This window comes from Ensifer meliloti, from assembly GCF_030064585.1.
Classification (GTDB): domain Bacteria; phylum Pseudomonadota; class Alphaproteobacteria; order Rhizobiales; family Rhizobiaceae; genus Sinorhizobium; species Sinorhizobium meliloti.
The window spans coordinates 572444-627225 of sequence record NZ_CP120364.1 but is presented as its reverse complement, the minus strand read 5'-3'; the positions used below and the strand labels follow the sequence as shown (position 1 = coordinate 627225).

General features: G+C 62.8%; 58 protein-coding genes and 1 pseudogene. 34 read left to right on the top strand and 25 right to left on the bottom strand.

The annotated features are described in order from the left end of the window. The first annotated feature begins 112 nt into the window (after nucleotides 1–112). The 4 genes from asnB to nadE are packed head-to-tail and all read left to right on the top strand — an operon-like array spanning nucleotide 113 to nucleotide 4920. Complete coding sequence (gene asnB / locus PZL22_RS02850; protein WP_003526364.1) at nucleotides 113–2050, top strand: asparagine synthase (glutamine-hydrolyzing); 1938 nt, start codon at nucleotides 113–115, stop codon at nucleotides 2048–2050. A 26-nt stretch (nucleotides 2051–2076) separates the two neighbouring features. Further along, complete coding sequence (locus PZL22_RS02845) at nucleotides 2077–2343, top strand: acyl carrier protein (RefSeq protein ID WP_003526363.1); 267 nt, start codon at nucleotides 2077–2079, stop codon at nucleotides 2341–2343. Between the two features lie 28 nt (nucleotides 2344–2371). Beyond that, nucleotides 2372–3919 (top strand): class I adenylate-forming enzyme family protein, encoded by a 1548-nt coding sequence (locus PZL22_RS02840; RefSeq protein WP_003526362.1) that lies wholly within the window; start codon nucleotides 2372–2374, stop codon nucleotides 3917–3919. After that, nucleotides 3916–4920 (top strand): NAD(+) synthase, encoded by a 1005-nt coding sequence (gene nadE / locus PZL22_RS02835; protein ID WP_003526361.1) that lies wholly within the window; start codon nucleotides 3916–3918, stop codon nucleotides 4918–4920. The genes PZL22_RS02840 and nadE overlap by 4 nt, the downstream gene beginning before the upstream one ends. A 50-nt stretch (nucleotides 4921–4970) precedes the next feature. On the opposite strand, the gene PZL22_RS02830 is transcribed toward nadE, so the two are convergent. Continuing rightward, complete coding sequence (locus PZL22_RS02830; RefSeq protein ID WP_162097993.1) at nucleotides 4971–5219, bottom strand: hypothetical protein; 249 nt, start codon at nucleotides 5217–5219, stop codon at nucleotides 4971–4973. A 219-nt stretch (nucleotides 5220–5438) separates the two neighbouring features. Here PZL22_RS02830 and PZL22_RS02825 point away from each other — a divergent pair. The 6 genes and pseudogenes from PZL22_RS02825 (at nucleotide 5439) to PZL22_RS02800 (ending at nucleotide 10234) form a co-directional block, all read left to right on the top strand. Further along, nucleotides 5439–6502: pseudogene (locus tag PZL22_RS02825) on the top strand (aldo/keto reductase). Nucleotides 6503–6905: 403 nt separating this feature from the next. Continuing rightward, nucleotides 6906–7157, top strand: coding sequence for a YjiS-like domain-containing protein (locus tag PZL22_RS02820; protein ID WP_127515753.1), 252 nt, complete (start codon nucleotides 6906–6908; stop codon nucleotides 7155–7157). A 293-nt stretch (nucleotides 7158–7450) separates the two neighbouring features. Then, entirely contained in the window at nucleotides 7451–8200 is a 750-nt protein-coding gene (gene minC, locus PZL22_RS02815; RefSeq protein WP_003526355.1) for a septum site-determining protein MinC, read from the top strand. Between the two features lie 97 nt (nucleotides 8201–8297). Next, nucleotides 8298–9113: a septum site-determining protein MinD gene (gene minD / locus PZL22_RS02810; RefSeq protein ID WP_003526353.1), complete on the top strand. Its 816-nt coding sequence runs from the start codon at nucleotides 8298–8300 to the stop codon at nucleotides 9111–9113. Continuing rightward, nucleotides 9110–9373, top strand: a complete 264-nt coding sequence (gene minE, locus PZL22_RS02805; RefSeq protein WP_003526351.1) for a cell division topological specificity factor MinE — start codon at nucleotides 9110–9112, stop codon at nucleotides 9371–9373. Before minD ends, minE begins: the two co-directional genes overlap by 4 nt. Before the next feature lie 390 nt (nucleotides 9374–9763). After that, nucleotides 9764–10234 carry a hypothetical protein gene (locus PZL22_RS02800; RefSeq protein WP_003526347.1) on the top strand — a complete coding sequence of 157 codons (471 nt, stop codon included), beginning with the start codon at nucleotides 9764–9766 and terminating at the stop codon, nucleotides 10232–10234. On the opposite strand, the gene PZL22_RS02795 is transcribed toward PZL22_RS02800, so the two are convergent. Continuing rightward, nucleotides 10224–10883: a LuxR C-terminal-related transcriptional regulator gene (locus PZL22_RS02795; RefSeq protein WP_003526345.1), complete on the bottom strand. Its 660-nt coding sequence runs from the start codon at nucleotides 10881–10883 to the stop codon at nucleotides 10224–10226. The genes PZL22_RS02800 and PZL22_RS02795 overlap by 11 nt on opposite strands. After that, complete coding sequence (locus PZL22_RS02790; RefSeq protein ID WP_033048308.1) at nucleotides 10880–12292, bottom strand: sensor histidine kinase; 1413 nt, start codon at nucleotides 12290–12292, stop codon at nucleotides 10880–10882. Before PZL22_RS02790 ends, PZL22_RS02795 begins: the two co-directional genes overlap by 4 nt. A gap of 276 nt (nucleotides 12293–12568) precedes the next feature. On the opposite strand from PZL22_RS02790, the gene PZL22_RS02785 reads away from it, so the two are divergent. The 3 genes from PZL22_RS02785 (at nucleotide 12569) to PZL22_RS02775 (ending at nucleotide 15045) form a co-directional block, all read left to right on the top strand. Further along, nucleotides 12569–13306, top strand: coding sequence for a hypothetical protein (locus PZL22_RS02785; protein WP_003526342.1), 738 nt, complete (start codon nucleotides 12569–12571; stop codon nucleotides 13304–13306). Nucleotides 13307–13327: 21 nt separating this feature from the next. Then, a complete protein-coding gene (locus tag PZL22_RS02780; protein ID WP_003526341.1) occupies nucleotides 13328–14143 on the top strand; it encodes an EAL domain-containing protein in 816 nt (271 codons plus the stop codon). Between the two features lie 170 nt (nucleotides 14144–14313). Next, a complete protein-coding gene (locus tag PZL22_RS02775) occupies nucleotides 14314–15045 on the top strand; it encodes a L,D-transpeptidase (RefSeq protein ID WP_033048297.1) in 732 nt (243 codons plus the stop codon). Nucleotides 15046–15399: 354 nt separating this feature from the next. Here PZL22_RS02775 and PZL22_RS02770 read toward each other — a convergent pair whose 3' ends face one another. Continuing rightward, nucleotides 15400–16521 (bottom strand): GNAT family protein, encoded by a 1122-nt coding sequence (locus PZL22_RS02770; protein WP_003526339.1) that lies wholly within the window; start codon nucleotides 16519–16521, stop codon nucleotides 15400–15402. After that, nucleotides 16518–17345 (bottom strand): N5-glutamine methyltransferase family protein, encoded by an 828-nt coding sequence (locus tag PZL22_RS02765; protein WP_033048296.1) that lies wholly within the window; start codon nucleotides 17343–17345, stop codon nucleotides 16518–16520. The genes PZL22_RS02770 and PZL22_RS02765 overlap by 4 nt, the downstream gene beginning before the upstream one ends. 123 nt (nucleotides 17346–17468) lie before the next feature. On the opposite strand from PZL22_RS02765, the gene PZL22_RS02760 reads away from it, so the two are divergent. Further along, on the top strand, nucleotides 17469–18779 hold the full coding sequence (locus PZL22_RS02760) for a lipopolysaccharide biosynthesis protein (RefSeq protein ID WP_284718452.1): 1311 nt from the start codon (nucleotides 17469–17471) through the stop codon (nucleotides 18777–18779). Further along, on the top strand, nucleotides 18776–19924 hold the full coding sequence (locus tag PZL22_RS02755) for a hypothetical protein (RefSeq protein ID WP_003526336.1): 1149 nt from the start codon (nucleotides 18776–18778) through the stop codon (nucleotides 19922–19924). The genes PZL22_RS02760 and PZL22_RS02755 overlap by 4 nt, the downstream gene beginning before the upstream one ends. Before the next feature lie 147 nt (nucleotides 19925–20071). Here the strand turns inward: PZL22_RS02755 and PZL22_RS31540 are convergent, their stop codons facing one another. Together PZL22_RS31540 and PZL22_RS02745 are read right to left on the bottom strand one after the other, a co-directional pair. Next, entirely contained in the window at nucleotides 20072–20197 is a 126-nt protein-coding gene (locus PZL22_RS31540) for a PIN domain-containing protein (RefSeq protein ID WP_162097991.1), read from the bottom strand. Continuing rightward, nucleotides 20194–20442 (bottom strand): FitA-like ribbon-helix-helix domain-containing protein, encoded by a 249-nt coding sequence (locus PZL22_RS02745; RefSeq protein WP_003526335.1) that lies wholly within the window; start codon nucleotides 20440–20442, stop codon nucleotides 20194–20196. Before PZL22_RS02745 ends, PZL22_RS31540 begins: the two co-directional genes overlap by 4 nt. A 174-nt stretch (nucleotides 20443–20616) precedes the next feature. Between PZL22_RS02745 and PZL22_RS02740 the strand changes: the two genes are divergently transcribed. The 9 genes from PZL22_RS02740 to PZL22_RS02700 all read left to right on the top strand — a co-directional run bounded on the left by PZL22_RS02740 (nucleotide 20617) and on the right by PZL22_RS02700 (nucleotide 31892). After that, the gene (locus PZL22_RS02740; RefSeq protein WP_003526330.1) at nucleotides 20617–21519 is read left to right on the top strand and encodes a dihydrodipicolinate synthase family protein; all 903 of its coding nucleotides are present in this window, start codon (nucleotides 20617–20619) and stop codon (nucleotides 21517–21519) included. A 306-nt stretch (nucleotides 21520–21825) separates the two neighbouring features. Continuing rightward, on the top strand, nucleotides 21826–23442 hold the full coding sequence (locus PZL22_RS02735) for a GumC family protein (protein ID WP_033048295.1): 1617 nt from the start codon (nucleotides 21826–21828) through the stop codon (nucleotides 23440–23442). Between the two features lie 12 nt (nucleotides 23443–23454). Then, nucleotides 23455–24786 (top strand): O-antigen ligase family protein, encoded by a 1332-nt coding sequence (locus tag PZL22_RS02730; protein WP_284718451.1) that lies wholly within the window; start codon nucleotides 23455–23457, stop codon nucleotides 24784–24786. Beyond that, nucleotides 24779–25534 carry a polysaccharide deacetylase family protein gene (locus tag PZL22_RS02725; RefSeq protein ID WP_003526324.1) on the top strand — a complete coding sequence of 252 codons (756 nt, stop codon included), beginning with the start codon at nucleotides 24779–24781 and terminating at the stop codon, nucleotides 25532–25534. Before PZL22_RS02730 ends, PZL22_RS02725 begins: the two co-directional genes overlap by 8 nt. 10 nt (nucleotides 25535–25544) lie before the next feature. Beyond that, nucleotides 25545–26774 (top strand): glycosyltransferase family 4 protein, encoded by a 1230-nt coding sequence (locus PZL22_RS02720; protein WP_003526322.1) that lies wholly within the window; start codon nucleotides 25545–25547, stop codon nucleotides 26772–26774. Between the two features lie 334 nt (nucleotides 26775–27108). Continuing rightward, nucleotides 27109–28278, top strand: coding sequence for a glycosyltransferase family 4 protein (locus tag PZL22_RS02715; protein ID WP_003526321.1), 1170 nt, complete (start codon nucleotides 27109–27111; stop codon nucleotides 28276–28278). Then, nucleotides 28275–28637 (top strand): hypothetical protein, encoded by a 363-nt coding sequence (locus PZL22_RS02710; protein ID WP_003526320.1) that lies wholly within the window; start codon nucleotides 28275–28277, stop codon nucleotides 28635–28637. Before PZL22_RS02715 ends, PZL22_RS02710 begins: the two co-directional genes overlap by 4 nt. A 55-nt stretch (nucleotides 28638–28692) precedes the next feature. Further along, on the top strand, nucleotides 28693–29736 hold the full coding sequence (locus PZL22_RS02705) for a glycosyltransferase family 2 protein (RefSeq protein WP_003526319.1): 1044 nt from the start codon (nucleotides 28693–28695) through the stop codon (nucleotides 29734–29736). Continuing rightward, complete coding sequence (locus PZL22_RS02700) at nucleotides 29733–31892, top strand: hypothetical protein (protein WP_003526318.1); 2160 nt, start codon at nucleotides 29733–29735, stop codon at nucleotides 31890–31892. Before PZL22_RS02705 ends, PZL22_RS02700 begins: the two co-directional genes overlap by 4 nt. 2 nt (nucleotides 31893–31894) lie before the next feature. Here PZL22_RS02700 and PZL22_RS02695 read toward each other — a convergent pair whose 3' ends face one another. The 3 genes from PZL22_RS02695 to PZL22_RS02685 form a co-directional block, all read right to left on the bottom strand. Beyond that, nucleotides 31895–35128 (bottom strand): efflux RND transporter permease subunit, encoded by a 3234-nt coding sequence (locus PZL22_RS02695; RefSeq protein WP_284718450.1) that lies wholly within the window; start codon nucleotides 35126–35128, stop codon nucleotides 31895–31897. A gap of 3 nt (nucleotides 35129–35131) precedes the next feature. After that, a complete protein-coding gene (locus PZL22_RS02690) occupies nucleotides 35132–36253 on the bottom strand; it encodes an efflux RND transporter periplasmic adaptor subunit (protein WP_284718449.1) in 1122 nt (373 codons plus the stop codon). A 723-nt stretch (nucleotides 36254–36976) separates the two neighbouring features. Next, a complete protein-coding gene (locus tag PZL22_RS02685) occupies nucleotides 36977–38044 on the bottom strand; it encodes an ornithine cyclodeaminase (protein ID WP_003526315.1) in 1068 nt (355 codons plus the stop codon). Nucleotides 38045–38170: 126 nt separating this feature from the next. Between PZL22_RS02685 and PZL22_RS02680 the strand changes: the two genes are divergently transcribed. The 3 genes from PZL22_RS02680 (at nucleotide 38171) to PZL22_RS02670 (ending at nucleotide 40101) form a co-directional block, all read left to right on the top strand. Next, a complete protein-coding gene (locus PZL22_RS02680) occupies nucleotides 38171–38632 on the top strand; it encodes an Lrp/AsnC family transcriptional regulator (RefSeq protein WP_003526314.1) in 462 nt (153 codons plus the stop codon). Between the two features lie 76 nt (nucleotides 38633–38708). Further along, nucleotides 38709–39329 carry a DUF922 domain-containing Zn-dependent protease gene (locus tag PZL22_RS02675; protein WP_284718448.1) on the top strand — a complete coding sequence of 207 codons (621 nt, stop codon included), beginning with the start codon at nucleotides 38709–38711 and terminating at the stop codon, nucleotides 39327–39329. A gap of 241 nt (nucleotides 39330–39570) precedes the next feature. Next, nucleotides 39571–40101 carry a DUF992 domain-containing protein gene (locus PZL22_RS02670; protein WP_003526310.1) on the top strand — a complete coding sequence of 177 codons (531 nt, stop codon included), beginning with the start codon at nucleotides 39571–39573 and terminating at the stop codon, nucleotides 40099–40101. Here PZL22_RS02670 and PZL22_RS02665 read toward each other — a convergent pair. From PZL22_RS02665 to cyoA, 5 genes are all read right to left on the bottom strand, one after another. Beyond that, on the bottom strand, nucleotides 40085–40876 hold the full coding sequence (locus PZL22_RS02665; protein ID WP_003526308.1) for an SURF1 family protein: 792 nt from the start codon (nucleotides 40874–40876) through the stop codon (nucleotides 40085–40087). The two genes, PZL22_RS02670 and PZL22_RS02665, sit on opposite strands and share 17 nt — an antisense overlap. A gap of 201 nt (nucleotides 40877–41077) precedes the next feature. Further along, nucleotides 41078–41479: a cytochrome o ubiquinol oxidase subunit IV gene (gene cyoD, locus PZL22_RS02660; RefSeq protein WP_127594830.1), complete on the bottom strand. Its 402-nt coding sequence runs from the start codon at nucleotides 41477–41479 to the stop codon at nucleotides 41078–41080. Beyond that, a complete protein-coding gene (cyoC, locus tag PZL22_RS02655; protein WP_033048291.1) occupies nucleotides 41476–42108 on the bottom strand; it encodes a cytochrome o ubiquinol oxidase subunit III in 633 nt (210 codons plus the stop codon). Before cyoC ends, cyoD begins: the two co-directional genes overlap by 4 nt. Then, complete coding sequence (cyoB, locus tag PZL22_RS02650; RefSeq protein WP_127594832.1) at nucleotides 42105–44114, bottom strand: cytochrome o ubiquinol oxidase subunit I; 2010 nt, start codon at nucleotides 44112–44114, stop codon at nucleotides 42105–42107. Before cyoB ends, cyoC begins: the two co-directional genes overlap by 4 nt. A gap of 35 nt (nucleotides 44115–44149) precedes the next feature. Next, nucleotides 44150–45310 (bottom strand): ubiquinol oxidase subunit II, encoded by a 1161-nt coding sequence (cyoA, locus tag PZL22_RS02645; RefSeq protein ID WP_127594834.1) that lies wholly within the window; start codon nucleotides 45308–45310, stop codon nucleotides 44150–44152. A gap of 298 nt (nucleotides 45311–45608) precedes the next feature. On the opposite strand from cyoA, the gene PZL22_RS02640 reads away from it, so the two are divergent. From PZL22_RS02640 to PZL22_RS02630, 3 genes are all read left to right on the top strand, one after another. Continuing rightward, nucleotides 45609–46949: an MFS transporter gene (locus PZL22_RS02640; protein WP_127515740.1), complete on the top strand. Its 1341-nt coding sequence runs from the start codon at nucleotides 45609–45611 to the stop codon at nucleotides 46947–46949. Between the two features lie 215 nt (nucleotides 46950–47164). After that, nucleotides 47165–47353 carry a DUF3008 family protein gene (locus tag PZL22_RS02635; RefSeq protein WP_003526298.1) on the top strand — a complete coding sequence of 63 codons (189 nt, stop codon included), beginning with the start codon at nucleotides 47165–47167 and terminating at the stop codon, nucleotides 47351–47353. A gap of 214 nt (nucleotides 47354–47567) precedes the next feature. After that, nucleotides 47568–47726 carry a hypothetical protein gene (locus tag PZL22_RS02630; protein WP_164819047.1) on the top strand — a complete coding sequence of 53 codons (159 nt, stop codon included), beginning with the start codon at nucleotides 47568–47570 and terminating at the stop codon, nucleotides 47724–47726. A 38-nt stretch (nucleotides 47727–47764) separates the two neighbouring features. On the opposite strand, the gene PZL22_RS02625 is transcribed toward PZL22_RS02630, so the two are convergent. After that, nucleotides 47765–48286 (bottom strand): sigma-70 family RNA polymerase sigma factor, encoded by a 522-nt coding sequence (locus PZL22_RS02625; RefSeq protein ID WP_003526296.1) that lies wholly within the window; start codon nucleotides 48284–48286, stop codon nucleotides 47765–47767. 236 nt (nucleotides 48287–48522) lie between these two features. Between PZL22_RS02625 and PZL22_RS02620 the strand changes: the two genes are divergently transcribed. The 4 genes from PZL22_RS02620 (at nucleotide 48523) to PZL22_RS02605 (ending at nucleotide 50228) form a co-directional block, all read left to right on the top strand. Next, nucleotides 48523–48804, top strand: coding sequence for a DUF1236 domain-containing protein (locus PZL22_RS02620; protein ID WP_003526290.1), 282 nt, complete (start codon nucleotides 48523–48525; stop codon nucleotides 48802–48804). 131 nt (nucleotides 48805–48935) lie between these two features. Then, nucleotides 48936–49199 (top strand): hypothetical protein, encoded by a 264-nt coding sequence (locus PZL22_RS02615; protein ID WP_033048306.1) that lies wholly within the window; start codon nucleotides 48936–48938, stop codon nucleotides 49197–49199. A gap of 298 nt (nucleotides 49200–49497) precedes the next feature. After that, nucleotides 49498–49974, top strand: coding sequence for a CBS domain-containing protein (locus PZL22_RS02610; RefSeq protein WP_284718447.1), 477 nt, complete (start codon nucleotides 49498–49500; stop codon nucleotides 49972–49974). After that, complete coding sequence (locus tag PZL22_RS02605) at nucleotides 49968–50228, top strand: DUF982 domain-containing protein (RefSeq protein WP_003526287.1); 261 nt, start codon at nucleotides 49968–49970, stop codon at nucleotides 50226–50228. Before PZL22_RS02610 ends, PZL22_RS02605 begins: the two co-directional genes overlap by 7 nt. A gap of 44 nt (nucleotides 50229–50272) precedes the next feature. Here PZL22_RS02605 and PZL22_RS02600 read toward each other — a convergent pair whose 3' ends face one another. The 9 genes from PZL22_RS02600 to PZL22_RS02560 form a co-directional block, all read right to left on the bottom strand. Beyond that, on the bottom strand, nucleotides 50273–50575 hold the full coding sequence (locus tag PZL22_RS02600) for a DUF6074 family protein (protein ID WP_033048288.1): 303 nt from the start codon (nucleotides 50573–50575) through the stop codon (nucleotides 50273–50275). A 491-nt stretch (nucleotides 50576–51066) separates the two neighbouring features. Further along, nucleotides 51067–51390, bottom strand: a complete 324-nt coding sequence (locus tag PZL22_RS02595) for a type II toxin-antitoxin system PemK/MazF family toxin (protein WP_003526285.1) — start codon at nucleotides 51388–51390, stop codon at nucleotides 51067–51069. Next, nucleotides 51387–51605: an antitoxin MazE family protein gene (locus tag PZL22_RS02590; RefSeq protein ID WP_003526284.1), complete on the bottom strand. Its 219-nt coding sequence runs from the start codon at nucleotides 51603–51605 to the stop codon at nucleotides 51387–51389. Before PZL22_RS02590 ends, PZL22_RS02595 begins: the two co-directional genes overlap by 4 nt. A 171-nt stretch (nucleotides 51606–51776) precedes the next feature. Further along, nucleotides 51777–52559, bottom strand: a complete 783-nt coding sequence (locus tag PZL22_RS02585) for an SDR family oxidoreductase (protein WP_003526281.1) — start codon at nucleotides 52557–52559, stop codon at nucleotides 51777–51779. Beyond that, nucleotides 52556–52927 carry a hypothetical protein gene (locus PZL22_RS02580; RefSeq protein WP_284718446.1) on the bottom strand — a complete coding sequence of 124 codons (372 nt, stop codon included), beginning with the start codon at nucleotides 52925–52927 and terminating at the stop codon, nucleotides 52556–52558. The genes PZL22_RS02585 and PZL22_RS02580 overlap by 4 nt, the downstream gene beginning before the upstream one ends. A 103-nt stretch (nucleotides 52928–53030) precedes the next feature. Beyond that, nucleotides 53031–53453 (bottom strand): low affinity iron permease family protein, encoded by a 423-nt coding sequence (locus tag PZL22_RS02575; protein WP_003526279.1) that lies wholly within the window; start codon nucleotides 53451–53453, stop codon nucleotides 53031–53033. Between the two features lie 167 nt (nucleotides 53454–53620). Next, nucleotides 53621–53869 (bottom strand): DUF982 domain-containing protein, encoded by a 249-nt coding sequence (locus PZL22_RS02570; RefSeq protein WP_003526278.1) that lies wholly within the window; start codon nucleotides 53867–53869, stop codon nucleotides 53621–53623. Next, a complete protein-coding gene (locus tag PZL22_RS02565) occupies nucleotides 53847–54128 on the bottom strand; it encodes a DUF982 domain-containing protein (protein WP_003526277.1) in 282 nt (93 codons plus the stop codon). Before PZL22_RS02565 ends, PZL22_RS02570 begins: the two co-directional genes overlap by 23 nt. Nucleotides 54129–54236: 108 nt before the next feature. After that, a complete protein-coding gene (locus PZL22_RS02560; protein ID WP_029960363.1) occupies nucleotides 54237–54488 on the bottom strand; it encodes a DUF982 domain-containing protein in 252 nt (83 codons plus the stop codon). Nucleotides 54489–54782 lie beyond the last annotated feature (294 nt).

Here is a 54782-nt window from a genome sequence, read left to right as displayed (position 1 = left end):
TTGAGGCCAAGAAGACGATTTACCATTATTGAAAAAAGCTCCGCTGATTAACTATTCTCTCCGGTATTCAGGCTATATTTGGGTGTCATTGCGGGCGTGAGAGCGAATAGGCATGTGCGGATTCGGCGGGTATCTTGGTTCAATACGGGACGGTAAGCCCCTTCTCGAAAGGATGACGGCCGCGATCGGGCACCGCGGCCCGGACGAGCGTGGGATCTTCACCGCGCCGGGTGCGGGCCTCGGTCATGTTCGGCTGTCGATTGTGGGGCTCGGGGACGGCCAGCAGCCGATGTCCGACCCGAGCGGCGAGCTGACGATCGCCTTCAATGGTGAAATCTTCAACTATGTGGAGTTGCGCGACGAACTGCGCGCCAGGGGCCGCCGTTTCCGCACCTCCAGCGATACGGAGGTAATCCTCCATCTTTACGAAGAGATGGGCGAGGACTGTCTCTCTCTCCTCAACGGCGATTTCGCCTTCGCGATCTGGGACGCACGCCGGCGCCGGATGATGCTCGCGCGCGACCGCATGGGTGTGCGCCCGCTCTTCCACACATTGAAAGGCGGCACGCTCTATTTCGCATCCGAGGTCAAGGCGCTCCTCGAAGTTCCGGGGGTCTCCGCAGAGATCGACCCGATCGCGCTCGACCAGATATTCACCCTATGGGCGCCAATCGCGCCGCGTACGCCCTTCCGCGACATCCACGAGCTCGAGCCCGGGCATCTGATGATCGCCGATCAGAACGGCACCACGACAAGGCCCTATTGGCAGCTCGACTATCCGGACCGGGACGAGCGCCCAGCCTATGCGGAGGAAAGCCGCGCTGCGGAGGAATTGCGCGCGCTCCTGACGGACGCGACGCGGATCCGCATGCGGGCCGATGTGCCCGTCGGCGCCTATCTTTCCGGAGGCCTCGATTCGTCCATCATCTCGGCGCTGGCGGCCGGGATGACGGCCCAAGGCTTGCGCACCTTCTCCGTCACCTTCGATAGCGCGGAGCATGACGAAAGCGCATTCCAGGAGGAGATGGCAGCGGCGCTCGGAACCGAACACCGCGCGGTCGCATGCCGCGCCGGCGACATCGCCAGGGACTTTCCCGATGTCATCCGCTTTACCGAGAAGCCGATCATCCGCACTGCGCCCGCGCCGCTCTACAAATTGTCCGGCCTGGTGCGCGAGGCGGGTCTGAAAGTGGTGCTGACGGGCGAGGGCGCCGACGAGGTATTCGCCGGTTACGACATCTTCAAGGAAGCGCGCGTCCGCCGTTTCTGCGGCCGGCAACCAGGCTCGCGGATCAGGCCGCATCTGTTCCGCAAGCTTTACCCCTATCTGCCAGGCCTGCAGCAGCAGTCGGCCGAGTATCTCGCCGCCTTTTTCGGCGCCGGCGACGTGGCCCTCGACGACCCGCTCTTTTCGCATCGGCCACGCCTCAAGGGCACGGCGGCAACCAAGATGTTCTTCTCGTCGGACCTGCGCGCCGAACTCAAGGGCTATGATGCGGCGGAAGAATTGGTCAGCCGGCTCCCCGCTGCCTTCGGCCGCTGGCATCCGCTGCATCAGGCCCAATATCTCGAAAGCCGCTTCCTGCTGCCCGGATATATTCTCTCGAGCCAGGGCGACCGCATGGCGATGGCGCATGGGATCGAGGGCCGTTTCCCGTTCCTCGACCACCGCCTCGTCGAATTCGCCGCAAAGCTGCCGCCGGAAATGAAACTCAGAGGGCTCGTCGAGAAGCATATTCTACGGGAGGCGACGAAAGACCTGCTGCCGCCGGCGATCGGCCGCCGGACGAAGCAGCCCTATCGCGCTCCAGACAGCCACTCCTTCAGCGGCGCGGGCGAACTCGATTATGTGCGCTCCGCGATGAGCGAGGACGCGGTCACCGCCGGCGGGCTCTTCAATGCCAAAGCGGTAACGAAACTCTACCAGAAATGCCAGTCGCGCCCAGCCTCGGGCTTTCGCGACAACGCGGCCTTCGTCGGCGTCCTGTCGACGCAACTCTGGCTGCAGACATTCACCGGCACCAGCCTTCGCAAGGCTGAGGCCGCGTAAAAACCGTTGGAAAAAAGGATAGTGGAATGACCCAAGCGATTAAGGACAAGATCAAGGCATTCGTCATCGAGAACTTTCTCTTCGGCGACAGCGCATACGAACTCGCCGACGACGCTTCGCTGATCGAGAACGACATCATCGATTCGACCGGCGTTCTGGAACTGGTGGCCTTCATCGAAGACGATTTCGGGATCGTGATGGCCGATGCCGACATCGTCCCGCAAAATCTCGACTCGCTCGCGCGGATTTCGGCTTTCATCGAAGCCAAAGCCGCCGTGCCGGTCTCGGCGTAAGCGGCGAAGGGACGGGGGTATCACCATCATGCGGTTCGAGCAATTCCTCATCAGGAACGCCGCGGCCAACGGGGCAAAGACGGCGCTGGTCACCGATCGCCGGCGGCTCGGCTATGCCGAACTCGACGATCTTTCGACCCGCCTCGCCGCCGCTCTTGCCGAAAATGGCGTGAAGCGGAACGATCGGGTTCTGGTCTTCATGGACAATTGCTGGGAGGCGGCCGCCGCGATTTTCGCGATTCTCAAGGCCGGAGCGACCTTCAGCCCGATCAACGCTTCGACCAAGGCTGACAAGCTTGCCTACATCGTCGCCGACTGCGAGGCGGCGGCGATCCTGACGCAGGCCAAGCTGATGCCGGTGGTTGCCGAGGCGCTGGCGCTTGCTCCGGGCCATGCGCCATTCGTCGCCTCGACCGCCGCGCCGGGCGGCCGCATCCCGGACGGTGCTGCTTCCTTCGAGGAATGCCTGACGGCTGCACCCGCCCCCGTCCGCCACGGCGGCATCGACGTCGACCTCGGCATGCTGATCTATACCTCCGGCTCGACCGGCCGTCCCAAGGGCGTGATGATGACGCATCGCAATATCGATGCGGCCTCCGAGTCGATCACCACCTATCTCCGCAACACGCCTGACGACATCATCCTGAACGTGCTGCCGCTTGCCTTCGACTACGGACTCTATCAGCTGCTGATGGCGGTCCGGCTCGGCGCGACGCTCGTGCTCGAAAAGTCATTCGCCTTCCCGCAGGCGATCTTCGACCGCATCCGGACCGAAAGGGTTACCGGCTTCCCGCTGGTGCCGACCATGGCGGCAATGATCCTGCAGATGCGTGATCTCGAACCCGGCTTCCTGCCGAGCCTTCGTTATCTCTCCAATACCGCGGCAGCACTGCCGCCGGCGCATATTGCCCGCCTGAGGGAGCTTTTCCCGGGCGCCCGGCTCTATTCCATGTACGGACTGACGGAATGCAAGCGCTGCACCTATCTGCCGCCGGAAGAGCTCGACCGGCGCCCGGGTTCCGTCGGGATCGCCATACCGAATACCGAAGCCTTCGTGGTCGATGACGAAGGAAACCGCGTACCGCCCGGTGTACCCGGCGAACTGGTCATTCGCGGCCCGCATGTGATGCAGGGCTACTGGCGCAACGACGCCGCGACCGAGCGCATGCTCCGCCCCGGCCCTAATCCCTGGGAAAAGGTGCTTCACACCGGTGACCTGTTCCGTACCGACGAGGAGGGTTTCCTCTATTTCGTCGGCCGCAAGGACGACATCATCAAGACGCGCGGAGAAAAGGTGGCGCCCAAGGAGGTCGAGACCGTGCTGCATGCGCATCCGGGAATTGCCGAGGCCGTGGTCATCGGTGTTCCCGATCCGGTGCTTGGAGCCGCGATCGGCGCCCTCGTCGTGTTGTCGGACCCGACGCTGACGGAGAAGGACATCATCCGTCATTGCAGCCGCCATCTCGAGGATTTCATGGTGCCGAAGATCGTCGAGTTCCGCACCGAATTGCCGAAGACGGATACAGGAAAAGTCAGCCGCCGCCTTGCGGCCGAAACATTGGAGCCTGCAGAATGAATATCCGACCCGACCAGAACAGGCTCGTCTTCTCGGCCGACACGCTGGAAATCGACGAAGCTGCGGAGGCCGACCGAATAGTCGCCGGATTGCGGGCCCAGTTGCGCAGCCTGCGCAAACGCGGCCTCGTACTCGGCCTTTCCGGCGGCATCGATTCGAGCGTCTCGGTCGCACTGGCCGTGCGCGCCGTCGGTGCGAAGAACGTCTTCTGCCTCTTCATGCCGGAGAACGATTCCGATCCGGAAAGCCTGCGCCTCGGCCGGCTGGTCGCCGGGACGTTCGGTGTCGAGGCGGTGGTCGAGGATATCGGACCGACGCTCGATGCCATGGGCTGCTATCAGCGGCGCGATGCCTTCATTCGCGAACTCGTTCCCGATTACGGCCCGGGCTGGGCGTCGAAGATCGTCATCGCCAATGCGCTCGAAGGCGACGGCTACAACATTTCCTCGCTCGTTGTGCAGGATCCCGAAGGGAAGCAGACGAAGCTGCGTATGCCGCCTTCCGTCTATCTCGGCATCGTCGCCGCAACGAACATGAAGCAGCGTACTCGCAAGCAGGTTGAATATTACCATGCCGATCGGCTGAACTTCGCCGTGCTCGGCACGCCGAACAGGCTGGAATACGATCAGGGCTTCTTCGTCAAGAATGGCGATGGCGCGGCGGACGTCAAGCCGATCGCCCATCTCTACAAATCGCAAGTCTATGCGCTCGCCGGACATCTCGGAATTCCCGAGGAAATTCGGCGCCGGCCGCCGACCACCGACACCTATTCGCTCGAGCAGACGCAGGAGGAGTTCTATTTCTCCCTGCCTTATGACCGCATGGACCTCTGCCTCTTCGGCCTCAACAACGGACTCAGTGCCGACGAGGTCGGACGCGCGACGAATCTAGACGTGGCTCAAGTCGAGCGCGTCTGGGCGGACATTGCCGCCAAGCGCAAGGCGACGCGCTACCTGCATCTCGGGCCGCAGCTGGTGCAGCCGGTCGAGGAGATCGAGTAAGAATCCGATCGCACGCCCCGTCTTTAAACGGGGCGTGCGATCGGCCGGCTTTATTGAGAGGGTGCAGGTGTCGTCGGTGCCGGTGCCGGCTCTGTGGGCGCGGGCTCCGTCGTCGCCGGGGGAGTCGTTTCAGTCGCCGGGGGCGTTTCAGCCGTCCCTGGCATGAAGAATATGACCGCGAGAATGATAATCGCGAGCACGATAATGCCAATGATAACGTTGCGGTTCATGGTGTTTTCTCCGCTGCTGACGATCATCTTCGATTGATAGCAGACGGCGAGTAGAGAAGCGGCCGCCATGCCTTCAACCGGAGATGCGCTGTTAGCGTAACATGAGTCTCGCCAAGCAATAACATACGAGCTGAATTGACTGACTTTTCTGCCGGTTCGATGCGGCCGAGGCCGGATTGCACCGCACCGGCCGGTTTTTCATCGGCGAAAAACACCCTGCAGAATCGGAACTTCGGACGCCGTTTGGGCGGTGGCATAGTTCGCGAGCATCGTTCCACAAAGGGAAGAATGATCATGCTTGCCAACGACGTATCAGCGATCGGGCACAGGCCATTGGGTCGCTCCGGCCTCTCCGCCGGATCGATCGGCCTCGGCTGTTGGGCGATCGGAGGTTTCTTCACCCTCGACGGGAAGGCGGACGGCTGGGGAGAGGTCGATGACGAACAGTCAATCCGCGCAATACATGTCGGGCTCGATATGGGTGCATCGCTGATCGACACCGCCGACGCTTATGGAACCGGTCATAGCGAGGAGGTCATTGGCCGAGCCTTGAAGGGGCGACGAGGCGAGGCAATCGTCGCAACCAAGTTCGGATATACCTACGACCGTGCCAAACGTGCCCTGATCGGCACGGATGTCAGCCCCTCCTATATCGAGCAGGCCTGCACGGCGTCGCTCCAGCGTTTGGGCACCGGCCATATCGACCTCTATCAGATACATGTCGGCGAACTGTCGCACGATCAGGCGGATGCTGCCGGCGAGACACTTGAAAAACTGGCGGAGACAGGTGCCATCCGTTTCTGGGGCTGGAGCACGGACAACGCCGCCGGCGCGAAGCGGATGGTGAAGTTTCCGCATTTCGTCGCAGTTCAGCAGGAGCTCAACGTCTTCACCGACGGGCCCGAAATGCTTGCGATGTGCGAGAGCAACGATCTTGCGAGCCTGAACCGGTCGCCATTGGCGATGGGGTTTCTGACCGGCAAGTTCAATCCTGACACGCGCCTGCCTGACAACGACGTGCGCGCGGCCGGTCACAACTGGGTGAGGTTCTTCGAGGACGGACGGCCACGTGCCGACTATCTCCGGCGCCTTGCAGAGCTCAGGGAGCTTCTCCAGACGGGCGGCAGAACGTTGGCTCAAGGCGCGCTGGGCTGGCTTCTCGCCCGTTCGCCCAGCACCTTCCCCATACCGGGTTTCAAGTCAGAGGCGCAGGTCCGGGAGAATCTCGCGGCGATGCAGACGGGGCCATTGCCGGCCGCAACAATGGCGGAGATCGATGCGCTTCTCCGCAGCGGACCGACCGGGTAGATCGACCGGCCGGCGGGCCGCTCACGGCAGTTCGATCGATTTGAGCCTTCGCGGCGGAGATCGGTCTTTCAATCGGAAAGTGTTGCTTTTCTGCAACGGAGTTCGCTCGGCGGCTGCAATTCGAAATTGAGTACTTGCCGATCGGTCGGTCTCGTGCAAGGATCACCTCATCCGCAATTCAAATCAGAGGAGGCGTAAGATGGATTCCAATCTCGTGTTTGTGCGCCTCTGTGGCGGAACGGCTATCATGCCCTCGATGCGTCGTGCATCTGGCTTCAGCCGCTACTGATCCAAGGCTCACAAGCCCGCATTTCCGCCATTTGGCGCTTCCCTTTTTCCTGACGTGACCGGCTGACGGGACTATTGTTCGCATTTTTGCGTTCCGCATCCGCACGTCTTTGATCCTCGAAAGGACCTGGCTGCGTCACTGCGCCGGGACGGACAGTCATGCGTGAACCACAAGCTATAGTTGTCGAACCCCTCGCGGCGACGGTCGATGAACTTTACCGGAAATTCGGCGTCTGGAAGACCGCACGCGCGCTGATGTCAGCCGCCTGGAGGCGCCGTCAGGCGCAAAACCAGATCACCCATCTTTCGAATCGGATGCGCCGAGATATCGGCCTTCCGGAGGCGGAGGAGGAATTTCCCATCTGGGACATAGGCGCCTTCATTCAGGCTAAGGCAGGGCGCCCGGATTGACCTGCAGTGGTCGGCCTGCTGCAAAAGGAGAGAGGAACCGAAACTTCCTCTCTCCTTTTTGATGTCCCTTTTCCCCAGCCGTCAGCCCTGTGCAAGCTCCCATCGTCACCATGCTGCCTAGAACTGGTCGCCGGTTCCGTCGAGTCTCGTTGCGGACAGATGGTCCGCACGTCACGAAAATCTCCACGTCATGCGGAGGCGAAACGGACCGAAGATCAGGCAAAGAAGGAGGCCCGGTTAACCATTTGTTAACCATGGCTCGCCTACATCTTGGCAACCAAAAATTAACGAAGATGACCAAAGTGCTAACAGACGCTCGCTCGATCCGCATCAAGGGCCGCTCCTTCCTGGCGCTGGTGCTTTCCCCGGAACTGCCGCTCGACTGGTGGCTTGGCCGGCTCGATGACCTCGCTTCGCGTTCGGCGGGTTTCTTCCTGGGGCGCCCGGTGGTGCTCGACGTGGCGGATCTCGAGATCGACCGGAAACAGTTGAAGAGCCTGCTCGACGAGCTCGGCCAGCGCAATGTCAGGGTTATGGGGATCGAAGGCGGGCGTCCCTCGCTTTTCGAGCCGGGAATGCCGCCCGCCATGAAGGGCGGCCGGCCGGCGCCCGATTTCGAGGTGCCCGAGGTCGATCTTGCCGATCCGCCGAAGGCCGGCAAGGGAAAGGCCGCTGCGCCGGTTACGCCGGAGGAAGTTCAGCCGGTACGGGCGACGGCATCGATCATCGTCCGGGAACCGGTTCGGTCCGGACAGTCGGTCATCTTCCCGGAAGGCGACGTGACGGTGGTCGGCTCCGTCGCATCCGGCGCGGAGATCGTCGCAGGAGGTTCGGTCCATATCTACGGGACGCTCCGAGGGCGGGCGCTGGCAGGATCGGTCGGAAACGCGTCTGCGCGCATCTTCTGCCGCCGGCTCGAAGCGGAATTGCTGGCAATCGACGGCGTCTACAAGACGGCCGAGGACATGGCGCCCAATCTGCGCGGCCAGTCGGTCCAGCTCTGGCTGGAAGGCGATTCGATCATGGCGGAAAGACTTAACTGAGCCGGTTGCCGGCGGGATTTATCGGATTAGAGCGGGGATGCGGGCGGAAAACCGCTCACAATTTTCCTCATCCCGCTCTGACAACAGGAGCGGGAAGATGGCGAAAGTAGTTGTAGTTACATCTGGAAAGGGCGGCGTCGGCAAGACGACGTCAACGGCCGCACTGGGTGCGGCGCTGGCGCAGCGCAACGAGAAAACGGTCGTCGTCGATTTCGACGTCGGGCTGCGCAATCTCGACCTCGTCATGGGCGCCGAGCGCCGGGTCGTCTACGACCTCGTCAACGTGATCCAGGGCGACGCGAAGCTGCCGCAGGCGCTGATCCGCGACAAACGGCTCGACACCCTCTTCCTGCTGCCGGCATCGCAGACCCGCGACAAGGACAGCCTGACCCCCGAGGGCGTCGAGCGGGTGATGGAAGAACTCAAGAAACACTTCGACTGGATCATTTGCGACAGCCCGGCCGGGATAGAGCGCGGCGCAACGCTCGCCATGCGCCACGCTGACCTCGCAGTCATCGTCACCAATCCGGAAGTCTCCTCCGTTCGCGACTCCGACCGCATCATCGGCCTGCTCGATGCCAAGACCGAAAGGGCAGAGCGCGGAGAGCGGGTCGAGAAGCACCTGCTGCTGACGCGCTACGATGCCGTCCGTGCCGAGCGTGGCGACATGCTCAAGGTCGATGACGTCCTCGAGATACTCTCCATCCCGCTCATTGGCATCGTTCCCGAGAGCATGGACGTTCTCAAGGCTTCCAACCTCGGTGCCCCGGTGACGCTCGCCGACAGCAGCAGCGCTCCGGCGCGTGCCTATCTGGATGCTGCGCGCCGCCTTGCGGGAGAAACGGTACCGATGACGATTCCTGGCGAGAAGCGTGGCTTCCTGGGCAAGATATTCGGACGGAGGGCAGCATGAGCATTTTCCGTTTCTTCAGCAAGCAGACCTCGGCGCCGACGGCCCGCGAGCGCCTGCAGGTGCTGCTGGCGCATGAGCGCGCGTCGGTCGGCCAGTCGGATCTCGTGGCGGTGCTTCGGGAAGAAATTCTCGCCGTCATCGCCAAGCATGTCCAGGTCGACCGCGACAAGGTCAACGTCACGATGGAACGCGGCGAGCACGTCACCACGCTCGAAGTCGACATCGAGATCCCGATGAAGGCGGGCGTGCGGGCGGCCTGAGCCGGCCGCGTCGCCGGACCGCAGCACCATCGTGGCCCGGCAGGTTGCGCAATGGCAACCGGATAGATATCCCTTTCCTGCAGCCTCTCATTCGGGAGGCTGCAGTGCCGCCTTCGCCTGGCCGCCGCGCCCATCGTCGGACTTTGGTCCGAATCGCATCGGACGATCGTCCGACTGGTGAAAGCGAAACGTCTGAAACACCCCGATTGCAGTTGACGCACTGACCAGACCGTGAACAAAGATGGCGCAACAGCCGGCGAAAGCGAATGTCAGGCTTTCCCGGTGGACTGTTGTCGCGTCGGCGGCGATGCCGACGATCGGTGATAGCGTCAATGCATTCGCGAGACCGCGAGCAGGCGCAGGCCGGTGAAACTCTTCAGGAGGAGCGTGATGGTCACGCGTCGAAACTTTCTCGCAGCACTGTGCTGGGTTTCGGTCGGCCTTCCCGTCGCCGTATCGCCTTACAAAATCGCGCTGTCGGGCTCAGGCATCGAACTGGAACCGCAATCCGCTCTCGCCAAGGGAGGCGGTAGCGGCGGCGGGCGCGGCGGCGGACGCGGCGGTGGCGGCGGCGGCGGCGGACGAGGCGGCGGAAACGGTGGCGGCGGCGGAAACGGGAATGGCAGGGGCGGCGGCTCGAACGGCAAAGGCGGCGGCAATTCGAATTCCGGCCGGGCAAGCGGAAAAGCAGCGACGTCCGTGGAAGACGGCGGCGCCATCCTGCGCGTACGTCACCGGGACGGCATCAGCGAAGTGATCGAAGGCGCCCGTTACATCATGAGGGATTCGCGCGGGCGCACGATCGTCAACCGGCGGGCAACGTCGGCCGACCGGAGACGGCTTCTGTCCTTCATTGACTGACCGGACGCCAGTCGAGCGCGTCGCGCAGCACCATGGCCGCCTCCGTCCGGTTGGCGACGTCGAGCTTCGCCATGATCTGCGTCATGTGATGTTTCACCGTTTTCTCGTGCAGATCGAGCTTTCGGGCAATCTGCTTGTTGCTCATTCCCGAGGCGACGAGGTGCAGGACCTCCTGTTCGCGCCGCGTCAGCTCGGCAACGAGGTTGGACTTGGCCGGTGCAGAATTGGCCAGCTGCCCCGTCAGCAGCTTGGCGGAAAGGGTGGGGGCGACATAGCTCTCGCCTGAGGCGACGGTGCGAATGACTTCCGCCAGCGCCCTCGCGCCGATCCCCTTGAGAATGTAACCCTTCGCGCCCTCCTTCAGGGCTGCCGCGACGTCGTCATTCGCCTCGGAAACGGTCAGCATGACGATCTTCTGCGAGGGCGCAACGCTCAAGATCGCCGGAATGGCGTTCAGCCCGCCGCCCGGCATGGAGATGTCGAGCAGCATGACGTCAGGGTTGATGGTTTGCGCAATCGCGACCGCTTCGTCCCGCGACCCGCCTTCCGCGACGATCTCGAACCCGTCGATCTCCGACAGGCTCCGCGTCACACCCTCCCTGAACAGAGGGTGATCATCGACCACGGCTACTCGAATTCCCGTCATCATGCCTGCTCCATTTCCTCGAGGCCAAGCGACATCCGGACGATGGTGCCGGGCGCGTTGGGGTTGATCTCGAATGTTCCGCCGAGGCTCTCGACCCGGCCTTTAAGACCCGCGAGGCCGAGGCTCGTCGGTCGCACTTCGCTTAGGTCGAAGCCCGGACCGCCATCTGCAACCTCGACGGTAATCTTGTCACCGTTCGTGTTCTGCGTCACGCGCTGAGCAATGCCGCCACCGTGACGAAAGGCGTTGTTAAGTGCTTCCTGCACGAAACGGTATACGCAGATCTTCGCCGATGCGGAAAGGCGCTCGGGCGGGCCGCTCATCGACAAGTCCACGGCCGTTCCCGTTCGTTGTTCATGGGCCCGAACGCAACGCTCCAGAATCTCCCTCAGGCTGGCGGTCTCTATCTGCGGCAGCACCAGACCGTTGCACAGCGTCCTGATCTCGTTCATCGCCTCGTCGAGGCTGCCCTTGATGGCGGCGATCTCACGCTCGCGCAGTTCGGCGGGGGTCGAGGGGCTGACAAGCTTGTTGCTGTCCAGCCGAAGCGAAGCATAAGCCACGAGCTGCGCCGGTCCGTCATGGAGGTCGGCGCCGATCCGCCGCAACAGGGTTTCGTTCAGCGCCGTCGCACGCTGGGAGGCCTGGCGCAGGCGCGCGCGCAGTGCCTCGTTCTGCGCAAGCAGCGCCGAAAGCTCATCGACGCGCTGCCCGAGCGCATGGCGCTGTTTCTCGATCGTTCTGCTGCCGCGCAGGACGATGGCCGAAAGCGCGACGAAGAAGGCGAGCGTGAAGCCGGCAACGGCGATCCACGTGTGAAGCCGCGCCCGATTGAGGCTCTGCTCGAACTCATCGGCAATCTCGTGGAATTCCGAGACGGCGACCACCTCGCCGGACCAGGGTTGGAGAAGGGGATTGTAGATCTCCAGGAGAGGACTTTTCGAAAGGCGCTCCGTCTCGCCGTCGGCCTCGTCGAGAGGCATGAAACGAGCGACCATGCCGCCGTCGAATGCTGCCGTCAGCTCCGGACCCAGCTCGTACTTCCGACCAACCATGGCCTTTTCGCTTGAATAGAGAACGGTGCCGTCGGCCCGCCAAAGTCGGAACGACGCGAGCCGGTCGCCCAAAGCGCCCTGCCCAAGCGTTTCGTCAAGCGCCCGTGCCACCGAGTCGTCGAGCACCTGCGTCGTTTGCATGTCGGGCAGGAGCGGCGCAATCACGCTGTCGACATAGAGCGCCGTGGTTGCCGCGGAGTTGCGCGTCACGGCTTCCTCTATAAGGCTCGTCACGAAGGCACCGACGACGAGCATCGCCGCAGCGGCTACCGAGCCACCGATAATGAGGAACTGCTTTGCCAGCGGCTGAGAGTTCCACCGTCTGATGAGGTCGTCGACGTGCACGAGAAATCTCACGATGGCCCGCTCAATTCGTCGCCGGCACTGCTGCATTCTTTTGCAACCGCCAAATTATCATTTCCGGCCGGCCGGTCAACGCGCGCCATCCCTTACCCCTTGGTCATAGCGCATCTTGGGACTTTTGACGACCGTGCCCACGGACCTAAGTCCTATCAACCGGCGCATTGGTCCGGCGGCGGTGGAACCCGCGCCAGTTGCACGCTATCGCTTAGTCAATTGAAGCAGAAAACCGGCCGGTGCAAGAACGGCCGCGACATTCGATAGGAGGCCCTCATGCCTGTTTCCAAATTCGTCGGACGAGGTCTTATTGCGCTGGCACTCTCAGGTGCGCCCCTGGCGGGCATTGCGCCCGGCATGTCGGACATCGCCTTCGCCAAGGGCGGCAACGGTGGGGGCAACGGCGGCGGCAATGGTGGTGGCGGCAACGGCAATGGTGGCGGCAATGGCGGCGGCCACGGCAAGAGCGGAAGCCACGGCAATAGCGGAAGCCATGCGAAGGCTCGATCCGATTCGGGCAGATCGGGCGGCGAACGCGCGGGCACGCCGCGTTTCCTCCAGGACCTGTTCAAGCACGGCAGGAAGTCCGAACGAGCGGCCACCGGCAGATCCGGCAAGACAGTCAAGGCCAGGGCCACGAAAACGGCTGTCCCGACGCCGAAGCCTAAAAATCCGCAGGCCGAAACGGCAAAGCTGAGCTCGCTCGGCCGGAACTATCACGCCTACCTGAACTCGAACGACCCGCGGATGGCGGCAATCTCCGCCTATGCGATCGCATATGCCGAGTTCGAGGCCGAATTCGGCTCGGACGTCATCCCGACCGATCCGGCTCTCAGCGATGAAGCGCTGCGCGAGGCGATTGCAAGCTTCACGAATGGCGGCGAAGTGACGGACGCAACACTGGAGGATGTCAAGGAAACGCTCGGCGTCGGAACCTCCGTCGGGAAGATAGACGATATTCGCGAGCATCTTCTCGACACGACGCCCGATGGGGACATCGCTATCGAAAACTGACCGAACGAGGCGCGTCGCCGGATGGAACATCTGAGAAGATTCGACCGTGTCGTCGGCGCCGTGACCCAAGCGATGAGGGAGGGGCGAATAGGCTTTTCCCTGCAGCAGGTCAATGCGGTCCACGACACGGGCGAGGTGCTCTATTCGGAATGCCTCGGCAGACTCGTAGAACGTGACGGAGCGGTCAGGACGAGCGAGGAATTCACTGCTTTTCTCGAAGCGTCGGGACGTGTTGCGTCATTCGATCGATACATGGTCGGTCTCGCATTCGAGTGGCTTGACTGCAACCCGTCAGGCGTGTTGGGTTGCGATGTCTCGGCCGGCAATATTTTCGACGAGAACACCTGGTCGGAACTTTACGACCTGCTTTCGCGAAATCGGGAAATGGCCTCGCGCCTGGTTCTCGAAATAACGGAGTGCCTACCGCTGGCCACTCTGCCGATGGCGGCGGAATTCATCGAGGGCGCACGCGCACTGGGCTACAGAATCGCCCTGGACAGTTTCGGAACGGGTCACTCGACGCCGGAATCGCTGTTGTCCGTTCCCGTCGACATCGTGAAACTGGACGCCTTCTTCATCGGCCGCGGCCAGGGTGTGGGCAAGGGCAAGGGGTTCCTCCATCATTTGGTAGGGCTCGCTTCCTGCGTTGCGCCGACGGTGATCGTCGAGGGCATCGAGACCTACGGACAGCTCGAAGCCGTCAAAAAGGCCGGCGCAACGCATGTGCAGGGCTTCCTTCTGTCCGAGCCGACGCTGTACCCCGTCTATTGTGGCCAGCCGGCGCCGCTGCCGGCCGCCATACCCAGATCTTCGGGATCGCGCCAGCTGCATTCCTAGATCACGAAGCTTTTTGGTCGGGTCGACCGAAAAGCATGAACGTGATCGATTCCAAGAGTTAGAACGGGTTGCAGATATCGAATATGTGATTGGCCGTGAGTTTGGCAATCCACGCGAGTCGGCTACACGTCTACACGCGACCCCCGTTTCTCTCTTCGTACCTGCTTGAGATGTTTAACAAAATCCAACTACAAAGACGAACGCTTCTTCTGGGAGCGATCTCCGCAACAGCAGCCGTCGCGGGGTGCTCGACCTCTGCGCCGCAGACCGAGCGCGCTCCCGTGCCGCGTCCGGTGAGCCGCCCGATCGGGCTGGCGAGCGATGCCGAACTGGAAGCCAGATATGCTGCCGTCGAAGATGGCGGACATTTTATTCCGGCAGTCCCCTATAGGGAGATGGATCCGAAATACTTTCGCCAGCGGGTGCCGGACCCCACCGGCGAACCGGCGGGGACGGTGGTCGTCGACACGCCCGGGCGGTTCCTTTACCTCATCGAGCCTGGCGGAACGGCAATGCGCTACGGCGTCGGCATTGGGCGCGAGGGCTTCGCCTGGGAGGGCGAAGGGATCATACACTGGCGCCAGCCCTGGCCTCGGTGGAAGCCCCCGGCCGATATGATCGCCCGCCGGCCGGAACTCGAAAAATACTCCGTCGCGAATGGCGGCATGGCCCCCGGCATCGACAATCCCTTGGGTGCCCGCGCGCTGTACATCTTCCAGGACGGGCAGGACACACTGTACCGTCTGCACGGCACGCCGGAGTGGAAATCGATCGGCAAGGCAGTCTCGTCGGGGTGCGTTCGGCTGGTGAACCAGGACGTCATCGATCTTTACAAGCGTGTACCCTACCACGCCCCGATCGTCGTCTATCAAAAGCCGCTTGCCGAGCAGCTTCAAGTCTAGAGCCTGCTAAGTTTCGGGATATCCCGCGGCCTATTTGATCTCCGCATTCCTGTGCTCGTCACGGGAATCCAGCCAGCCCATGTCATTGGGCTGGAAGAACTCTTCCCCGCGCCGCAGACGCGGCGCTGCTGGAACCCTGTGACAAACACAGGGATGAGGAAGGAGGAGAGATTGCAGTCCTTCGATACGTTTCCTCTGCGGTGCCATCGGCAAGATGGCTTACATACGCGCAAGCGCCAGAACGGATCACGTCGATGATTTTAGGTCGAGCCGGCCTAAAGTCATCGTGATCTAGTGCATTGCGAACGACGCATTCCCGGACGCAAGGCCGCCATGCACATTCGTGGAAGTGCTCTAGATCCGGTTGAAAGTCCCGCCGATCAGCCGGCTCCAGTGTTCCCCCGCCAGCCCGTTGATGAAACCCTGTGCGTGACGGAAGGCGTCGACGAGCTCCTCCTCGCGGGAGTGGACGACGGTCGAGGCGGCATGGACGAAGCCGATACGGCGGCCCATCATGGCCTCCAGCAGTGCCGGCTGGGTTCGACCGCGAACGGCAGCGGCGCCGCGCGCGGCGGCGTGCTCTATCAGGCAGTCAAGGATCGGCCCGGCCTGTCCCGGCAGGGCGAGGACCTGGAGAACCCTGGCAGTTCCGCCGGGCTGCAGGTGGTAGAAAAACGCTCCGACGGGCGCACCACTTCGCGTCCTCACGGCCGCAAGCACCGGCTCGCCGAATTCCGGCTTCTTCTCCGCGTCTTCGAGGATATGGTCTAGCTGGCCCTCGGCCCAGGCCGGCTGCACGGCAAACTGCCGGGTCAAGGGTTCGAAGAGCTCGGCGAAGCCATGCCGGTCGAGGTCGGCGACCTGCAGCGGACCCTGGGTGGTGGCGGCGTCGGGCACGCCCGACCAGCGCAACTCGCCGCGTCGCAACTTGCCGCGATAACGGCGGTCGAACGCATGAGCCAGCGGGCCGAGCGCGCGAGCAGGGCCGAACCGGCTCGCGACGAGATCGAGGCCGAAGGATGCGGGCCGGACGACGCGTATCCAGTCGAGGCTGTATTGCGGCAGCACGACGCCACGCAGCTTCGTCCACATCTGCGTCGAAATTTCGCTGGCCGTTTCGCTGAAGGAAAGGTCCTGCGGTCCTGCAAGGAACGCTTTCAGCAGCCGCGCGCCGGCCATCGGATCGCTTTCGTGACCTTCGACCATCAGCGAGCCGCAGATGGCGGCGCGCAATGGCCTGCCGCGATACGTCATGGCCAGAGTGTTCGCTCCGACGAAGCCGGAAATCCGGCCGTCATCGTTGCTGTACACGAGCGGGCGGATTTCCGGGTCGTTGCCCGGGGCATCGATATAGAGTTGCCGAAGATATTCGATGAACGCAGGCGGCGGCTCCTCCGCGCTGTTGCGGAAAACCTTCTGGAAGAGCCGCGCGACAGCCGGGATATCCTCGACTGCGAGCGAACGGATGTCGCTCATCTGCTTGCCCCGTCAGCCGCGGCGGTTGCCGCTGCACCTCCCAGCCTGCGCGCGAGTGCGACCCGCGGCTTTCCGGCCGAGTCCTCCGCGAATGTCACTGCCTCATACGCCTTCGTTCGGGCGAGAAGCGCCGTGGCCTGGCGATCCTGTCCCTCTCCGAACTCGAAGAGAAGCCAGCCGCCCGGCTTGAGGAAGGCGACGGCCTCGCGGATCAGCCGCTGATGGATGGATATGCCGTAGGGGCCGCCGTCGAACGCCTCCCGCGGCTCGCTCGCGAGAAGATGCGCGCTGTCGCCTTCGAGGCGGGATGTCGAGATATATGGCGGGTTGCAGACGATCATGTCGACGGCGCCCTCGAGGTCTTCTCCGGCGAGGGCGGCGAACAGGTCGCCCTGCCGGATGACGACGCGGTCGCCAAGCGAGAGGCGATCGACGTTGCGCCGCGCAAGCGCGACCGTGCTGTCGGTGAGGTCGGCACCCCAGACACGCGCAAGCGGTACCTCCTCGGCGATCCCCAGAGCGAGATTGCCGGATCCGCAGCACATGTCAATCACGGTCGCCGATCCGGCGCACCCGGTCAGGATCGCTGCGGCGTTCCGCCCAAGGAGTTCCGTCTCCTCCCTCGGCACGAGCACGTCCGGTGCGAGTTCGAGGTCGACGCCCATGAATCGTACGAGCCGCGGCGCGCGACCCTCGGTCCGGCCGTCAAGATGATTGTCGCCCTGCAGCACGAAGGCTCCTTCGGTTATCGGATTGGATGTCGTCCGGCGCACACTAGCGCGTGCAGGTAAACGGAAGCTGAAATGCAAGGCGTCCGATAACACATGGCGTCACAAAGCTTATGTTAACCGGCCAATCACTTATCCTCGCTAGTGTGCGCCTCAATCGGCGAGGTGCGGGTCGCGGCCCGGTGCCGGCCCTTAAGTCGGATTGTCAAGGCAGAACGGATGGCCTCGGAAGGTGTAACGGAACAGCGCGGTGACAGACCATTCCTGCCGATGGTCATGTCCTATCTCGCCTCCGGCGGCAGTCTGGTTCTCGGTTCGGCGGCGCAACTCCTTACCTTTGCCATCCTTGCCCGCTGGCTCGGCGTCCGCGAGTTCAGCGTTTTCGTCGCAATTACTGCGGTCGCCAACATCGCCGTCCATCTCTGCGGGCTCGGGGCGATGGAATGCCTGGTGCGCCGGGTCGCGCGCGACCGCGCGATCTACCCGCAGATGCTCGGACACAATCTCATCCTGACGGCGGCGAGTGGGGCAGCTCTGGTCCTGTTGGGAGCGGTGGTCCTGCCGTTCTTCTTCACCATTTCGCCGGACCCCGTGACGAACGTCGCCGTGATCACGCTGATGCTCGTCACCAATATCCTGCTGGTCCGGGGCATCGTGCTCACCGAGCAGATCTTTATCGCTCACACGAATTTTGCCTCCGCGAACAAGGTCGTCGTCGGTTTTGCGGCGGCGCGCACGGTTGCGGCGGCACTCGCCTGCATCGCCTTCGGCGTCACCAGCGTCGCATCCTGGGCGGTGTGGCAGTTTCTGTGCCATGTCCTCGTGGCGCTCTTGTGTATGCGGGCAATCCGCGGACTTGGTGCGCCGCGCTACCGCATCGTGCGGGAGGAACTCCCGCAAGGCCTTTACTTCAGCATTCCCTTCATCCTGCGTGCGCTGCGCCAGAATGCCGACCTGCTTGTCCTGAGCCTCGTCACCACCGCCGAGGTCGTCGCAAGCTACAGTGTCGCTCGCCGCATGCTTGAGAGCAGCTATCTTTCGGTGGAAGCGCTCAACCGGCTTATCTACCCGGGTTCGGCGAGGGCGACGGCGGCGGGGCTTCACCACGCCCTCCAGCGGGTGCGCCGGGTGCTCGCTGCCGCAATCGTCATCAGCCTCGCTGCGGCCGTCACGGTCTTCGTTCTGGCGCCGGTCCTGCCCTACCTCTTCGGCAAGGACTATCTCTCGCTGGTCGGCTTCGTCAGAAGCCTCTGCTGGGTCGTGGTGCCGCTCGCGATGTGGTCCGTCGCGGTCGAGGCACTCGGCGCCTCCGGCGCACACGCCGCCCGTGCGACCGTCATGGGGCTCGGTAGCATCGCCGGCGCCGGCCTTGCCGCATGGGCAAGCTGGTACGCCCCGCCGATGGGAACTTTCCTGTCCTTCTACGCAATCGAAATCACGATGGTGGTCGCCTCATGGAGCGTGCTCCTGCACTTGGTGCGGCGCGATCGCCGCCAGGCTGCGCTCGCCTTTGGAGCGGGCGCCATATGACGATGGAGGTGGATGAAATTCGCGTATTCGAGAGCGTGCCGGTCGGTGCAGGGCAGCGCCGCGGTACGCGCGCCATGGCGCCCGGCGACATTCCGGCGGTCGGACGGCTGTTCAACAGGATTTTCCGAAGGCAGGACCACGCGCCCGAGAATGACCTTGGACGTTATCTCGAGACCGTCTTCTTCGGCAGCCCCCACTATTCTCCCGAACTCGGCAGCGTCGTGCACGAGAACGGTGCGACCGGCATAGACAGCGCAATACTCGCGGTGCCGATGGCGTTCATGGTCAATGGCCGCCCGATCATGGCCCGTCTTCTCTGTGCCTTCATGGCGGATGGTAAAGCAGGAGCCGTTGGAGCGGCGCGTCTTGCGCGCACCATGCGGGCGGCTCGCCAGGACATGTGCTTTTCCGACAATGCGTCGCCGGTCAGCGCCGACCATTGGGTTGCGGGAGGTGGCATCGTCCTGCCGATCCAGAGCCTCGAATGGCAGCGTTCGTTTCTGCCGCTGACCGCTGCGGCGATTCTTGCGGGCAGTCACTTCCCGATAGCGCGCTCGCGTGTACTCGTAGGCGCCCTCAGGCTGATTGACCGTGCACTGCGCCGGTTGCGGCCCTCTATGCGGCCGAAGGCGGAGGGCGAATGCAGGATCGAGGCAGCGGGCGTCGAGGAGTTCCTCGAATGCGCGAGCCCGATGCTGGAACGCTTTGCGATCCGCCCGGCCTGGTCGCGAGCCGAATTCGATTGGCTCGTGGGCGTCGCTTCGATGAACCGGAGCCTCGGGACGCTCCAATGCAGGAAAGTCGTTCTGGCGGACGGCCGCACGATCGGCGCCTTTCTTTCTTTCGGCAAGCAAGGTGCGGTGGCCACGGTGCTCAATCTCGTCTGCGAAGGGGGGCGCGAACGCGACGTCGCCGCGGCAATGTTCGCGCGGCTCGATGCGGAAGGCTATGCCGTGGCGGTCGGCATGGCACAGCCGTTCCTGATGAACGCGATATCGCGCCAGCGATGGCTGTCATTCCGGCACCGCGGCTACTTCTGCATGGTGACCCGCCATGCGGACCTCAAGGAAGCGGCAGAGCGCAACGACATCTATATCGGCGGCCTCGCCTCCGAGACCTGGAGCCGGCTACTGACAGACTTTTAAACGGGCGTAGAAATTTCAGGGCCGATGATCCCAGGGATTGATGACAATTACCCCGGCGTCAGCAAAATCCGCGACCTTGCGGGTTGCCACGGAGGCGCCGCGAGACCATGCGATCGCGCCAATCTGCGCGTCGAACCGTAGAGAAGTTCAGGTTCCCGTTACCGTCCTGGTAAATACAGTCGCCGGTTGTTGTTCGGCAAGCGAGGTCTCTACCGCGACGGAAGGCGCCGGGGCAAGCAGCTCCGACAGAACATTGGTGTCGAGAATGATCACCCGGAGAAATCCGGTAGGTCGCGGATGGCCTCGCGAGGGGGTAGCTCAAGCTCAACGCCTCCGAGCGGCACGATGCGGGAGCGGATTGCTGCCGCGAGATTGGCCGGTCGGTTTTCGCCTGTCGAAAGCGCGGCGCGAAGGATGTCCCGCGCTTCGTCCTCCATTGAACGCCCATGCGCGGCGGCACGAATGCGCAGACGCTTCTTAAGCCCGTCATCGAGGTTGCGGATCGTCATGCTCGCCATGCGGCTTCCTTTCCTCATTGATGGCAATTTTATCGTTGACTGCAGCGGCGGCAAGGCACGCCTGCGAGAGATCTGGAGCCGGCTGCCGACGGATTTTTGATTGCATGTCTTGCCGTCGTTCAGTCGCGATTGTATGAGCGAGGCCTGTTCTGACGCAGTCGATGGGAAATGACGATGGCACCCGCTGTTCTGTTTGAAGGCCTGTCAGCGTTCCCGCCCACACCCGCCGATGTGGACGGCAAGATCTCCGAAGAGGCGCTGTCGCGACTGCTCGAGCGTATCCGCGTAGCACGCGTGGACTCGATTGGATTGCTCGGCAGCACAGGGGCTTACGCATTTCTCTCGCGCGGTGAACGGCGACGGGCAGTGGAGATCGCTGTCGAATGCGTGGGAGGCAGAGTTCCCCTCATCGTCGGTGTCGGCGCACTCAGGACCGACGAGGCTCAGGCGCTCGCGCGCGACGCGAAGGAAGCCGGGGCCGACGGACTCCTCCTGGCTCCCGTATCCTACACGCCTCTGACCGAGGAGGAGGCTTATCAGCATTTTGTTGCCGTTGCCGGCGCTTCCGACTTGCCGCTCTGCATCTACAATAATCCGGGCACGACCAGGTTCGTCTTCAGCGAGGAACTGATCGTACGGCTCTCGCAGGTGCCGAATATTGCCGCGGTGAAGATGCCGTTGCCCGCCGACGGCGATTTCGGGGGTGAGATCGCTCGACTGCGGGCGAACACGTCTGCAGCTTTCGCTATCGGCTACAGCGGCGATTGGGGCGCAGCAGATGCGCTCCTGTCGGGTGCCGATGCGTGGTTCAGCGTCGTCGGCGGTCTCTTGCCTGTTCCCGCATCGAAACTCGCCCGGGCGGCAAAAGCGGGCGATCGCGCGGAAGCGCACCGGATCGACATGGCATTCCAACCGCTATGGGCCCTGTTCAAGGAGTTCGGCAGTTTCCGCGTGATGTACGCCATCGGGAGCGTCCTGAACCTCTTTCAGGCATTGCCCCCGCGGCCGATCTTGCCGCTTGGACCGGGTGACAGAGCCCGCGTAGACGAGGCTGTTCAGAAACTGGTCGACCTCTAAGAGCGGCTCTCCACCGAGATATGTGGGATAAGCAAGCCCCCGCTTTGGCACTTTGCACTCCCACAGCCTGGGAATCGTCGGGACAATACGATCCCCACTCGGAGAAATCCGGTGCGTAGCGGATATGCTTTGAATGCGCCAGCAGCCAGACGCGTGAGGATGCCTACGCCAGCTGGTCTGCCCAAAGGTTACCGCCCGAACACTTCCGTTTAACCGAATATTCACCCTGCAGGCCCTAAATCTGCATGGGGAATTGCTTATGCGGCAATAAGCACCTTGGTGGCTCCAAGGGGATTGGGAAAGCGGATGTATCGGCGCAGCGAGCCCGAGGGAATGGGATTACGCCTTGAAAGGCCACATCAGCGCCTTCGCTCGGGCGGAGGGTCGTTGCTCGACCTCGTGCCCGCGGTAACGGAAGAGTCCGCCGCTAACGAGGAGGCTCCCGCCGAAGCGGAGGATGGCACCTCCGCCCGCGTGGTGGATATTCCCGTCCCCGCCCATCAGGCGCGCGCTCTTGAGAAGCAGCCTTCCCCCGTCGCGGATTTCTTCCCGCAACTCCACCTCCTGGGCAGCATCGGGGTCAATGACCTCATCGCGTGGCTGCGCAACGGCGCCCGCTGGATCGTGCTCGCGCTCGTCCTCGCGGTTGCCGCCGCCTTCGCCTATGCCGTGACGGCGACGCCGCGATACACGGTCTATACCGATCTCGTCGTGGACCCTTCCAATCTCAACGTCGTCAGCGACGACGTCTTTACGACCAATCCGCAGCGCGACGCGCAATTGCTGGAAGTCGAAAGCAAGCTCCGGATACTGACCTCGCGCAACGTCCTCCAACGCGTCATCGACGAGATGCGGCTTGCGGACGACCCCGAATTCGTCAGGCCGACATTGCTCGACTGGCTGAAGACGCTTATCGCCCCGCGGGACGCCAAGGCGGACAAGGAATTGGCGGCCATGCGCGCCTTGTCCGAGAGGGTCGAGGCGCGCCGGGAGGAACGCTCCTTCGTCGTGATCCTGAAGGTGTGGAGCGAGGAACCGGCCAAGGCCATTGCCCTCTCGGACGCGATCGTCGAGGCTTTCGAGGCGGAGCTCTTCCAGTCGGCCGCCGAGAGCGCCGGCCGGGTGGCGCAGAACCTGAATGAACGACTCGATGAGCTGCGCCGCAACGTCACCGAAGCGGAGAAGAGGGTCGAGGATTTCCGGCGCGACAACGGTCTGCAATCCACCAATGGCGAGCTCGTCAGCAACCAGCTTTCGAGCGAGCTCAACACACAGGTCCTCGACGGTCAGCAGCGCTTCATTCAGGCGGAAACGCGTTACAGGCAGATGAGCGCGGCTGTTGCCGAGGGTCAGACCGCCAGCGCCTCGGTGTTCGAGTCGGCGAACATGACCAATCTGCGCCAGCAGTATAACGCCTTGCAGCAGCAGATCGGCTCCATGCAGCTTACTTATGGCGAGCGACATCCGCGGCTCGTTGCCGCGCGCTCGGAGCGCACGACGCTGGAAGCCGCGATGAAGGATGAAGCCCGCCGCATTCTGGAGCGCGCGAAGGCCGACTTCGACCGGGAGCAAAAGGCGCTCGATGCGCTCCGCGGCAAGGCGGATGACGAAAAGTCGAACGTCTTCACCGATAACCAGGCCCAGGTGCAGCTTCGTGACCTCGAACGCGACGCGCGCAGCAAGGCGGCGATCTACGAAACCCATCTGGCACGCGCGCAGCAGATCACCGAACGCCAGCAGATCGACACCACGAACATTCGCGTCATCTCGCGTGCCCTGCCGCCCAATGCGCGAAGCTGGCCCCCGCGTACCTTGATCCTGCTGATCGGCGGCGCCCTTCTGGGTCTCGCAATCGGCATCGCCGCGGCACTTGCCCTCGGCCTCTGGAAATTCCTTCGCGGCAAGACCCACGTGGCCGCCTGAGGAGCCCGGGAGATGGATCGCGCGGGCTACGGAGAGGTCGAGCCGACGAATGCGGTGAAGGCGCGTGTCGGCACCGTGCTCTTCATGGCGATCTTCCTGTTCTTCTGGATCTCCATCAATCCCTTCGTGGATCTGACGGGCGAGGCGGTGCTGGACCCTTCCGCCGGCAATTCCAACCGGCTGAACCAGATCATCTCGCTCCTGCTTTTCACCGGCATGCTCGGCTACGGCCTGGTGCACCCTTTGCGGGAAGCGATCCTGCAGCCGCGCGCGCTGCTGGCGATCCTCTTTTCCTGGTTCATCTTCGTTTCGCTGGTTTCGGCGCATCCGATGCTCGGCATCAAGGGTGCGATCCTCGCGTTGATGGTCACCGTCAATGCCGGCGTCTACCTGTTGTTGCCCGCTTCGGAACGCCACTTCGCCAAGATGCTCGGCATCGGCATCCTCATCATGCTCGCCGTCGCCTATTACGGCATCGTCTTCAAGCCTTTGCTCGCGATCCATCAGGCGTCAGAACTGCGCGAGCCGATGAACGCCGGCCTGTGGCGCGGCCACTTTCCCCACAAGAACAGCGCCGCGGCTGCCATGGTGATCGCAGCCTTCATCGGCCTTTACGTCATGAACACCTGGTCGAGGTTTGCAGGGATCGTCATCGTCGCGCTGTCTTTCGTCTTCCTCGTCAACACCGGGGGCAAAACGTCGACCGCGATGCTGCCGGCCATTCTGCTGCTCGCGCTCATATTCGAGAAGGTGCGCTTTCTTCGAATCCCGATTGCCGTCGGTGGCGTCGGTCTTTTCAATCTCTTTGCGGTGGGCTCCGCCGTCTTCGCCCCGCTCGGCGATTTCATCAGCGGGCTCGGCATCGATGCGACCTTTACCAATCGCGCCGATATCTGGCGTTTCGCCTTCGGCGCGCTCGCCGAACAGCCTCTCACAGGCTATGGCTTCAAGGCCTTCTGGCAGACGGAAGAACTGGTCTATAGCGGCGGCTCGGTCGAGACCTGGGCCGTCGCTGCCGCCAACGGTCACAATTCCTATCTCGACATTGCCCTGATGACGGGCTTCCCGGGCCTTGTCCTGACCCTGATCTGGATTCTTTTCCTGCCGCTTAGAAAGATCGCCCGCATTGCTCCGGAGCGCGAGCATTCGCATCTGACGAGGCTGTTCGTCCGCATATGGCTCTACACGATCTTCAACGCCGGCCTCGAAAGTCTCTTCTTCGAGGGGGGGAGCCTTCTGTGGTTCACATTCATGGTCGCGCTTTATGGACTGTCGTTGCAGTCGAGCGCGGAACTGGCGGCTGCTCCTGCACGCGCTCGTCAGGGGAGGGTAGCGCATGCTTGAGAAGCTGAGTGGGCTCGGTCCGCTCGTCGACAGGCTGGCGAACCGGGCGATCTGGAGGCTGGCTGGGGCCCGGCGCCAGTTGGAGACGAAGGTTCCGCTCGTCTCCTTCACCTTCGACGATGTCCCCGACAGCGCGCTTGGCGCGGGCGCAGCCATCCTCGAGAAGTATGGAGTCCGCGGCACCTTCTATATAGCGGGCGGGCTTGCCGGGCAGGTGGAGCCGGATCGAAGCCTGATCACGCCCGAAGGGTGCAGCGAGTTGCTCGCCCGCGGACACGAAATCGGCTGTCACACCTTCGCCCACCGAAAGTTGCGCGAAATTGCCGGGCTCGGCGCCGATCTCGACCGCAATGCCGAGTACCTGAAGGGCGTCGGCGTCTCGCCGCCCCCATCGAATTTTGCTTTCCCCTACAACGCTGCCTGGCCGTCGGCACGGGCCGAGCTCCGCCGCCGCTACCGGACCTGCCGGGCAGGGGGCGAGGATATCAACCGCGGTGCCGTCGATCCGATGATGCTCAAGGGCGTCGAGATACGCCAGCCGGAGGATGAGGCGCGCGCGCTGACACGCTGGATAGACGATGTCGCCGAGCGTCCCGGCTGGCTGATCTTTTTCACTCACGATATCGCCGCGCAGCCCACAAGCTACGGCTGTACCCCCGACACCTTCGATCATCTGGTCCGCTACGCCGTCGGAAAAGGATGCTGCATCCTTCCCGTCGACAACGTCGCTGACCGGATCGGCTGGTAAGGAGGCTCTGGTGACCGGGAAGCGCCTTCTTGCGATCAACAACTATTTCTACCGCCGCGGCGGAGCGGAGGCGGTCTTCTTCGACCATATGAGCATGTTCGGTGAGATCGGCTGGGACATTGTTCCCTTCGCCATGCAGCACGAACTCAACGAATCCTCGCCCTGGTCGGATTATTTCATTTCGGAGATAGAATACGGCCGCCGCACCGGTCTCCTGCGCAAGGCCGTCCAGGCGGCGAGCGTCATCTATTCGCTCGAGGCGCAGCGCAATCTCGGCAGGCTCATCGACCGCGCCCGCCCTTCGGTCGCCCATGCGCACAATGTCTATCATCATCTGTCGCCGGCGATCTTCTCGACCCTGAAAGCCGCTGGCATTCCGGTGGTGATGACGGTCCACGACCTGAAGCTCGCCTGCCCCTCCTACAAGATGCTGCGGGACGGCCGGGTATGCGAGGACTGTCGCGGCGGCAGGGTCTACAATGTCCTGCGCCATCGCTGCGTCAAGGGTTCGGCCCCCCTGAGCGCGGTGGTTCTCGCGGAAACGGTGCTGCACCGCTTGCTTGGGCTCTACCGCGACAAGGTGGACCGGCTGGTCGTGCCAAGCCGCTTCTATCTGGAAAAGCTCGCCGAATGGGGCTGGCCGCGCGAGAAGATGGTTCACATCCCCAATTTCGTCGATGTCACGGCTCTTTCCGGTGATTGGCAGGAGGGCGATTATTTCGCCTTTGCCGGCCGCTTGGCGCCGGAAAAGGGCCTCGCGACCCTGATCAGGGCGGCGGCTTTGTCGAACCAGCGGCTGGTCATCGCCGGCACCGGTCCGGAGGAGCAGGCCCTTCGCAGCCTCGCGGCCGAGCTCAAGGCGGACGTGACCTTCGCCGGCTATCTCTCCGGCGAGAAGCTGCACAGGCTGATCGGCGAGTCCCGCGCGCTCGTGCTGCCGTCGGAATGGTACGAAAACGCCCCCATCAGCGTGCTCGAAACCTACGCGCTCCAGCGCCCGGTGATCGGCGCGGCGATCGGCGGGATTCCGGAGATGGTCAAGGAAGGCGAGACCGGTCTGCTTGCGGCTCCGGGAGACGCCGGGGACCTCGCCAGGGCCCTGCGCGAAATGGCCGCCCTTTCGCCGGCGGAACGCGCGCGCATGGGGGCTGCCGCCCGGTCCTGGGTCGCGAGCGAATTCTCCGCCGCCGCCTACCGCGAGAGGACGCTCGATCTTTATGGGGCGGTCGGCGTGGCCTGAGGCTTCTCATCCGATCCTCATTCCTGTGCCCGTCACCGGAATCCAGCCAGCCCAAGTCCTTGGGCTGAAAGAACTCTTCCCCCGCCACAGACGCGGCGCTGCTGGATCCCAGGGATGACGGAGGCATGCATCCGTCCAGGCCATTTCGCAATCGCCGCCCATCGCCGTCTGATTTTCGGTCAGACCTCTACGAATCTAATGACCGTCTTACCGGGATGGTAAGTGTTCTGCTCGTAAAAGATGCGAATTGGGTTATCGCTGGGGCGCAACAACCATGAGCAGAAGATCGGGAGTTTCCCGAGATCGACCTTCGGCAGGGCCGGATGCATCGGCAATGCCGGGCGGCGCAACCGCGAGCATGCCTGCAAGCGTTTATCGTGAGCTGCCGATCGAGCGCCGCCGCGTAATGATGCTCGGTCTTCGTGGCATTCCGAACGTTCAGGGCGGCGTCGAAAAGCACGTGGAGATGCTCGCAGGCAGGCTGATCGCGCATGGTTGGGATGTCGAGGTCGTCGGACGCCGGCGTTATCTTCCGGTTCCTGCGCCGCATTCCTGGAATGGAATTCGCGTCACTCCCCTGTGGTCTCCACGTATGATGGCGCTCGAGGCCATCGTCCATACCTTCCTCGGTGTATGCTATGCGGCGCTGCGGCGCCCGGATATCCTGCACATCCACGCCGTCGGCCCGGCGCTCCTGGTACCGCTCGCCCGGCTGATGCGCCTGAACGTCGTCGTGACCCACCACGGCTACGACTACGACCGACAGAAATGGGGGGCTTTCGCCAGAAGGATGTTGCGAGCGGGTGAACGCATGGGCATGCGGCTCGCGCAAGGCCGCATCGCAATCTCCAGGGATATCGCCGACACGATGGGCGAACGCTATCGCGTACCGGTGTCTTTGGTGCCGAATGGCGTCACCGTTTCGCGCTCCAGCAGCGAAACCGGCATTCTCGGCGAATTCCGTCTGACGCGACGGCGCTATATCCTGCTTGCGGCGCGGCTTGTTCCGGAGAAGCGGCAGATCGATCTCATCCAGGCATATGCAAAACTTGGAAATAGCGGATTCGATCTCGTGCTTGCGGGCGGTGCGGAATTCGCGGGCGTCTACGAAGAGGAGGTACGGGCGCTGGCCAGCCGCGTGCCGGGCGTCGTCCTGACGGGGTTCCAGACCGGCGATCGCCTGGTGGAACTCTTCGCCAATGCGGCGCTCTTCGTGCTGCCGTCGAGCCACGAAGGCATGCCGATCGCGCTTCTGGAGGCGATGGCCCATGGCCTCCCGGTTCTGGCAAGCGACATCGTTGCCAACCGGCAGCTCGGCCTGCCCGCCGGCGATTATTTTCCGCTGGGGAACGTCGACGCGCTTTCCTCTGCCATCGCCGAAAAGATCGCCAATCCCCCCGACGAACAAGAGGTGCTCGCGCAGACCGAGCGCGTCGAAGCCGTCTATAGCTGGTCGAGCGTGGCACTGAAGACGCTAGACGTTTACCGGGCCGTGACGAAATGAATGTCAGGCGCATCGCATCCGTTCTTGCGTGGCTCCTTCTTGGCGTCATTGCCTATTCGACCCTCTCTCCGCTCGATCTGCGCCCGCACATGGGCAGCTCGGTGCAGATTGAACGGTTCGGGGCATTCGGGCTGACGGGTCTCATGTTCGCGATCGCCTATCCCCAGCACGTGCTCGCCGTTCTGGCGGCTATGCTCGCGGCGGCAATCGGGCTGGAACTCACGCAGATGCTCGCCGCCGACCGCCATGCCCGGTTGATAGACCTTGCGGTCAAAATGGCGGGGGCCGGCTGCGGTGTCGGCGCCGGCTGGCTGCTTGTCAGCCTTTGGCCCGGTTCCAGCCGAAAATCGCGGGCATGAACCAAAGCGCATACTACCGCGGATAGATTTTCGCTGCACGATTTTGGGGGCTCTCTTGACCATATCCATCATCATCAAGACATTGAATGAAGAGAAGCGGATTGCCGCAACCGTCGAGAGCGCGCTTGCGGCGCTTCAGGACACGGGCGGCGAGGTCATCATCGCCGACAGCGGCTCCTGCGACCGCACGGTCGAGATCGCCTCGCAATATCCCGTCATCATCGCACAGATCGCCCCGCCCGCGCGACCGAGCTGCGGCATCGGCCCGCAGCTCGGCTTCCAGCATTCCCGTCATGATTACGTCTGTCTCATCGACGGCGACATGCTGCTCGACGCTGCCTTCCTCAAAGACGCCGTGCGCTTCCTGGCCGACCATCCGACCATGGCGGGCGTTACCGGACATGTGGAGGAGATGCACATCTCGAATCTCGAATTCGCGCGCCGCGTCAGCCGCAATGCGCCCGAGAACCGGACGGGTCCGATCGACCGCATGAACGGCGGCGGGCTCTACAGGCGTAGTGCCATCGAGGACGTCGGCTACCTCTCGGACCGCAACCTGCACGGCTACGAGGAATTCGACCTCGGCATTCGCCTCAGAAGTGCCGGCTGGAGGCTTTACCGGCTCGACCGCCGTTTCGTCCAGCACTTCGGCCACACGGTCAATTCCTACCGGCTGCTCGTTCGCCGCTGGAAGACCAAATATCTCTACGGGATCGGCGAGCTACTGCGCGCTTCTCTCGGCAAGCCCTATTTCTTTCAGCTTCTGCAGGAACTGCCGGAGCTGAAACTCTGGGGTCTCGTCTATCTCTGGTGGCTCGCCTGTCTCGGCCTGATCCTGCTGCTGCCTGATACGCTCCTGGCGCTCGCCGCCGTCTGCGCGAGTTTCGCGGTCGCCGTTCTCGCCGTCAGCTTCCGAAAGGGCGGCCTCAGCATGGGTCTCTATACGGTCGTCGCCTGGTTCTTCCATGCGGCGGCCCTTCCTGTAGGCTTCCTGCGAAGGCGGCGGCTGCCTGCCGAGCCGATCGAAAGCACGATCCTCGGAAAGCCCTCTCTCGGGGAATCCTCTCTCGGTGAACCGGCCCTCGGAAAGACGGCATGAGGAGGCGATCGCTCGCGGCGGCGCTGCTTTGCACCTGGCTTGCCCCGGCCACAAGTGCCTCCAAATGGGTGCCGGTTCGCGAGGTCTCGCTCGAAGTCCGCGCCGGCAGTCCGCTCGATTTCTCGTCCTTGCTGCCGAACGCTTCGATCGACGCGGATAGCCGCCTCGTCGCAGGTCCGGATGGCCGGCTGGCCTTTGCCAGGGCGCCGGAACAGCCGGTCAGAATGCTATGCGCGTCGCTCGCCTGGAGCCCGGCTTCGGGCGGTTTTCCGGACCATGACGGCGCCGAGCGCTATGCCCGCCAGCTTGCGATGCACGGATACAACATCGCCCGGCTGCATTTTGTCGATGCCAGCCTGATGTTCGGCAGGCAGAAGGATTTCGATTTCGATCCGGAGACGCTGGATCGCATCCATTACCTGCTGGCGGCGCTGAAGCGCAACGGCATCTACTGGATCATCGACGGGCTCTCGTCCCCGCGCGGCGCCTATGGCGGCCATGACGACCGATGGGACGCCAACGGCGATCTCAAGCTCCGGCTGCATTTCGACGAAGATGCCGTTGCGCACTGGAGCAAGCTGCAGGAGAAGTTTCTCGCGAGCGTCAATCCCTATACGGGGACGGCGACCATCCGTGACGACGCGCTCGCGCTGGTGATCCTTGCCAATGAAAACGGCATCGAATTCGACAGCGTCGTGCATGAGCGGCCCGAAAGGCCCGCCTATGACGAGGCGGTGGCGAAACCCTTTAACCGCTGGCTTTCGGCCCGCTACGGATCGACGGAAACGCTCGCGCGTGCCTGGGGAGATCTCGGCGCCGACGAGCGGGTCGAAACGGCAACGGTGAGGCTTCCCGCCAACCGCTACGCCGACGGTCCGCGCATGCGCGATCTTCAGGCCTTCTTCGTCGAGACCGAGCGCGCCTCTGCCGCACGCATGAGCGAGGTCCTGCGCGGTCTCGGTTATCGCGGCCTGATCAGCACCTACAATAATTGGCCGACGGTGCAGACCGCACTCAGCCGGCGCGATCTCGGCGCCGTGACGATGAACACCTATCACGATTGGGTCGGCGGCTATTCGCCGGGCAGCGCCCTGACGCAGGTGAGTTCGCTTGCCGACGGCGCCAACTACATGCGCATGATCGCCGCGGCGCGGTGGCTCGGAAAGCCGTTTATCGTCAGCGAATACGACCATCTCTTCTGGAACCGCTATCGCTACGAGGCAGGGCTGACAATGCCGGCCTACGCTGCACTCCAGGGCTGGGACGTGCTTTGCCGTCACGGCCACGGGCCGATTGCGCTCGCCTATGGCGAACCCTTTCCGCACAAGAAGGCGATGCTACCCTATGCGATTGCGCTCGATCCCGTGGCGCGCGCCGGCGAGACGCTCGGCGCACTCGTCTTTCGCCGCGGCGACGTGGCGACCTCCGCCATTACGATCCCCTTCGCCGTTCGCGGCGAGGAGGATCTCGGCGAGGACATGCAGGCCCGCGAGCCGGAGCGATTGACCGATCTAGCGCTGGTCGGGCGCATTGGCTTGCTTCCGGCAGACCGGTTTGATGGAGAAACCGGTATCACGCAACCACGCGACCGGGACGCCGGAACGATCCTTGCCGCACTCCGCGACGAACACATGCTCGCGGCCGAAAACCGCACCGATATCGCAAGCGGATTTTACGAGAGCGATACGGGACAGGTCCTCCTTGACCGCCGGGCCGGGCAGCTCCGCGTTTCGACGCCCGCTACGGAAGCTGCTGCCTTCTCCTCTCTGCGTGAGCCGATCGATCTCGGTCTCATGCGCATCGGACGAGCGGACGGGAACGGCCTCGTGGCGCTTTCGGCCATCGACCCGGAAGGCAAACTTTCTGAAAGCCGGCGCCTGCTCCTGATCCTTGCCACCGATGCGCAGAACACCGGCATGATCTTTCGCGACAGCGAAGAGAAGGTGATCGAGGATTTCGGCGCGCTGCCGGTGAGAATTCGGAAGGGCTATGTCGATCTCGAACTGTCGCGAACCGCTGCCAGATGGAGCGTGTCGCCGGTCGGTCTCGACGGCACCGTTTATCCGCCGGTCGACAGCGGCAGCGGGCGCGTTGCTTTCCGTCTCTCGAACGACACGCCCTACGGGCCGACCACCTATTTCCTCGTGGAGATGTAGGTTCAGTCGGGGACGTTCCGATCTTGTCCGACGGTTTGCGCCTGCTGGCCGGTGGCGGGCTTGACACTTTCAGCGCTCTCCGTTGCAGCATGTGGCGCCTCGCCGGCCGCATGCGACGACAGGCCGGCGAGCTTGTGGCCCCTCTCGCGCAGCCACTGGAACACGACATAGAGCGCCGGAATGATGAATATCCCGAGGAGCGAAGCGGCGAGCATGCCGCCGGCAACGCCCGTGCCGACCGCCCTGCGGCTGAGCATGCCGGCGCCATCGGCCGTGACGAGCGGGATCAGCCCGACGATAAAGGCGAAGCTGGTCATCATCACCGCGCGGAAACGGGTGCGCGCGCCCTCGACCGCGGCATCGACGATGGTCGCACCTTTCTCCCGCTGGAATTTTGCGAATTCGACGATCAGGATCGCGTTCTTTGAGGCGAGCGCGATTAAGACGACGAGGCCGATCTGGGCATAGATGTCGAAGGAGAGACCGGCAACCAGCACCGCCACGAGAGCACCGGCCACCCCGACGGACACCGAAAGCAGAACCGGTATGGGGATCGTCCAGCTTTCGTAAAGCGCCACGAGGAAGAGATAGGCGAAGAGCAGGGCCAATGCCAGGATCACCGTCGTCTGGCCGGCGGCCTCGAGCTCCTGCAGCGCCGTTCCCGTCCACTCGAAGCTGTAGCCCGGCGGCAGAGTCGCGGCGGAGACCTGTTCCATAGCGGCAAGCGCCTGACCCGAGGAGACGCCGGGCGCCGGCTGCCCGTTGAGTGTGATCGAGCGGTAGTTGTTGTAGCGCACGATCGACTGCGGCCCGACGATGTAGTCCACGCGCGCGACCGAGGCCACGGGGACCATATCGCCCGCGGCGTTGCGTACATGCAACCGGGAGATGTCGTCGACCGCATCGCGATCGGCTTCGGCCGCCTGCATCGTGACTTTCCAGCTTCGGCCGAAAAGATTGAAGTCGTTGACGTAATAGGATCCGAGCGTGCCCTGCAGCGTTGCGAAAAGATCGCTTACAGAGACCCCGAGCGCTTGCAGCCGATCGCGGTCGAGATTGAGATAGAGCTGCGGCGAGTTCGCCGAATAGGTGCTGAAGGTGGGTCCGAGCTGTGGGTTCTGATTGGCCGCGACCATCAGCCCGCCCGCTGTCGCGGCAAGCTCTGCCGGCGACCGGCCCTGCAGGTCGAGCAACTGATATTCGAAGCCCGACCCCGTCCCGAGACCGATGATGGGCGGCAGGTTGAAGGCGAAGACCTGGGCATTGCGAATTGCCGCGCCCCTGGCCATCACGGTACCGATCGCGGCATTGACCGAGGCGGACTCGTCCTGGCGTTCGGCGAAGGGCTTCATCGTGACGATCGCGAAGGCACTGCTCGATTTGGCGATGCCGTCGAGGAAACTGTAGCCGGTGACGGTGGTGACGTTCGCCACGCCCTCGATGCCGCCGAGCATGGTTTCGACCTCGCGCACTACGGCGTCCGTCCGGTTGAAGGAGGCACCTTCCGGAAGGCGGATCTCCGCAAAGAATGCGCCCTGATCCTCGCTCGGCAGGAAGCCCGTGGGGACGATCCGGAACAGCCAGCCGCTGGCGCCGATGGCGACCGCCAGGAGGATCACGCCGATGATGGCTCTGCGCGCAATGCTTCCGGCGACATGGGCATAGCCATTGCGGGTGCGGTCGATGCCGCGCGAGATCCAGCCCAGGATGCCGCGTTTCGGGCCGTGATGCGGTTTCAGGAGGATTGCGCAAAGCGCCGGGCTGAGGGTCAGCGCGTTGATCGCGGAAATGACCATCGATACCGAGACGGCGACGGCGAATTGCTGAAAGAGCTGCCCGCTGAGGCCCGGAATGAAGGCGACCGGTACGAAGACCGAAAGCAGGACGAGCGTGATGGCGACGATCGCCCCGGTGATTTCGCCCATCGCCAGACGCGCGGCCTGCGCCGCGCTCATGCCGGGATTTTCCTCCATCACCCGCTCGACATTTTCCACGACGACGATCGCGTCGTCGACGACGATGCCGATCGCGAGCACCAGCGCCAGAAGCGAGACCGTGTTCAGCGAAAAGCCCATCGCCAGGATCACGGCAAAGGTGCCGACGAGCGCCACCGGAACGGCGATGAGCGGGATCAGCGCGGCGCGCCAATTGCCGAGAAAGAGGAAGACGACGATGATGACGAGGGCAAAGGCCTCGAAGAGCGTATGCTCGACATTCTCCACGCTCGCCTGCACGAAATCGGACGTGTCGTAGGAGACCGTATAGGTGAGCCCCTCCGGGAAGGCCGCGGCGAGGCGGTCCATCGCCTGCTGCACGCCCTCGGTGGCGGCGAGCGCATTGGCGCCCGGCGCCTGATAGGTGCCGATCATCGCGACCGGCTTGCCGTTGATGCGGGCGGTGGAGTCCGCGCTCACCGAACCCAGCTCGACGCGCGCGACGTCGCGAATGCGGACGAACGAGCCGTCCGCCTCGGCCCGGAGCACGACGTCTTCGAACTGGGCGGGGTCGGTCAGCCGCCCCTGCGTCTGGATGTTCAACTGGAACAGCGGGTCGTCCGTCATCGGCTGGGCGCCGATGCGGCCGATCGCGGCCTGGACGTTCTGCGTCTTCAGTGCGTTGATCACGTCCGTCGGCGTCAGTCCCAGATTGGTCAGGCGGTCGATGTCGAGGACGACCCGCATCGAATAGTCCTGAGCGCCGAACAGCGTTGCATCGCCGACGCCGGGCACGCGTTTGATCGTGTCGAGCACGTTGATCGTCGCGTAGTTCGAGAGGAACAGATTGTCGAATTCGTCATTCTCGCCGTGAATGGCGATCACCTGCATCAGCGAGGAGGATCTCTTCTGGACGCTGACGCCGCTCTGCTTGACTTCGGCCGGCAGCACCGGCTCGGCGAGCGCGACGCGGTTCTGTACGTTGACGGTGGCAATGTCCGGATCGGTGCCGACGGCGAAGGTGACGGTCAGAGAGTAGGTCCCGTCGGCGCCGCTCGTCGATTTCATGTAGAGCATGTTGTCGACGCCGACGACCTTGCTCTCGAGCGGCTGGGCGACCGTTGCCTCGACCACGTCCGCGCCTGCGCCGGGATAGCTCGCCGTGACGCTGACCTGCGGCGGGACGATGTCGGGAAACTGCGCGATCGGCAGTCTCGTCAGGGCGATCAGCCCCGCGAGCGTCAGCACGATGGAAATGACCGCGGCAAAGCGCGGGCGATCGATGAAGATTTCGGAGATCATCGCTCAGCCACCCGTCGTCGTTGCGGCCACAGCGTCGACGACGATCCCCGGCCGCACCTTGCCCACGCCCTCCGTTATGACGTTCTCGCCCTCCTTCAGCCCCTTGGCGACGACGGCCTGGCCGCGGCTGGAGCGGCTGACGTCGACGCGGCGAAGCTCGACCTTGGAATTGGCGTCGACCACCATGACGAAGGCGCCCTGCTGGTCGCGCTGGACCGCCTGCTGTGGCACGGCCAGCACGTCCTGCGGATCGGACTGCTCGAGAACGACCCTGACGAGCGTGCCGTCGAGAAGGATCCCCCCGGGATTGGGAAACTCGGCGCGAACCGTAACGGTGTCGGTCCCTTGGGAGACCGCGCTCGCGACGAAGTCTATCGTGCCTTTCTGCGGGTAGTCGGTGCCGTTCGGAAGCGTGATGCTGACATTGGCGCCGCTCGACATCTCACCCTTTTCGACGCGCTCGCGGTAGGAGAAATAAAGAGAGGTCGCGACGGGAAACTCGACATAGATCGGGTCGAGGCGCGTCAGCGTCACCAGCGATCCGCTGTCCGGCGCGACGAGGGCGCCGACATCGACCGTGGTCAGGCCGACGACGCCATCGAACGGCGCGAGGATCTTCGTGTAGGAAAGATTGAGTTCGGCATTCTGCTTGCTGCCCTTGAGGCGCAGGATATCGGCCTCGGCCTTTTTCACCTGTGCGTTCGCAGTGTCGAGCGTCGCCTGCGCAACCGTATTGGTGGAGATCAACCGCTGGGCGCGGTCACGTTCGAGAACGGCAAGGTCCCGCTGAGCCTCCGCTGCCGCGATCGAACCCCCGATCTCCTGCAGGGCGGCGCGATAGGCGCCGTCCTCCACCTGATAAAGCACCGTTCCCGCCGAGACCTTCTGCCCATCCTCGAAATTGACCTTCTCGAGGAAGCCGGACACACGGGCGCGGATGTCGACCTTCTGAACTGCAACGACCTTGCCCGTCAGATCCACGCTTTCGCGCAGGTCAATGATCGCGGCCGGCGCCACGGTGACGGCTGGAGGGGGCTGCTGCGCATAAGCGTTTCCCGCGACGATGCCGATGGTCGTGAGCAGCCCGCATGAAAGAGCCGCAGCCAGAACTCTCGAAACGCGCATGCAATGCTCCCCTGAAACGGCTTGTGTGGGACCCGCATCGACCGAGTGGGATCTCAGCACTTTCCTCGATTCAAGTCACGCCGCAATTCAAGCGGCGCAACTTCAAATTGCTCCTGTTTTTTCATGCTAGCCGCGGAGTGGCGAGTTGGAAAGGAGATTGTGTCCGCAAATCAGTCAGGTAGGGCGCTCCCACGGTTCATCGGAGCCGGTTGCAGGCGCGCACATGATTCGAGGTCGGTCCGACCTAAAATCGGCGCGATCTAGCGGACGAAGTAGCCCTTCTCCAGCGTGACGGCGTCATCCAGATGTATGGCGAAGTCCGCTTTCCTGTCGCCGTTCACGTCGCCGTCGATGTAGGTGTCGGAGACATCCCGGACGTAACGCCGACAGTGGCTACTGTTAATGTAACCAGATCGATAGGATTGGAGCGGTCTGTGACATCGCAAAGCGGTGCAGTTGCTTGCCCTGGGATTTTTGGCAATGTCTTCGCCTGCCGCGAAAGGCGCGATGAAGCCAAGCGGAGCGGAAATGCAAAAGCCACCCGACTACGAACGGGCCGTGAGATCGGAATTCGAGGCAGTACGGGCGGAAAATACCATGCAAGCCTACGAACGCTTTATCCGCCGTTATCCCGGCCATCCCCTCATTGGAGATGCCCGTAAGGCGATATCGCGTCTGCAGGGGCGGTAAGGCGGGCCGGGTCGAAACCCTTCCTGGAAGCGCTCAGATCGTTTCTTCGTTCTCTTTTGCCCTGAGCAACATGCCGAACAGGTCGCGCGGATCGTCGGGATCGGCGATCATGTCGAGATTCTGGTAGAAATCCGTTCCGGGAAGGCGGGCTCGCACGTAGCGGAGCGCCGAGAAATCCTCGATGGCGAAGCCGACGCTGTCGAAGAGGGTGATCTGGCGGGCATCGCGGCGGCCCTGCGCCTCGCCGGTGACGACCTTCCAGAGTTCGGTAACCGGAAAGTCCGGCGCCATCTGCTGGATCTCACCCTCGATGCGGGTCTGTGGCGGGTATTCGACGAAGACGTCCGAGCGCTTCAGGATATCGCGATGCAATTCCGTTTTGCCGGGACAATCGCCGCCGATTGCGTTGATGTGGACGCCGGCGCCGACCATGTTGTCGGTGAGGATCGTGGCGAACTGCTTGTCGGCCGTACAGGTGGTAACGATCTCCGCGCCTTCGATCGCTTCCTGGGCGGACCTGCACGACAGGATCTTGAGGCCGGAACCGTCGAGGTTGCGGGCGGCCTTCTCCGTTGCCCGAGGGTCGATATCGTAGAGCCGGATGGTGTCGATGCCGCAGACGGCCTTCATCGCCAGCGCCTGGAACTCGGCCTGGGCACCGTTGCCGATCATCGCCATCGTGCGCGCACCCTTCGGTGCCAGGTGCCGTGCGGCCATCGCCGAGGTTGCGGCGGTTCTAAGCGCCGTCAGTATCGTCATCTCGGTGAGCAGTGCGGGATAGCCTGTCGAAACCTCGGCGAGCAGCCCGAAGGCGGTCACCGTCTGCAGCCCCTCGGCGGTGTTCTTCGGGTGGCCGTTGACATATTTGAAGCTGTAGACCCTGCCGTCGGAGGTCGGCATCAGTTCGATGACGCCGTCGCGCGAATGGCTGGCAACGCGCGGGGTCTTGTCGAAGCTCTCCCAGCGGCGGAAATCCGCCTCGATGGTGTCCGTGAGCTCTGCCAGAACCGTTTCGATGCCCAGGTGATGAACGAGGCGCATCATGTTGTCGACGCTGACGAAGGGCACCATGGCCTTGGCTGAAGGAAGCGGGGAGAACATGGAGATTCCTCTTGGCGGCTTGCTGTACTCCAGGACAGGGTAGCGATTGCGCGCGCTGGTCGAAAGCGCAAACATGTGCTATTTTCGGCACCGAATTGAGCAATTTTTCCACTCGGATCGTGCAATATGAGCAGAACAGGAGTTGGCGATTCAGCAGTTGCAAAATACACCCCGGATGATCTGGACCGCCGGATCATTGCGCATCTGCGCGCCGACGGGCGGGCATCGCTTTCCAAACTTTCCGACGCGCTGGGCGTGGCGCGCGGCACCGTGCAAAATCGCCTGGATCGCCTGCTCGAGACCGGGACGCTTCTCGGGTTCACGGTGCGCGTCAGGGAAGACTACGACGTCAACACCGTTCATGCGGTGATGATGATCGAGGTTGTGGGGAAGTCGACGACGCAGGTGGTTCGCAGACTGCGCGGCATGCCCGAGATCTACACGCTGCACACCACAAACGGCAACTGGGATCTGGTGGCCAACATACGCGCGGCCAATCTCTCCGAATTCGACCGGATCCTGCGCGAGGTGCGGATGATCGACGGTGTGGCCAACAGCGAGACCAGTCTCCTGTTGAGCAGCGTCTGACCGGCAGGAGCCGAGTACGGGCAGATCGGGACGATTGAAAGCCGGGTCCATCCCCGTTAGGTTGCGCCCGCATTCAATGAAGGTTTTTGTGGGGGTTGGCTTGGCGGGCCGTCGAACTTGTTTTCTGTTGGCCTGTGTTCTCATGACGCCGGCGGCCGCCCGGGCCGAATGGCAGGTGGTCGAAAATGTCAAGACTTACGCGATCACCGGGCAGTCCGGACCGGAGCTCTACGCTTCCATCGGCGAACGAGGACCGCAGGTGGGCGGCCTCGGGCGCGCGATCGCCCATACGAGCTTCAAGCTCACCTGGAGGCGGAAATACGAGGAGCGAGACGGCGCGTGCGTGCTCGCCTCGGCGCTGCCGAAGCTCACCATCACCTATACGCTGCCGAAGCTTGCCGGAAAGCTGCCGGCCAATATTGAGGCGCACTGGCAGACCTTCATCGCCGGCGTGAGAAAGCATGAGCTGGTGCATGGCGACTTCATCAAGGAGATGGTGAGCGCCATCGAGGCCGCCACCGTGGGCCTCACCGTTGCCGACGATCCCCAATGCCGCAAGATCAAATCCGAAATGACCAAGCGGCTCGGCGAAATCTCCCGCGCGCAAAGACAGAAGAGCCGCGACTTCGACAGGGCCGAGCTCAGCGACGGCGGTAATGTTCACCAGCTCATCCTCAATCTCGTCAACGGCGGCTGATGCGCGTGGCAGTTCGTTCGAGGCGGTGCGCTTCAGGCTTTGACCGAAAGGCAACACTTCTGCGCAAAAGTAAGTTGTTGCCGAGCCTGCCTCCGAATTGTCTCAATGCAACGAAAACGTGAGCCCGCCTGAGTGGCAGGCATAGCGGCACGAAATCTTTCCGTGCAGCTGACATTACTGAATTTGTTTCGGACGATCGGCCGGGGTTTCTGCCGATGATGAGCCGAAAAGGAGAAGATGCATGAAAAAGACTCTCGCCATGGCGTTTTCCGCGGCCGCGATCGCGTTTGCCGCCGCAGGCGCCAATGCCGCCGATCTGACCTATCAGGAGCCGGCGCCGCCGCCGGCGGTGCAGGACGCGCGCGGCGGTGTGAAGATCGGCTATCTGGAATGCGACATCGGCGGCGGCGCCGGCTACGTGCTCGGTTCGTCCAAAGAGGTCGAGTGCGCTTTCCGGTCGCTGGGCGGCGATCTGATCGAGGATCGCTACACGGGAGAAATTCGCAAACTCGGGATCGATGTGGGTTTCACGATGCGCAGCCGGTTGATCTGGGCCGTGTTCGCGCCGACGGCAGGCTACCACCATGGTTCCCTGAGCGGTATCTATAAGGGCGCGAGCGCCGAGGCGACGCTCGGTGCGGGTGTCGGCGCCAATGTCCTCGTCGGCGGCACCTCCGGCTCTATCCACCTCCAGACGGTCAGCGTCACCGGCCAGCTCGGCCTCAACGTCGCGGCCGCGGGCACGTCGATGACCCTCAACTCCGCGAATTGATGTCTTGGCCGGCGCGGCCGTCACGCCGCGCCGGGACCGATCTCCTCACCGACCTCCACAAAATCACCAGCATACCCACCGTCATGGCCGCGAGACCGTACCAGGTGACGGCATAAACGAGGTGATTGTTGGGGAAGACGACGCGCGTCAGTCCGCCGACGGGAAGCCCCCGTCGATTCGGGCTAGCATCCGCGTCAACGAAGTAGGGCGCGACCTCGGAGAGGCCACGCGCCGCAGCGATCCCACCCACGTCGCGCGAGTACCAACGGTTTTCCCCAGGTCTGTTCGACTGCAGGAGCGAGCCGTTCGGCTCGTCCATGCGCATGAGGCCGGTGACCTTCGCTTCGCCCTCGATCTGGCCTTCCCGCCGCGTCGCCGCCTCACGCCTCTCCGTCGGTACGAAGCCGCGGTTCACGAGCACGGTCGTCCCATCGGCAGCCGCAAGGGGCGTCACAACCCAATAGCCGGCGCCGCGTTCGGTTGCGGCATAGACCAGCGTTTCCTTGTCGTTGAGGAAGCGGCCCTGGAGAGCGACGCGCCGGTATTCGTCTCGCGCGGCGTTGACGTTCAGCCAGTCATTGCGGGGTGGCACAGGCACGGGTGCCGCGTGGACGCGCTCCTCGACCCGGGCGATCAGGTCGACCTTCCAGGAGAGGCGCTTGAGCTGCCACGTGCCGAGCGCAGCAAAAGCCGCGATGAGCAGGAGGCCGAGGACGCTGAGGATCGCAAGCGAGAGCCGGGAGTGCGGGCTGGACGTGAGTTCGGTGTCGCTCATGACGTTCCTGCTTCGAAGCGGAACCAATATGATCTCAGAGGCTTGCGCCCCCCTCATCCGGCTGCCGCCACCTTCTCCCGCGAGCGGGGAGAAGGGACAAGCGGCGAGCACCGTCGCCACCAGGGCCGCCGACGTTTCTCCGGGGCACGTCCCTCTCCCCGCTTGCGGGGAGAGGATTAGGGTGAGGGTCGAAGTCCCGATTCACGGCATGTTCTTCATCATTTCCGGGCTCATCGGCATCATGTTCGTGTTCAGATGATGCATGACCCAGAGCGAGCCGGAAAGCGCGATGGCGACGAGAAGGATCGTGAAGATCAGCGCCATCATCGTCCAGCCGCCTTCCGAGCGGGTGTTCATGTGCAGGAAGAAGATCATGTGGACGACGATCTGGAGGGCGCCGAGAGCCATGATGATCGCGGCGGTGAGGACGGCGCTGTCGAGAACGTCGGCCATCACCAGCCAGAAGGGGATCGCGGTCAGGATGACGGAGAGGACGAAGCCGGTCACGTAGCTCTTCAGCGTTCCATGTCCCGCGTCGTGACCATGGCTGTGGCCGTGATGGGTCTCGAAAGCGTCCTCGTGCGAAGGTGCGTGCGTACTCATCCGAGAACTCCCATAAGATAGACGAAGGAAAAGACGCCGATCCAGACGACGTCGAGGAAGTGCCAGAACATCGAAAGGCACATGAGGCGGCGCTTGTTTTCCGGGATCAGCCCGCGCTTTGCGATCTGCGCCATGAGCACGAACATCCAGCCGATGCCGGCGGTCACGTGCAGGCCGTGCGTGCCGACGAGCGTGAAGAAGGAGGACAGGAAGGCGCTGCGCTGCGGTCCGGCGCCCTCATGGATCAGATGCGCGAACTCGTAGAGCTCGAGCCCGACGAAGGCGATGCCGAAGAGCGCGGTGACCGCCATCCAGGCGAGCGTCGTTTTTTTCTCGTAACGTTCCATCGCCAGCATGGCGAAGCCGTAGGTGATCGAGGAGAACAGCAGCATCGACGTGTTCACCGCGACGAGCGGCAGGTCGAAGAGATCGGCGGGCGAGGGGCCTGCGGCATAGTTGCGGCCGAGAACCGCATGGGTGGCGAAGAGAACCGCGAAGATCAGGCAGTCGCTCATCAGATAGAGCCAGAAGCCGAGCATCGTGCTCCCTTCGGGGTGATGCTCCTCCGTCAGGTAGAAGATCGGCGCCTGGCCCTCATCGAGCGCGCGTTCGGTTTGGAACTCGGTCATGCTTGCACCTTGGCGGCAAGCGCTTCGGTCCGCTTGCCCTCTGTGTCGGCGACGACATTTGCGGGAATGTGGAAGTCGCGGTCATAGTTGAAGGTGTGACCGATGGCGATCGCCGCCATGGCGACGAAGGAGAGGATCACCAGCCACCACATGTACCAGACCATGGCGAAGGCGAAGACGACGCTGATCGCCCCGAGGATGACGCCTGTGCCGGTGTTCTTCGGCATGTGGATCGGCTTGAAGCCTGCAAGTGGTCGGCTGTGGCCGCGCTTTTTCATGTCCCACCAGGAGTCCTGATCGTGGACGAGCGGGGTGAAGGCGAAGTTGTAATCCGGTGGTGGCGAGGCGGTCGACCACTCGAGCGTGCGCCCGTCCCAGGGGTCGCCGGTCGTGTCGCGCAGCTCTTCGCGTCTCACGAAGCTGACGACGAGCTGGATCAGCATCGACAGGATGCCGAGTGCGATCAGGAAGGCGCCGAAGGCCGCGATGACGAACCAGATCTGCAGCGAGGGATCCTCGAACTGGCTGACGCGGCGCGTGACCCCCATGAGCCCGAGCACGTAGAGCGGCATGAAGGCGAAGTAGAAGCCGGTCAGCCAGAACCAGAAGGACATCTTTCCCCAGAAGGCGTCGAGCCTGAATCCGAAGGCCTTCGGGAACCAGTAGACGACGCCTGCCATCAGCCCGAAGACGACGCCGCCTATGATGACATTGTGGAAGTGGGCGATGAGGAACAGCGAATTGTGCAGCACGAAATCGGCCGGCGGGACGGCAAGCAGGACGCCGGTCATGCCGCCGAGGACGAAGGTCACCATGAAACCGATGGTCCACAGCATCGGCACCTCGTAGCGGATGCGGCCGCGATACATGGTGAAGAGCCAGTTGAACATCTTCGCTCCGGTCGGGATCGAGATGATCATCGTCGTGATGCCAAAGAAGGCGTTGACGCTCGCACCCGAGCCCATGGTGAAGAAGTGGTGCAGCCAGACGATGTAGGAGAGGATGGTGATGACGACCGTCGCATAGACCATCGAGGCATAGCCGAAGAGCCGCTTGCCGCAGAAGGTCGCGACGACTTCCGAGAAGATGCCGAAGGCCGGCAGGATGAGGATATAGACCTCCGGATGGCCCCAGATCCAGATGAGGTTGACATACATCATCGGATTGCCGCCGAGGTCGTTGGTGAAGAAGTTCGTGCCGGCGTAGCGGTCGAGCGTAAGCAGCGCCAGCGTGGCGGTCAGCACCGGAAAGGTTGCGACGATCAGCACGTTGGTGCAGAGCGACGTCCAGGTGAAGACCGGCATCTTCATCATCGTCATGCCGGGGGCGCGCATCTTCACGATGGTGGCGATGAGGTTTATCCCCGACAGCGTCGTTCCGATGCCGGCGATCTGCAGGCCCCAGATGTAATAGTCGACCCCGACGCCGGGGCTGTAGTCCGCGCCCGACAGCGGCGGATAGGCAAGCCATCCGGTCCGCGCGAACTCGCCGACGAAGAGCGACAGCATGATGATGATCGCGCCGGCCGTCGTCATCCAGAAGGAGAAATTGTTGAGGAAGGGGAAGGAGACGTCGCGCGCGCCGATCTGCAGCGGCACGACGAAGTTCATCAGCCCTGTCACGAAGGGCATCGCCATGAAGAAGATCATGATGACGCCGTGCGCGGTGAAGACCTGGTCATAATGATGCGGCGGCAGGTAGCCTTCCGAGCCACCGAAGGCCATCGCCTGCTGCAGCCGCATCATTATCGCGTCGGAAAATCCGCGCAGCAGCATCACCAGCGCGAGAATGATGTACATGATGCCGATCTTCTTGTGGTCGACGCTCGTCAGCCAGTCGCGCCACAGCGTCCCCCAGAAGCGGTAATAGGTGATGAGCCCGATCAGCGCGATGCCGCCGAGCGCGACGGCGAGAAAGGTCACGACGAGGATCGGCTCGTGATAAGGGATCGCGTCGAGGGTAAGCCGGCCGAAGATGAGCTTAAGAAAATCTGGATCGGAGAACATGGGAAACCTGTTCAATCGTGCGCAACGCGCCGTGTTCAATGGTTGAGCTGCGGCGGTGCCGGATCGCTCTGATGGTTCATGCCCGGCATCGAGTGTCCCTCGTGTCCTCCCATGGGCATATCGTGCTGCATCGGCTCCTCGGCGCCGGTGCCCTGCGGCTCCTGCTGGCTGCGCGCGGGTGTGCCCGTCGCCGGGTGCGTTGCGGCCGGTGCTCCTTCCGCCAGGGAATGCCTGTTGTCGTATTCCAGCTTTTCCCGGTTCTCGGCGCTCTCCTTGCCGGCGCCCCCCATCATGTCGATGTGCATCATCTGCTCCATGCACATCTTGCCGGGTGCGACGCATAGATTGAGGATTGCCCGATACAAGCCGTCCTCGACCGCGGCGTAATAGCGGACCGGCTCCCTTTCGCTCGGCTTTTCGAGCTTCAGATAGGCGTCGCGGTTGAGCGCGGTTCCCTGCGCCTTCACCCGCGCCACCCAATCGTCGAAGCCCTGCCGGTCGAGCCCGTGGAACTTGAAGCGCATGTGAGAGAAGCCGTCGCCGCTGTAATTGGCCGAGAAGCCTTCATATTCGCCCGGCTTGTTGATCACCGCGTGGAGCTTCGTTTCCATGCCCGGCATCGCATAGATCTGGCCGGCAAGGGCCGGAATATAGAAGGAGTTCATCACCGAGGAGGCGGTGATCTTGAAATGGATCGGAACGTCGACGGGCGCTGCGAGCTCGTTGACGGTCGCGACCCCGAGGTCGGGATAGAAGAACAGCCATTTCCAGTCGAGCGCCACGACCTCGACGGTTAGCGGTCTGGCGTCCGCGGGTACCGCCCTTTCCGCGTCCAGCCGGTCGAGCGGGCGATAGGGATCGAGCTTGTGCGTGCTGATCCAGGTAATCGCCCCGAGCGCGATGATGATCGCAAGCGGTGCCGACCAGATCACCACCTCGAGCGCCGTCGAGTGGTGCCACTCCGGATCGTAGGTGGCGCTCGTGTTGGACCGCCGATACCGCCAGGCGAAGAAAAGCGTCAGGAAAACGACCGGGACGATGATCAGCAGCATGAGGATCGTCGATATGACGATCAGATCGCGTTGCTGCGCAGCGATATCGCCGGATGGCGACATCACCACCATGTCGCATCCCGCCATCACGAAGAACAGCGGCAAAACGGCGAGGCGGCGGGAAAACTTCAACAGTTCTGGCACGGCTCGAAGCTCTATTTGTTTCGACCGCCCTGCGACTAAAGTAGAGTGGAGGGGAAAGGTATGAGGTCGATGGTCGCACTGCAGCAATCCGCCGCAGTCGTTTTGCGCCGCAGCATCTTCCGGCGCTTGCAGACAGTGCGGGCGTGAAACGGCAATATTTCGCGTTTCTCCCCTTGATATGAGCGGTTGATTGGTCAAGATCCCTCCAAGGGAGCCTTGCGCTCTCATCTTGAGAGTTCGAGCGGGTGCGGCGGAACACCGCATGTTCTTAGCCCCCGTGCGAGTGCGGGAGCGTTTGATGAGCAGTGCAATGCAACAATCCTTGGGACCGTCGTCCTCTGCGATGGAGCGCGACGCGCGGCGCATCCACGACGACACGCCCGTATCTGCCGGAAATATTGCCATCGGCGTCGTCATCGGCCGGGCAGCGGAATTCTTCGACTTCTTCGTCTATGGCATCGCCTCGGTGGTCGTTTTTCCGCAGCTCTTCTTTCCTTTCGCCCCCGATCGGCTGACGGCGACGCTCTACTCCTTCGCCATTTTTTCGCTCGCCTTCGTTGCAAGACCGGTCGGTTCGCTGGTCTTCATGGCCATCGACCGGACTTACGGCCGAGGCGTCAAGCTGACGATCGCACTTTTCCTCCTCGGAGGCTCGACGGCCTCGATTGCCTTCCTGCCGGGCTATGCGACGCTCGGCGCTTGGTCCATCGTGCTGCTTGCCGTCTTTCGTCTCGGTCAGGGATTTGCGCTTGGCGGCGCATGGGACGGGCTCGCCTCGCTTCTCGCTCTGAACGCGCCGCAGCACCATCGCGGCTGGTACGCGATGATTCCGCAGCTGGGCGCGCCACTCGGCTTCATGCTCGCCAGCGCCCTCTTCGCCTATTTTCTCGTTTCGATTTCGGAAGCGGACTTTCTCGCCTGGGGTTGGCGCTACCCGTTCTTCGTAGCCTTTGCGATCAACGTCGTCGCGCTGTTCACCCGCCTGCGGCTCGTCATGACGAAGGAATTCGGAACGCTGCTCGACGTGCACGAGCTTCAGGCGGCCCGGGTCACGGAAGTGCTCAGGGTAAATGGAGGCAACGTCCTCGTCGGCGCCTTCGTCCCGCTTGCAAGCTTCGCTCTCTTCCATCTGGTGACCGTGTTTCCGCTCAGCTGGGTGGAAATCTACACGGATCATGGCGCAAGTTCGTTCTTGATGGTGCAGTTCCTCGGCGCGGTCTGCGGCATCCTCGCCATCATCGCTTCCGGGCTGATTGCCGATCGTATCGGCCGGCGCAATCACCTCGGAATTTGCGCGGTCCTGATCGCGATCTTCAGCTTCGTCGCCCCGATGCTGCTCCAGGCTGGCGCCACCGGTCGCGATGTCTTCGTGATCGTCGGTTTCACGATCCTCGGCCTCTCCTTCGGCCAGGCCGCCGGAGCCGTTGCCTCGCGCTTCGGCAAGGCCTACCGCTACACGGGGGCGGCGCTCACCTCGGATCTGTCCTGGCTGATCGGCGCAGGCTTTGCGCCGCTGGTCGCACTGGGGCTGACCAGCCGCTTCGGGCTCGCCTTCGCAGGCTACTATCTTCTCTCCGGCGCCCTTTGCACGATCCTCGCGCTGGTCTTCAGCAAGAAACTGGAGATCGACAACGAATAGAGCGAAGCAGAGCGGGACGGAAAGCGCCTTCGTTCCCGTCCCGCCATGCGCCCCGACCTTCCGTCATTGTTTCCGCTCCCCGTCAGAACCGTAAAGCTCGCTCGAGCGGCGGAACATAATCGAGTCTCGCCGGTTCCGGCAGCGACGCGCGGTGCGGGAGCGAACTGGTTCCGTGCATTGCGGTGAGTGCCATGCACTGAAAGGAGAAAGGAGCCATGCCTGCAAAGTCGAAGGCGCAGCAGAAGGCCGCCGGCGCGGCCCTTGCCGCCAAACGAGGCGAGAAGAAGAAGAGCGAACTCAAGGGCGCCTCTCGGGGCATGGAAGAGTCCATGACCGAAAAGGAACTCGAGGAAATGGCCTCGACCAAGCGCAAGGGAAAGAAGGAACACGTCTCGGACAAGTAACCGCGCATGCTGAAAGCGCGGTGCGCTTGCGGAACGCGCCGGCAAACGGTATTCGGGGCCGAGGTATAAAGTTTCCGGTTTACCCTCACGGTCGGAAGAATGTTTCAGCTCACCAGGGCTGCAGCCCTTTCACGCCCGCCGTTTTGATGATTTACAGCGCTAAGCGGGAACAATATTCTGTAGCAGGATCCGGGTCGTGATTAAGGACGGGCGAATGGACGATAGCAGGGCTTCCGCGGATGCGGACGCGGAAAAAGCCATTGACGAGCGGATTGCATCGCTCGTCCAGAAGATGCGCAAGGAAGCGGTCCCGGAGCGACTTCTCGAACTGGCGCGGGAGTTGCAAAAAGCCCTTGACGAGCGGAAGCGCTGACCGGAAGCCGGTTTGCCAGGACGGAGCCGCTCGTCCGCTCAGTTCAGCGGGTTTCCATGCATTTGCGCCGTCAGTTCGTCGCGTGCCCGGCTGAGCCGGCTCTTGATCGTACCGATCGCGCAGTCGCATATGTCAGCGGCTTCCTTGTAGCTCATTCCGAACCCGGCAACGAGCACGAGGACTTCGCGGTGCTCCGGTGAAAGAGCCCCAAGCGCGCTGCGTAGCTCGCCGTTGAGGACGGACCACTCCTGCGCCGGCGCGGTTGGAATCGGCAATTCGGCGCAATTGGTGCTCCCCGGGCTTTCCCGCGTGCGAATCTTGTACTGCGTGCGAAACGCATTGCGCATGATCGTGAACAGCCAGGACTTGAGGCTCGTGCCGGGCTCGAACTGCTCGATGCTTCTCAGCGCCCGGAGCAATGTCTCCTGTACGAGGTCGTCGGCCTCGAACGACGCTGACGTGAACGTACGAGCGAACGCCCGCAGAGCGGGAATCAGATCGACGACTTGCTCCTCAAGCAGCGGTGATTGTTGCGATACGTGACCGCCGATAGCAGGCATGTCGAATATTGCCCTTCTGCCTATGAAGATTTCTCGTGACGTTAGGAAATGCCTTTCCGGCCCTTTGGTTCCTGAGGCCCTGGGGATATTTCCCGGACGCGCTTCAATCCGGCACCTGATCGTACGGCCGTTCACGCGGAGATACGCCGCAATCCGCCGCTCGGCCACGGGAACCAAAAGCGACATCACCAGTTTGAGTGGTCTAGGGACATCCAGTTGAGTGGAAGGAGAACGCCATGAAGAGACTTGCCTCTATGACTGCTGCCCTGCTTTTGATCGGTTCGTCAGCCGTCGCGCAGACGACGGTCGTCCTGCCGGGCGAAGTAAGAACCTATGTGATGGAGCAGAACACGCCTTCTATCGCGTACGAAGGTGAGATCGTGGTCGGGCAACCGATTCCGGAAACGGTGGAGATCCACACGATTCCGGACCAGCCCGATTTTGCCTATGCCATCGTCAACGATAAGCGCGTTGTCGTAAATCCGAAGACGCACACGGTCGTGGAAGTCTTGCAGTAGACTTGCGCATCTGACGGAGACGCGGCGCTGTAGGTGCGCAGCATGCATGCGCAAGCCTGCTTCGTCCGGCTCCTATCCCCTGAATCACGAGCGTGGCGGCCGGCGCCGCCACGCAAGCCCTTGGGGGCAACATGGAAAATCAAAGCATTGAGTTTCGGCTGGCGGCGCAAAGAGAAATCCTTGTTGCCGTTCTATCTGCGCTTTACCGCCACAAGGACGTCTGGGCGGAGATCAACCGCGCCCTGGAAAACGTCCCGATCGTTCAGGATCACGAAGAAGATCCCGGCGTCGTACCCTCGGAAGCCTTTGCCAGGCAGAACGCGATGACGACGGAAATCGCTTCCATCCTCCAGGATGCGAGGGCCCGGACGGATCTGGACCCTGAGCCGCCTTGAGACGGCTGCCCAAGGGCAATTAGACCGGAACCCCTTCTACCTTCGTGCGTTAAGGAAAAGGCTGCGTTTTCAGCCCCCGCATGTCCACGCAAGAGAAGGGAGCGTATCGTGCGCGTTCGACTGAAACAGAAGCGTCCGAAATTTGCCCGGCCGCCTGAAAATCCAAATCCGAAGAAACCTGGGCGGAATACCTGGCAACCTCAGGTTATTGTCCCCTACCGGGTCGACCTCACTCTCAAGAAGTCGACGGCAGATGAAGTGGCAGTTCCGGCCTCAATCAATGGGAGGAGTCTCATCGATGGCCGGCCATGAGGACAAGATGGTCCGTGTTCGGGATGTAATGTCTCGGCAGGTTTTCACCGTTTCGCCCACCGATACGGCGCAATCCGTCGCCCGGCTGATGGCCGAGACAGGGGTTGGCGCGGTGCCGGTGGAAACGCCGGGTGTCGGAACGATCCTCGGGATCGTCACGGATCGCGACATAGTCACCTCCGTCGTCGCGCAGGGGCTGTCCAGTTCGACGGCCGTGTTCGAGTTCATGACGGTCGCCGCCGAATCCTGCGAGGAGGATGACAGCCTCCTGCTTGCCGCCCAGAAGATGCACGACCTGCGCATCCGACGTCTCGTCGTCGTCAACGGCAAGCGACACGCGGCCGGGATCGTGGCTCTTGCGGACATCCGCCGGGTCAATCCGGAACTAGGCGGTCTCGTTCTCGAGGGGATCAACCGGCCTGCCCCCGTCGATACCCAACTTGAAGGAATGTCGACATGCTGACGCAGGATCGTCTCTGGAGCGAAGCGGTGATTCTGGAGGCGGGTGAAAACCGCGTCCTCCGGGTACAAAGCACCCGTGATGCTTTTCTTTGCCTCAAGAATCACTGGCCGATTGCCGACGGAAAAGCAAAGCGCCATGCCTTCACAGCCTGCGAGCGCGTGATCGACGGGGATGACGAGCCCGATGTCGCACGTGCCGCCTTCATCAAGGCCGCCGAGGAAGCGCAGTTCAGCGTACACAGCTGGACCGGGTGATCGATCCGCTCCGCGTTACAAAGACTTGCTGAAAGATCAAAGCATCATGGGCGGCTGTCGGAGCGGTTCCGGGCCGCCAGCTCCTGATAGCGTCCGGCGATAGCGATCTGGACTTCCGCCTGGAACGCGAGGACCTCGTTTCGGATCTCGTCCTCCCGTAGACCCAGTGCGGAAAGCTGCTCGGCGAGCTTCCGGCATTCGCTCTTCCAGTAGTGGACGGCAGCGGCCCCATGTATCCGGTCGAGTTCACGCGCGCAGCGGTCGACGTCGCCGGCGCGTGCCGCCAGAGGAAACGCGACGACTTTGCCGCCCCGGACCATGGTTCGTTCACCAAACTCAGCTGCCATCGAATCACCTTACGTTCATCACCAGCCACGTCTATCGGCTAGATGGTTAACGATTCATTCGCCGCGATCGCTTGCCCCTCGTCGGCGGTATCGTCCGGGAAAAATCCGGGCGGGACAACTTTATCCGGTGCTTGAGCGGGATGAGGAAAAGTGTGGGCGGTTTTCCGCCCGCATCCCGCGTCAACTTCTTGGAATCAATCACGTTCATGTTTTTAGGTCGACCCGACCTAAAACATCGTGATCTAAGGGAACAAACGCATCGCTGCAGGGTTTGACAGTCGGATCGCGTGGAACAAGTTCCCTCTCCGCAAAGCCCCTACGGATCCACGCGCTCCTCAATAATAACGAACGAAGTAGTAGGCCCCGCCACCCCGGGCGGGGCCCTTTCCTGTCCGGATTTGCTTGTTGAATTCCCGCTTTGTCACGATCGCGAACCCGATGGCTTTTTCGCAAGACAGGCTCTGACAGCGCACGCCCGAAGGAAACGCATATCAGGCAAGACCAAGGAAGACGGCCAGCGAGCGAGCGACGGAAAGCATCATTTGGTCGTCGAGTCGGCCGAAGGGCGGGCCGAGTTTATCTCGTTTCACCGGCATGGCCTTGTCGATCATTATCTGTGACGGTTTACGAAGCCCATTCTCCCGCGTCGGTCGAACAGTAGGCCGCAACAGAGGGGCATCCAGCAACGCTTCCGACACCAGCAGCACCGTCACCGTGCCGGTGTCCTCGAACAAATCAGCCTGGATGATGAGGGCGGGCCGGGGCTTCCCGAAGTCCCCCGGCATGGCGACGGTAACGAGATCGCCACGCCTCATGCATCGCCGTCGGGATCGGACAGAGCGGCGTCAATGAAGGCATCCAGATCGCGGTCGGCAGCATCAGCCGCAGCGACCGCCTCCGCCTGGCGACGGCACTCGTCGGCAAAACCGGGTCGGCGTGTATCCGGAACCCATATTTGCACGGGGCGCAACCCAGCCGCCCGCAGCGCGTCTCGGCGCTTTTGCACCCGTTGAGTGACAGGCGTCGGCATGACGTTACCTCCATTCGAAATCGTTACATGTAACGTATAGGAGCGGCCGGACAACCGTCAAGTCCACGGTGCGACAGGTTGGGTTCGCGTGTCGACAGCGCAGCAGACAGAGAGCTGCCTTTGTTCCACCTCAAAAGTAAAATCATCGCAGGAACTTGACGCTGGGATGGGCTACCGTAGCAGGCCCTGGCCGCCGTCGATCCAGACGGGACTTCCAGTCACGTGGCGCGCGCGCTCGGAGACGAGGAAACGGATGAGCTCCGCCACGTCTTCGCTCCGCCCCGGTTGCCCGTCGGTGATAGGCACCTGCCCCTCCGGCCATTCGACGGGAATTGCCGTTTCCTCTTCGTGGCGCAGCTTGGTGTTGTCGCTGATGTTCGTTTCGATCTCACCGGGGCAAACGGCGTTGACCCGGATGTGGTGCTTACCGAGCTCCAGCGCTAATTGCTGAACGATCGCAACCTGTGCCGCCTTCGTAGCCGTGTAGGCCGTGGCGCCCGGTGTCGTGAACGTCCGGGTGCCATTGATCGACGAAACGACCACGATGGCGCCGCCCCCTCGCTGTTTCAGGTAGGGAACCGTCAGATGCAGGGTCAGAAAGGTGCCGCGCAGGTTGACGGCGATCGTCTCGTCCCATTCGAAAGGCTTCAGGTCGTCGATCGGCGCCCAGACGCCGTTGATGCCGGCATTCGCGACGACGATATCTAAATGGCCGAACTTGAGCACCAGATCCCTGACAGCATTGCGCATCTGCAACTCGTCGGAGACATCCGCCTCCAGTGCCATGGCCTGGCCGCCGGCACCGACGATCTCGTCGGCAACCTCCTCCACTTCCGTGCGGGTGCGCCCCAGCGCTCCGACTGTCACGCCGTCCGCGGCAAGCGCAAGAGCGGTGGCTCGGCCGATGCCGGACCCGGCACCGGTGATCAAGGCAACGGGCGACGGCTGGTTCATGGCTGACCGTTCTTCGCGCGGTCGGTCGGGATGGTGGAAACCGTAACGGATACCGGATCGCTGGCGGGGAATGTGTCCTCGAGGCCCTCGTCGAGCTGCCTTTCCATTTCATCCGTGTCCTTCGCGCCGCGTGCGCTGCGGTGGATTTTCGAGGTTTCCTGGGACTCCTCGATCGCGCTGCAATCGGCGCTCGCGAGCTCACGCATGACGGCTTGCGCCATTTCGATGGCGTTGAGTCGGTTGAGGTTTGCGGCCGCGTCGCTGCGCATCGAGACCGAGACGATTTCACCGCCTTCACCGACGAACTCGACCGTGAAGCCGGCTTTTCCGCCCTGTTCGGGGATAACTTGTGTACCAACAAGATGCATAGGGCACCTCCTCGCTCGCTGCGGCGCTTCCATGCCGCATTGGGTTCTGCGGTTGCCCGCCATTCGTCAGGCAAACGGATGCGGCGTGTTTTGGTTCCGACGCCTAGCTCCGGGTCGGCGGCCGCCGGCTGATAACGCTTGAGACCTTTTCCCGAAGCGTATGATCGTCTTCATCGTGCGCGTGCTGCTGGAGGATCTCGGCTAGGCGTTTCAGCTCTTTCTCGTCCAGCCTTTCGATGCCTACATAACTGTTCTCAGCCGCGCTGGTGAGAATGAGCTCGTCGAGCTTCGCCTGAAGCGCCCGGCCGTCGCGGTTCTGCGTGTTCTGAAGGACGAAGACCATCAGGAAGGTGACGATCGTCGTGCCGGTATTGACGACGAGTTGCCACGTCTGGGAAAAACCGAAGATCGGGCCTGTGAGGCCCCACACGGCTATCGATACAAGGGCGAGGACAAAGACGGCGGGGCGCCCGGAATATTCCGCCACCGTACTTGCAAACCTGCTGAAACCATTGGCCTTTGGCATCGGGTATCCCACGTTTGTTGATCCGCTGATCAACACGCAATCAGGCGAAGAGTTCCCATTCGACGCCAGGCACCGTCAGCGGCGCAACGCTCCGTAGGCACGTTGAATCGGGGCGGATTCATGCGGGAAACCGCATGCTGCTTTGTGTCCTCCCGCTCAAAGGCGGGTCAGCTTACGATATTGACCTGCGCCTCTTTCGCGGCTGCGACGAAGGCCGCCCGCGCGACATAAGCGGGGGATTCGCGTTCGAGCACCGACATGCAGATGTCGATTGCCGCCTGGTAAGCCTGGCCGTGGCTGACCGGCCAGCGCTTCGTCAGCAACTCGACCGCCTGACGGGTGTTCGACACCATGTGAATCTTCGCATCATCGGGCATCCGCACGGGGACGCATTCATTCCAGGGGCCGGGGTCCATGACCTTCCTCCTGCAGCGGCACGACCGTCAGAAAGGCCTCCCGCAAAGCGGCGATGAAGGCAGCCCGCGCGTCTTCCGGCCTTTTTCTACGCTTGAGCGCCGCATTGCAGGCGCGTATGGCGCAGCCATAATAGGCGCCGTCCCGCACCGGCCACTCGCTTTGCAGGCAGTGCATCGCGTCGAGCGGGCCGACAACCGTGCGGCACCTGCCGTCGAGCATGTTGATATTGACGGGCTTGCTCCATGGAATCTCGTACATCGTTCTTCCTCGCCCAATCCGAAAGCCGCCAGCACGGCGCCTCCCGCGTCCCACTCCGAAACTCGCTCGACCGCGTCCTTTCGACGCGTTTGAATCCATTGTCTTAGTCTAATGGCTGCGGATCGAAATATGCGCCTCTTCCGCTGCCTTTATAAAGGCCCTGCGGGCCCTTTCAGTCTTTACCTTGCCTTCCAGAGCCTGAAGGCATACGCGCTTGGCTGCGGCCAGCGCCGGTCCATCCCGGCGCGGCCATCGCTGCAACAGGCATTCTACGGCCTCGCGCGTGCTTTTCACGTCGCGATATTTGCCCTCGGTTCCGAGTTCCAACTCGACACTCTTATCCCACCAGAAACAATGCAATGACGCCTAGCCTCGCGGGTTGTTGCCGGTTGGAAATGAAACTTGGGAGACGGGCTTTTGGTTCCGCCGCGAGTAGGCGTCTGCCCCTTGACGCAAGGCGCGGCATCGCTAAGTAAGAGGCGTCCCGCTCTTGGACATCGGAATGCGGGATGAACATTGGTGCCGGGCCCCTCTGGCGAGAGTTTACGGCGCTCTCGTGATGTCGGTACCGCCAGCAAGTCACGCCGGCGGATATAGCTACCATGAAAACTGATCTCATGCCTCACGCATGTGCCCATACGGCCGTGCGTTTTT

Coding starts and splice junctions, on each gene's coding strand:
- asnB (WP_003526364.1), top strand. CDS start 113: ATGTGCGGATTCGGCGGGTATCTTGGTTCAATACGGGACGGTAAGCCC.
- PZL22_RS02845 (WP_003526363.1), top strand. CDS start 2,077: ATGACCCAAGCGATTAAGGACAAGATCAAGGCATTCGTCATCGAGAAC.
- PZL22_RS02840 (WP_003526362.1), top strand. CDS start 2,372: ATGCGGTTCGAGCAATTCCTCATCAGGAACGCCGCGGCCAACGGGGCA.
- nadE (WP_003526361.1), top strand. CDS start 3,916: ATGAATATCCGACCCGACCAGAACAGGCTCGTCTTCTCGGCCGACACG.
- PZL22_RS02830 (WP_162097993.1), bottom strand. CDS start 5,219: ATGGCGGCCGCTTCTCTACTCGCCGTCTGCTATCAATCGAAGATGATC.
- PZL22_RS02820 (WP_127515753.1), top strand. CDS start 6,906: ATGCGTGAACCACAAGCTATAGTTGTCGAACCCCTCGCGGCGACGGTC.
- minC (WP_003526355.1), top strand. CDS start 7,451: ATGACCAAAGTGCTAACAGACGCTCGCTCGATCCGCATCAAGGGCCGC.
- minD (WP_003526353.1), top strand. CDS start 8,298: ATGGCGAAAGTAGTTGTAGTTACATCTGGAAAGGGCGGCGTCGGCAAG.
- minE (WP_003526351.1), top strand. CDS start 9,110: ATGAGCATTTTCCGTTTCTTCAGCAAGCAGACCTCGGCGCCGACGGCC.
- PZL22_RS02800 (WP_003526347.1), top strand. CDS start 9,764: ATGGTCACGCGTCGAAACTTTCTCGCAGCACTGTGCTGGGTTTCGGTC.
- PZL22_RS02795 (WP_003526345.1), bottom strand. CDS start 10,883: ATGATGACGGGAATTCGAGTAGCCGTGGTCGATGATCACCCTCTGTTC.
- PZL22_RS02785 (WP_003526342.1), top strand. CDS start 12,569: ATGCCTGTTTCCAAATTCGTCGGACGAGGTCTTATTGCGCTGGCACTC.
- PZL22_RS02780 (WP_003526341.1), top strand. CDS start 13,328: ATGGAACATCTGAGAAGATTCGACCGTGTCGTCGGCGCCGTGACCCAA.
- PZL22_RS02775 (WP_033048297.1), top strand. CDS start 14,314: ATGTTTAACAAAATCCAACTACAAAGACGAACGCTTCTTCTGGGAGCG.
- PZL22_RS02770 (WP_003526339.1), bottom strand. CDS start 16,521: ATGAGCGACATCCGTTCGCTCGCAGTCGAGGATATCCCGGCTGTCGCG.
- PZL22_RS02760 (WP_284718452.1), top strand. CDS start 17,469: ATGGCCTCGGAAGGTGTAACGGAACAGCGCGGTGACAGACCATTCCTG.
- PZL22_RS02755 (WP_003526336.1), top strand. CDS start 18,776: ATGACGATGGAGGTGGATGAAATTCGCGTATTCGAGAGCGTGCCGGTC.
- PZL22_RS02745 (WP_003526335.1), bottom strand. CDS start 20,442: ATGGCGAGCATGACGATCCGCAACCTCGATGACGGGCTTAAGAAGCGT.
- PZL22_RS02740 (WP_003526330.1), top strand. CDS start 20,617: ATGGCACCCGCTGTTCTGTTTGAAGGCCTGTCAGCGTTCCCGCCCACA.
- PZL22_RS02735 (WP_033048295.1), top strand. CDS start 21,826: ATGTATCGGCGCAGCGAGCCCGAGGGAATGGGATTACGCCTTGAAAGG.
- PZL22_RS02730 (WP_284718451.1), top strand. CDS start 23,455: ATGGATCGCGCGGGCTACGGAGAGGTCGAGCCGACGAATGCGGTGAAG.
- PZL22_RS02725 (WP_003526324.1), top strand. CDS start 24,779: ATGCTTGAGAAGCTGAGTGGGCTCGGTCCGCTCGTCGACAGGCTGGCG.
- PZL22_RS02715 (WP_003526321.1), top strand. CDS start 27,109: ATGCCGGGCGGCGCAACCGCGAGCATGCCTGCAAGCGTTTATCGTGAG.
- PZL22_RS02710 (WP_003526320.1), top strand. CDS start 28,275: ATGAATGTCAGGCGCATCGCATCCGTTCTTGCGTGGCTCCTTCTTGGC.
- PZL22_RS02700 (WP_003526318.1), top strand. CDS start 29,733: ATGAGGAGGCGATCGCTCGCGGCGGCGCTGCTTTGCACCTGGCTTGCC.
- PZL22_RS02695 (WP_284718450.1), bottom strand. CDS start 35,128: ATGATCTCCGAAATCTTCATCGATCGCCCGCGCTTTGCCGCGGTCATT.
- PZL22_RS02690 (WP_284718449.1), bottom strand. CDS start 36,253: ATGCGCGTTTCGAGAGTTCTGGCTGCGGCTCTTTCATGCGGGCTGCTC.
- PZL22_RS02685 (WP_003526315.1), bottom strand. CDS start 38,044: ATGTTCTCCCCGCTTCCTTCAGCCAAGGCCATGGTGCCCTTCGTCAGC.
- PZL22_RS02680 (WP_003526314.1), top strand. CDS start 38,171: ATGAGCAGAACAGGAGTTGGCGATTCAGCAGTTGCAAAATACACCCCG.
- PZL22_RS02675 (WP_284718448.1), top strand. CDS start 38,709: ATGAAGGTTTTTGTGGGGGTTGGCTTGGCGGGCCGTCGAACTTGTTTT.
- PZL22_RS02670 (WP_003526310.1), top strand. CDS start 39,571: ATGAAAAAGACTCTCGCCATGGCGTTTTCCGCGGCCGCGATCGCGTTT.
- PZL22_RS02665 (WP_003526308.1), bottom strand. CDS start 40,876: ATGAGCGACACCGAACTCACGTCCAGCCCGCACTCCCGGCTCTCGCTT.
- cyoD (WP_127594830.1), bottom strand. CDS start 41,479: ATGAGTACGCACGCACCTTCGCACGAGGACGCTTTCGAGACCCATCAC.
- cyoC (WP_033048291.1), bottom strand. CDS start 42,108: ATGACCGAGTTCCAAACCGAACGCGCGCTCGATGAGGGCCAGGCGCCG.
- cyoB (WP_127594832.1), bottom strand. CDS start 44,114: ATGTTCTCCGATCCAGATTTTCTTAAGCTCATCTTCGGCCGGCTTACC.
- PZL22_RS02640 (WP_127515740.1), top strand. CDS start 45,609: ATGAGCAGTGCAATGCAACAATCCTTGGGACCGTCGTCCTCTGCGATG.
- PZL22_RS02635 (WP_003526298.1), top strand. CDS start 47,165: ATGCCTGCAAAGTCGAAGGCGCAGCAGAAGGCCGCCGGCGCGGCCCTT.
- PZL22_RS02630 (WP_164819047.1), top strand. CDS start 47,568: ATGGACGATAGCAGGGCTTCCGCGGATGCGGACGCGGAAAAAGCCATT.
- PZL22_RS02625 (WP_003526296.1), bottom strand. CDS start 48,286: ATGCCTGCTATCGGCGGTCACGTATCGCAACAATCACCGCTGCTTGAG.
- PZL22_RS02620 (WP_003526290.1), top strand. CDS start 48,523: ATGAAGAGACTTGCCTCTATGACTGCTGCCCTGCTTTTGATCGGTTCG.
- PZL22_RS02615 (WP_033048306.1), top strand. CDS start 48,936: ATGGAAAATCAAAGCATTGAGTTTCGGCTGGCGGCGCAAAGAGAAATC.
- PZL22_RS02610 (WP_284718447.1), top strand. CDS start 49,498: ATGGCCGGCCATGAGGACAAGATGGTCCGTGTTCGGGATGTAATGTCT.
- PZL22_RS02605 (WP_003526287.1), top strand. CDS start 49,968: ATGCTGACGCAGGATCGTCTCTGGAGCGAAGCGGTGATTCTGGAGGCG.
- PZL22_RS02600 (WP_033048288.1), bottom strand. CDS start 50,575: ATGGCAGCTGAGTTTGGTGAACGAACCATGGTCCGGGGCGGCAAAGTC.
- PZL22_RS02595 (WP_003526285.1), bottom strand. CDS start 51,390: ATGAGGCGTGGCGATCTCGTTACCGTCGCCATGCCGGGGGACTTCGGG.
- PZL22_RS02590 (WP_003526284.1), bottom strand. CDS start 51,605: ATGCCGACGCCTGTCACTCAACGGGTGCAAAAGCGCCGAGACGCGCTG.
- PZL22_RS02585 (WP_003526281.1), bottom strand. CDS start 52,559: ATGAACCAGCCGTCGCCCGTTGCCTTGATCACCGGTGCCGGGTCCGGC.
- PZL22_RS02580 (WP_284718446.1), bottom strand. CDS start 52,927: ATGCATCTTGTTGGTACACAAGTTATCCCCGAACAGGGCGGAAAAGCC.
- PZL22_RS02575 (WP_003526279.1), bottom strand. CDS start 53,453: ATGCCAAAGGCCAATGGTTTCAGCAGGTTTGCAAGTACGGTGGCGGAA.
- PZL22_RS02570 (WP_003526278.1), bottom strand. CDS start 53,869: ATGGACCCCGGCCCCTGGAATGAATGCGTCCCCGTGCGGATGCCCGAT.
- PZL22_RS02565 (WP_003526277.1), bottom strand. CDS start 54,128: ATGTACGAGATTCCATGGAGCAAGCCCGTCAATATCAACATGCTCGAC.